At 74.0% G+C, this 54,293-nt stretch carries 51 protein-coding genes and 1 pseudogene (1 of these 52 running past the window's edge); 17 read left to right on the top strand and 35 right to left on the bottom strand.

The features are described from left to right. The 4 genes in view from ACWEJX_RS13715 to ACWEJX_RS13700 are tightly spaced (at most 2 nt apart) and all read right to left on the bottom strand, a layout consistent with a single transcriptional unit that may run on beyond the window. Positions 1-1,075: the 5' portion of a ketosynthase chain-length factor gene (locus ACWEJX_RS13715; RefSeq protein ID WP_451607642.1), read on the bottom strand. It extends 149 nt beyond the left edge of the window; the window shows 1,075 of its 1,224 coding nt (coding positions 1-1,075); the start codon lies at positions 1,073-1,075; its stop codon lies beyond the left edge, outside the window. A gap of 2 nt (positions 1,076-1,077) precedes the next feature. After that, entirely contained in the window at positions 1,078-2,367 is a 1,290-nt protein-coding gene (locus ACWEJX_RS13710; protein ID WP_451607641.1) for a beta-ketoacyl-[acyl-carrier-protein] synthase family protein, read from the bottom strand. Further along, complete coding sequence (locus ACWEJX_RS13705; RefSeq protein ID WP_451607640.1) at positions 2,364-2,810, bottom strand: cupin domain-containing protein; 447 nt, start codon at positions 2,808-2,810, stop codon at positions 2,364-2,366. Before ACWEJX_RS13705 ends, ACWEJX_RS13710 begins: the two co-directional genes overlap by 4 nt. Further along, complete coding sequence (locus tag ACWEJX_RS13700; RefSeq protein WP_359517542.1) at positions 2,807-3,142, bottom strand: TcmI family type II polyketide cyclase; 336 nt, start codon at positions 3,140-3,142, stop codon at positions 2,807-2,809. Before ACWEJX_RS13700 ends, ACWEJX_RS13705 begins: the two co-directional genes overlap by 4 nt. 163 nt (positions 3,143-3,305) lie before the next feature. Between ACWEJX_RS13700 and ACWEJX_RS13695 the strand changes: the two genes are divergently transcribed. Next, positions 3,306-3,686: a SchA/CurD-like domain-containing protein gene (locus ACWEJX_RS13695; RefSeq protein ID WP_451607639.1), complete on the top strand. Its 381-nt coding sequence runs from the start codon at positions 3,306-3,308 to the stop codon at positions 3,684-3,686. 64 nt (positions 3,687-3,750) lie between these two features. Here the strand turns inward: ACWEJX_RS13695 and ACWEJX_RS13690 are convergent, their stop codons facing one another. The 14 genes from ACWEJX_RS13690 to ACWEJX_RS13625 form a co-directional block, all read right to left on the bottom strand. Further along, positions 3,751-4,197: an anthrone oxygenase family protein gene (locus ACWEJX_RS13690; RefSeq protein WP_451607638.1), complete on the bottom strand. Its 447-nt coding sequence runs from the start codon at positions 4,195-4,197 to the stop codon at positions 3,751-3,753. A gap of 10 nt (positions 4,198-4,207) precedes the next feature. Then, entirely contained in the window at positions 4,208-4,588 is a 381-nt protein-coding gene (locus ACWEJX_RS13685) for a SchA/CurD-like domain-containing protein (RefSeq protein ID WP_451607637.1), read from the bottom strand. Beyond that, the gene (locus ACWEJX_RS13680; protein ID WP_451607636.1) at positions 4,588-4,851 is read right to left on the bottom strand and encodes an acyl carrier protein; all 264 of its coding nucleotides are present in this window, start codon (positions 4,849-4,851) and stop codon (positions 4,588-4,590) included. The genes ACWEJX_RS13685 and ACWEJX_RS13680 overlap by 1 nt, the downstream gene beginning before the upstream one ends. 39 nt (positions 4,852-4,890) lie before the next feature. Continuing rightward, positions 4,891-5,721: an AfsR/SARP family transcriptional regulator gene (locus tag ACWEJX_RS13675; protein ID WP_451607635.1), complete on the bottom strand. Its 831-nt coding sequence runs from the start codon at positions 5,719-5,721 to the stop codon at positions 4,891-4,893. A gap of 38 nt (positions 5,722-5,759) precedes the next feature. Then, a complete protein-coding gene (locus ACWEJX_RS13670; protein ID WP_451607634.1) occupies positions 5,760-6,512 on the bottom strand; it encodes a thioesterase II family protein in 753 nt (250 codons plus the stop codon). A 150-nt stretch (positions 6,513-6,662) separates the two neighbouring features. Beyond that, positions 6,663-7,493 (bottom strand): AfsR/SARP family transcriptional regulator, encoded by an 831-nt coding sequence (locus ACWEJX_RS13665; RefSeq protein ID WP_451607633.1) that lies wholly within the window; start codon positions 7,491-7,493, stop codon positions 6,663-6,665. 144 nt (positions 7,494-7,637) lie between these two features. Next, positions 7,638-8,540: a 4'-phosphopantetheinyl transferase family protein gene (locus tag ACWEJX_RS13660; RefSeq protein WP_451607632.1), complete on the bottom strand. Its 903-nt coding sequence runs from the start codon at positions 8,538-8,540 to the stop codon at positions 7,638-7,640. After that, entirely contained in the window at positions 8,541-8,900 is a 360-nt protein-coding gene (locus ACWEJX_RS13655) for an acyl carrier protein (RefSeq protein ID WP_451607631.1), read from the bottom strand. Further along, a complete protein-coding gene (locus ACWEJX_RS13650; protein WP_451607630.1) occupies positions 8,897-9,220 on the bottom strand; it encodes an acyl carrier protein in 324 nt (107 codons plus the stop codon). The genes ACWEJX_RS13655 and ACWEJX_RS13650 overlap by 4 nt, the downstream gene beginning before the upstream one ends. After that, positions 9,217-11,013 (bottom strand): acyl-CoA dehydrogenase family protein, encoded by a 1,797-nt coding sequence (locus ACWEJX_RS13645; RefSeq protein WP_451607629.1) that lies wholly within the window; start codon positions 11,011-11,013, stop codon positions 9,217-9,219. The genes ACWEJX_RS13650 and ACWEJX_RS13645 overlap by 4 nt, the downstream gene beginning before the upstream one ends. A gap of 18 nt (positions 11,014-11,031) precedes the next feature. Then, the gene (locus tag ACWEJX_RS13640) at positions 11,032-12,780 is read right to left on the bottom strand and encodes a fatty acyl-AMP ligase (RefSeq protein ID WP_451607628.1); all 1,749 of its coding nucleotides are present in this window, start codon (positions 12,778-12,780) and stop codon (positions 11,032-11,034) included. Between the two features lie 96 nt (positions 12,781-12,876). Beyond that, positions 12,877-13,134, bottom strand: a complete 258-nt coding sequence (locus ACWEJX_RS13635) for a DUF6059 family protein (RefSeq protein WP_451607627.1) — start codon at positions 13,132-13,134, stop codon at positions 12,877-12,879. Between the two features lie 77 nt (positions 13,135-13,211). Next, positions 13,212-13,385: an acyl-CoA carboxylase epsilon subunit gene (locus ACWEJX_RS13630; RefSeq protein WP_451607626.1), complete on the bottom strand. Its 174-nt coding sequence runs from the start codon at positions 13,383-13,385 to the stop codon at positions 13,212-13,214. A gap of 14 nt (positions 13,386-13,399) precedes the next feature. After that, positions 13,400-14,950, bottom strand: a complete 1,551-nt coding sequence (locus ACWEJX_RS13625; protein WP_451607625.1) for an acyl-CoA carboxylase subunit beta — start codon at positions 14,948-14,950, stop codon at positions 13,400-13,402. Positions 14,951-15,290: 340 nt separating this feature from the next. Between ACWEJX_RS13625 and ACWEJX_RS13620 the strand changes: the two genes are divergently transcribed. The 4 genes from ACWEJX_RS13620 to ACWEJX_RS13605 all read left to right on the top strand — a co-directional run bounded on the left by ACWEJX_RS13620 (position 15,291) and on the right by ACWEJX_RS13605 (position 20,769). Further along, positions 15,291-15,581 carry a hypothetical protein gene (locus ACWEJX_RS13620; RefSeq protein WP_451607624.1) on the top strand — a complete coding sequence of 97 codons (291 nt, stop codon included), beginning with the start codon at positions 15,291-15,293 and terminating at the stop codon, positions 15,579-15,581. Next, entirely contained in the window at positions 15,578-17,899 is a 2,322-nt protein-coding gene (locus tag ACWEJX_RS13615) for a TOMM precursor leader peptide-binding protein (RefSeq protein WP_451607623.1), read from the top strand. The genes ACWEJX_RS13620 and ACWEJX_RS13615 overlap by 4 nt, the downstream gene beginning before the upstream one ends. Positions 17,900-17,943: 44 nt before the next feature. Next, complete coding sequence (locus ACWEJX_RS13610) at positions 17,944-19,428, top strand: SagB/ThcOx family dehydrogenase (protein WP_451607622.1); 1,485 nt, start codon at positions 17,944-17,946, stop codon at positions 19,426-19,428. Between the two features lie 96 nt (positions 19,429-19,524). After that, complete coding sequence (locus tag ACWEJX_RS13605) at positions 19,525-20,769, top strand: sensor histidine kinase (RefSeq protein WP_451607621.1); 1,245 nt, start codon at positions 19,525-19,527, stop codon at positions 20,767-20,769. A gap of 128 nt (positions 20,770-20,897) precedes the next feature. Here the strand turns inward: ACWEJX_RS13605 and ACWEJX_RS13600 are convergent, their stop codons facing one another. Beyond that, entirely contained in the window at positions 20,898-21,506 is a 609-nt protein-coding gene (locus ACWEJX_RS13600; RefSeq protein ID WP_451607620.1) for a response regulator, read from the bottom strand. Between the two features lie 261 nt (positions 21,507-21,767). Here ACWEJX_RS13600 and ACWEJX_RS13595 point away from each other — a divergent pair, with 261 nt between their 5' ends. The 4 genes from ACWEJX_RS13595 to ACWEJX_RS13580 all read left to right on the top strand — a co-directional run bounded on the left by ACWEJX_RS13595 (position 21,768) and on the right by ACWEJX_RS13580 (position 25,150). Then, complete coding sequence (locus ACWEJX_RS13595) at positions 21,768-22,622, top strand: S-methyl-5'-thioadenosine phosphorylase (protein WP_451607619.1); 855 nt, start codon at positions 21,768-21,770, stop codon at positions 22,620-22,622. Positions 22,623-22,712: 90 nt separating this feature from the next. Next, positions 22,713-23,426, top strand: coding sequence for a molybdopterin-dependent oxidoreductase (locus tag ACWEJX_RS13590; protein ID WP_451607618.1), 714 nt, complete (start codon positions 22,713-22,715; stop codon positions 23,424-23,426). Continuing rightward, positions 23,410-24,048 (top strand): cytochrome b/b6 domain-containing protein, encoded by a 639-nt coding sequence (locus ACWEJX_RS13585; protein ID WP_451607617.1) that lies wholly within the window; start codon positions 23,410-23,412, stop codon positions 24,046-24,048. Before ACWEJX_RS13590 ends, ACWEJX_RS13585 begins: the two co-directional genes overlap by 17 nt. Positions 24,049-24,100: 52 nt before the next feature. Further along, on the top strand, positions 24,101-25,150 hold the full coding sequence (locus tag ACWEJX_RS13580; protein WP_451607616.1) for an NAD-dependent epimerase/dehydratase family protein: 1,050 nt from the start codon (positions 24,101-24,103) through the stop codon (positions 25,148-25,150). A gap of 123 nt (positions 25,151-25,273) precedes the next feature. Here the strand turns inward: ACWEJX_RS13580 and ACWEJX_RS13575 are convergent, their stop codons facing one another. Next, the gene (locus ACWEJX_RS13575) at positions 25,274-26,386 is read right to left on the bottom strand and encodes a sensor histidine kinase (RefSeq protein ID WP_451607615.1); all 1,113 of its coding nucleotides are present in this window, start codon (positions 26,384-26,386) and stop codon (positions 25,274-25,276) included. Next, positions 26,383-27,147, bottom strand: coding sequence for a response regulator transcription factor (locus tag ACWEJX_RS13570; protein ID WP_451607614.1), 765 nt, complete (start codon positions 27,145-27,147; stop codon positions 26,383-26,385). The genes ACWEJX_RS13575 and ACWEJX_RS13570 overlap by 4 nt, the downstream gene beginning before the upstream one ends. Positions 27,148-27,280: 133 nt before the next feature. Between ACWEJX_RS13570 and ACWEJX_RS13565 the strand changes: the two genes are divergently transcribed. Genes ACWEJX_RS13565 through ACWEJX_RS13555 form a run of 3 tightly spaced genes read left to right on the top strand, consistent with a single transcriptional unit; the run spans position 27,281 to position 29,336 of the window. Further along, a complete protein-coding gene (locus ACWEJX_RS13565) occupies positions 27,281-27,958 on the top strand; it encodes a glycosyltransferase family 2 protein (protein ID WP_451607676.1) in 678 nt (225 codons plus the stop codon). Then, positions 27,955-28,587 carry a TIGR04282 family arsenosugar biosynthesis glycosyltransferase gene (locus tag ACWEJX_RS13560; RefSeq protein WP_451607613.1) on the top strand — a complete coding sequence of 211 codons (633 nt, stop codon included), beginning with the start codon at positions 27,955-27,957 and terminating at the stop codon, positions 28,585-28,587. The genes ACWEJX_RS13565 and ACWEJX_RS13560 overlap by 4 nt, the downstream gene beginning before the upstream one ends. Then, a complete protein-coding gene (locus ACWEJX_RS13555) occupies positions 28,584-29,336 on the top strand; it encodes a class I SAM-dependent methyltransferase (protein ID WP_451607612.1) in 753 nt (250 codons plus the stop codon). Before ACWEJX_RS13560 ends, ACWEJX_RS13555 begins: the two co-directional genes overlap by 4 nt. Here the strand turns inward: ACWEJX_RS13555 and ACWEJX_RS13550 are convergent. Both ACWEJX_RS13550 and ACWEJX_RS13545 read right to left on the bottom strand, forming a co-directional pair. Then, positions 29,309-29,731, bottom strand: coding sequence for a hypothetical protein (locus ACWEJX_RS13550; protein ID WP_451607611.1), 423 nt, complete (start codon positions 29,729-29,731; stop codon positions 29,309-29,311). The genes ACWEJX_RS13555 and ACWEJX_RS13550 overlap by 28 nt on opposite strands. Next, positions 29,728-30,948: a molybdopterin-dependent oxidoreductase gene (locus ACWEJX_RS13545; protein ID WP_451607610.1), complete on the bottom strand. Its 1,221-nt coding sequence runs from the start codon at positions 30,946-30,948 to the stop codon at positions 29,728-29,730. Before ACWEJX_RS13545 ends, ACWEJX_RS13550 begins: the two co-directional genes overlap by 4 nt. A 113-nt stretch (positions 30,949-31,061) precedes the next feature. Here ACWEJX_RS13545 and ACWEJX_RS13540 point away from each other — a divergent pair, with 113 nt between their 5' ends. Then, positions 31,062-32,579, top strand: coding sequence for a glycosyltransferase 87 family protein (locus ACWEJX_RS13540; protein WP_451607609.1), 1,518 nt, complete (start codon positions 31,062-31,064; stop codon positions 32,577-32,579). Here ACWEJX_RS13540 and ACWEJX_RS13535 read toward each other — a convergent pair. The 3 genes from ACWEJX_RS13535 to ACWEJX_RS13525 all read right to left on the bottom strand — a co-directional run bounded on the left by ACWEJX_RS13535 (position 32,542) and on the right by ACWEJX_RS13525 (position 35,473). Next, a complete protein-coding gene (locus tag ACWEJX_RS13535) occupies positions 32,542-33,627 on the bottom strand; it encodes an ABC transporter substrate-binding protein (RefSeq protein WP_451607608.1) in 1,086 nt (361 codons plus the stop codon). The two genes, ACWEJX_RS13540 and ACWEJX_RS13535, sit on opposite strands and share 38 nt — an antisense overlap. A gap of 113 nt (positions 33,628-33,740) precedes the next feature. After that, a complete protein-coding gene (locus tag ACWEJX_RS13530) occupies positions 33,741-34,616 on the bottom strand; it encodes an ABC transporter permease (protein WP_451607607.1) in 876 nt (291 codons plus the stop codon). Further along, on the bottom strand, positions 34,613-35,473 hold the full coding sequence (locus ACWEJX_RS13525) for an ABC transporter ATP-binding protein (RefSeq protein ID WP_451607606.1): 861 nt from the start codon (positions 35,471-35,473) through the stop codon (positions 34,613-34,615). The genes ACWEJX_RS13530 and ACWEJX_RS13525 overlap by 4 nt, the downstream gene beginning before the upstream one ends. A gap of 359 nt (positions 35,474-35,832) precedes the next feature. Between ACWEJX_RS13525 and ACWEJX_RS13520 the strand changes: the two genes are divergently transcribed. Further along, a complete protein-coding gene (locus ACWEJX_RS13520; RefSeq protein ID WP_451607605.1) occupies positions 35,833-36,522 on the top strand; it encodes a response regulator in 690 nt (229 codons plus the stop codon). 86 nt (positions 36,523-36,608) lie between these two features. Next, positions 36,609-37,628 (top strand): aldo/keto reductase family protein, encoded by a 1,020-nt coding sequence (locus ACWEJX_RS13515; protein WP_451607604.1) that lies wholly within the window; start codon positions 36,609-36,611, stop codon positions 37,626-37,628. Between the two features lie 49 nt (positions 37,629-37,677). Here ACWEJX_RS13515 and ACWEJX_RS13510 read toward each other — a convergent pair whose 3' ends face one another. The 6 genes from ACWEJX_RS13510 to ACWEJX_RS13485 form a co-directional block, all read right to left on the bottom strand. Then, positions 37,678-42,393 (bottom strand): NaeI family type II restriction endonuclease, encoded by a 4,716-nt coding sequence (locus ACWEJX_RS13510; RefSeq protein WP_451607603.1) that lies wholly within the window; start codon positions 42,391-42,393, stop codon positions 37,678-37,680. Further along, the gene (locus ACWEJX_RS13505; protein ID WP_451607602.1) at positions 42,386-43,342 is read right to left on the bottom strand and encodes an AAA family ATPase; all 957 of its coding nucleotides are present in this window, start codon (positions 43,340-43,342) and stop codon (positions 42,386-42,388) included. Before ACWEJX_RS13505 ends, ACWEJX_RS13510 begins: the two co-directional genes overlap by 8 nt. Further along, entirely contained in the window at positions 43,339-45,531 is a 2,193-nt protein-coding gene (locus ACWEJX_RS13500; RefSeq protein ID WP_451607601.1) for a vWA-MoxR associated conflict system protein, read from the bottom strand. Before ACWEJX_RS13500 ends, ACWEJX_RS13505 begins: the two co-directional genes overlap by 4 nt. Next, complete coding sequence (locus ACWEJX_RS13495) at positions 45,528-46,493, bottom strand: alpha/beta hydrolase (protein WP_451607600.1); 966 nt, start codon at positions 46,491-46,493, stop codon at positions 45,528-45,530. Before ACWEJX_RS13495 ends, ACWEJX_RS13500 begins: the two co-directional genes overlap by 4 nt. 146 nt (positions 46,494-46,639) lie before the next feature. Further along, on the bottom strand, positions 46,640-47,956 hold the full coding sequence (locus tag ACWEJX_RS13490) for a nucleotide disphospho-sugar-binding domain-containing protein (protein WP_451607599.1): 1,317 nt from the start codon (positions 47,954-47,956) through the stop codon (positions 46,640-46,642). A gap of 320 nt (positions 47,957-48,276) precedes the next feature. Then, positions 48,277-49,479: a cytochrome P450 gene (locus tag ACWEJX_RS13485; RefSeq protein ID WP_451607598.1), complete on the bottom strand. Its 1,203-nt coding sequence runs from the start codon at positions 49,477-49,479 to the stop codon at positions 48,277-48,279. Between the two features lie 204 nt (positions 49,480-49,683). Between ACWEJX_RS13485 and ACWEJX_RS13480 the strand changes: the two genes are divergently transcribed. Both ACWEJX_RS13480 and ACWEJX_RS13475 read left to right on the top strand, forming a co-directional pair. After that, positions 49,684-50,925, top strand: coding sequence for a cytochrome P450 family protein (locus tag ACWEJX_RS13480; protein WP_451607597.1), 1,242 nt, complete (start codon positions 49,684-49,686; stop codon positions 50,923-50,925). Positions 50,926-51,014: 89 nt separating this feature from the next. Further along, entirely contained in the window at positions 51,015-51,803 is a 789-nt protein-coding gene (locus ACWEJX_RS13475; protein WP_451607596.1) for a class I SAM-dependent methyltransferase, read from the top strand. An 80-nt stretch (positions 51,804-51,883) separates the two neighbouring features. Here ACWEJX_RS13475 and opcA read toward each other — a convergent pair whose 3' ends face one another. The 3 genes and pseudogenes from opcA to ACWEJX_RS13460 form a co-directional block, all read right to left on the bottom strand. Further along, entirely contained in the window at positions 51,884-52,795 is a 912-nt protein-coding gene (opcA, locus tag ACWEJX_RS13470; protein ID WP_451607595.1) for a glucose-6-phosphate dehydrogenase assembly protein OpcA, read from the bottom strand. A gap of 199 nt (positions 52,796-52,994) precedes the next feature. Then, entirely contained in the window at positions 52,995-53,933 is a 939-nt protein-coding gene (locus tag ACWEJX_RS13465; RefSeq protein WP_451607594.1) for an NADP-dependent oxidoreductase, read from the bottom strand. A gap of 4 nt (positions 53,934-53,937) precedes the next feature. Beyond that, positions 53,938-54,293, bottom strand: a pseudogene (locus ACWEJX_RS13460) (hypothetical protein); the annotation flags it as partial.

Here is a 54,293-nt window from a genome sequence, read left to right as displayed (position 1 = left end):
CGACGCCGTCGCGCAGCGCGAGCAGCGCGGTGACCACGTCCAGCGGCGCGCCGCCGCCGTACAGCCGGCCGGTGAGCACCTTGGGCGCCGTGACGGGTACGGCCCCCGGCCCGAACACCGCGCTGATCGCCCGGGCCTCGGCGAGGTCTTCGGCGGGCGTGCCGGCGCCGTCGGCGAAGACGACGTCGATGTCCCCGGGGCTGATTCCGGCGTCCGCGAGCGCCGCCTCGATGGTGCGCCGCAGGGCGGGGGGCCGGTCGGAGCCGGGGGCCGGGTCGAAGCCGGCGGCGTAGCCGAGCACGGTGCCGTACCGCTGTCCGGCGCCCCGTTCGGTGGCTCCGGCGTCGCTCTCCAGGACCAGGATCGCGCCGCCTTCGCCGGGCAGGTAGCCCGCGGCCGAGCGGTCGAACGGCAGGTAGGCGCGGGCCGGGTCGGTGACGGTGGAGAGCCTGCCGGTGGACAGCTGGGCGCTCAGTCCGTACGGGCACAGGGAGGCGTCGGTGCCGCCGGTGAGCACCAGCCGGGCGCCGCGCCGGGTGAGCCGGCGGGCCTGGCCGATGGCGTCGAGTCCGCCGGCCTGTTCGCCGCAGAGCACGCCGCACGGGCCGCGCATCTTGTGCCGGATGGACAGCTGCCCGGTGGTCGCGGCGTAGAACCAGGCGATGGACTGGTAGGCGCCGACCCAGGACGGCTCGTGCTGGTAGAGCGCCTCCATCTCGTGCTGGCCGAACTCGGTGCCGCCGGACGAGCTGGCGGTGACCACGGCCATCTCGTACTCGGGCAGCGTGGCGGGGTCGGCCCCGGCGTCGGTCAGGGCGGCCTCGGCGGCGGCGAGGGCGAGGTGGGTCCAGTGGTCGGTCTCGCGGGCGACCCGGCTGGGCACCGAGTCGGCGGCGCTGAAACCGCTCACCTGGCCGGCGAGCCGTACCGGGTAGGGCGTGGGGTCGAACCGGGTGATCCGGTCGATGCCGGACTTGCCGGCCAGCACGGCGGCCCAGTGGGCCTCCACGCCGAGCCCGGTCGGTGCGGTGACGCCGATGCCGGTGATCACCGGCGGGCGGTGCCCGTTGGACATGGTCAGCTCCTCCCGTGGGCGACCGCCCCGGGCCGCGCCAGGACCATCGCACTCTGGAACCCGCCGAAGCCGCTGCCGACCGTCAGCACCACGTCGGTGCGGTGCTCGCGGGCGGTGCGCGGGACGTAGTCCAGGTCGCACGTCGGGTCGGGGTTCTCCAGGTTGGCGGTCGGCGGTACCACCTGCCGGTCGAGGACGAGCGCGCAGGCGGCCACCTCGATCGAGCCGATGGCGCCCAGCGAGTGCCCGATCATCGATTTGATCGAGCTGACCGGGACGCGGTACGCGTGGTCCCCAAGCGCCCGCTTGAAGGCGGCGGTCTCGTGCCGGTCGTTCTGCTTGGTGCCGGAGCCGTGGGCGTTGACGTAGCCGATCGCCGTCGGATCCAGGCGGGCCTGGTCGAGGGCGATGCCGATGGCCTCCGCCATCTCGCGGCCGTCCGGCTTCAGGCCGGTCATGTGGTGCGCGTTGCTGCGCCCGGCGCTGCCGACGATCTCACCGTAGACATGGGCGCCGCGCGCCTCGGCGGCCGTCTTCTCCTCAAGCACCAGGACGGCGGAGCCCTCGCCGAGCACGAAGCCGGCGCGGTCGCGGTCGAACGGCCGGGAGGCGTGCTCGGGATCCTCGTTGCGGGCGGTGGTGGCCCGGATCGCGTCGAAGCAGGCCGCGCTGATCGGGGAGATCGGTGCGTCGGTGGCACCGGCGAGCGCCACGTCGGCGCTGCCCTCCTCGATCAGCTGGACGGCGTGCGCCACGGCGTCGATGCCGGAGGTGCAGCCGGTGGAGACGAGGGAGACCGGGCCTTCCGCGCCGGCGGCCCAGGCCACCTCGACCGCGAGCGTGGAGGGCACCATGTAGCCGTACAGGTGGGGGACACCGTACTCGTGGTCGACCAGCCAGTTGCGGCCCTGGTCGCTGAGGACGGTGTACTCCTCCTCCAGGCCCATGGTGCAGCCGACGGCGCTGCCGAGGCCGACCGCGATCCGCTCGGGGCGTACGGCGGTCAGGTCGAGTCCGCTGTCGGCGATGGCCTCGCGGGCGGACACCACGGCGAACTGGGCGGCGCGGTCCATGCGCCGGATCTCCCGGGCGGTCAGACCGGCGCCGGCCGGGTCGAAGTCCACCTCGGCGGCGACCTGGGAGCGGAACTTGGCGGGGTCGAAGAGGCTGAGCCGACGGGTCGCGGTGCGGCCCTCGGTGAGCAGCTGCCAGAACGCCTCCCTGCCGACGCCGCCGGGCGCCACCACGCCGATGCCGGTGATCACCGCCCGGCGCTCACCGCCGCCGCTCACGTGCCGCCACCCACCCGCGGGTTGGCCGCCTCCGGGTGCTGGACGCCTTCGGTGTCGACGTGCCCGAGCTCGGGGCGCGGCGCCAGCGGGGAGAGGTGGAAGACGCAGCTGGCCGTCGCGGTGCCGGCGTTCACCAGGCGGTGGCGCACGCCGATCGGGACCAGCAGGGAGTCCCCGGCCGTCAGCCGCACCGGCCGGCCGTCCAGGGTCATCTCCAGTTCACCGGTGGTGACGTGGAGGAACTCCTCGGAGTACGGGTGGTAGTGCTCGGTGATGTGGTCGCCGGGTACCAGGGTGAGCGTGCCGCCGAAGCCGGAGGTGCAGCCGACGGTCTTCGGGCTGAGGGTCACCCGGATGTCGCCGCCGCGCCTGGTGTTGGGCTCGACCTGTCCGGTGGAGACCTTCACCGTACGGGTGCCGGTGGTGCGGTCGGTGTCGGTCACTGGATCCGCCCCTCATCCTTGGTCCACACGTAGAACGGGGTCGCCATGGCGTCCTTGGGCTCCTTCCAGTCCGGGTCGTACGGGCTCACGCAGGCCGCGAGACGGGTGTTGATGTCCTGGTAGAGCGGGTGGCTGCGGGCCTTGTAGAGGTCCGGCGAGATGTCCTGGTCCGCCTCGACCAGGTGGAAGTACAGGTCGTGGAAGCGGAAGAGGGTGCGTCGGGAGACACCGACCAGGTGGGGCAGCTCGGTCGCGTCGGAGTCACCGAAGATGCTCGCGATGTCATCGGCCATGCCCGGCTTCAGCCGGGCGACGATCAGGGTGCGGTGCACTGCTGTCCTCCTGCGGATAGGGTGCCGACACCGACACGCCAGACTGTCCCCGGGCAACCTGGAGACCGGCTCAAGTACGCGTCCAGACAACGGACTTGAGGCGAACGCGAGTCGCGGGTGCTGGCATCGTGGCGTCCCGTGTGCCGACCTGTGGAGCGAGCCCATGCCCTTCGCCGCCATCACCTACGACATCAAGCCCGGCTGCGAGGCCGAACTCGCCGAGATCTTCGGCAGCTTCCGCCGCGTGAAGTCCGACCGGGTGCGCGACGCGGGCGGGCAGGACGCCGGCCGCATCCTCGCCACGGCCGTCTTCCTCCGGGACGACACCCTGGTGCGGGTCATCGAGTACGAGGGCGACCTGGACGCGGTGGCGCGTCACATGGCGTCCCAGCCGGGGGTGCGCGAGGTGGAACGGAAGCTGAAGCCGTACCTGACCCGGCCCCGGGACACCGACACCGTCGAGGGGTTCGTCGCGACCTTCCGGCGCAGCCTGCTGCGCACGGTGGCGCAGATCTCGGTACGGGACGTGCCCGCGGCGTCCTGACCGTACGTCCTGACCGAACGCGCGGATCGGGCCCGCCCCCTCCCCAGGGGGCCGGCCCGATCCGTCAACCGTGCAGTGCCGCCACGCTGTTGAGGGCGAGCGCCACCACGGCGAGAGCGCAGCGCAGCAGGTGCCATCGCCGCCACAGCGGGCGCGGGTCCGTCCAGTCGGCGGGCAGCCGTTCCGGGTCGGTGACGGCCTTGACCCGGCGGTTGATGGGGACGTTGCACAGGTGGGACACGGCGGAGACGCCGAGCAGCAGCACGGCCGCCGCCGCGGCCGGCGCTCCCCCGTCGCCGGACACCGCCCACAGGATGTCCGCCAGCGTCGAGCCGAGGACGATGACCGGCATGGTCGGGTCCCAGTTCCGGCCGAGGAGCTGGTGCGCGTAGACGTAGGTGCTGGCCGGCATCGCGAAGAGCGCCGGGAGGACGCTCAGCGCGACGGCGAACAGCACTCCGGCGGTGACGCCGCTGCCGAGCAGCGCCAGCACGCCCAGTACCGTGGTCATGGGCCGTCCCTCAGAGCCGGGCCGGATGGGTGTCCACGGTGAGCTGGGCGATGGGCCGCATGACGGCGTCACGGAAGTACGCCGCGAAGCCCTCGGCGCTGCTGGTGTCCCGCTCCTCGGCGAGGTACGGGGCCAGCCGCTCCTCCAGCAGGTGCACTCCGCGCTGGGCCGCCATGTGCCGGCCGATCGCGGCGAAATCGCCCTCGTAGTGGATGACCCGGACGAGGACGTCGTCCTTGACGAACACCCCCGTGCCGAGCAGCCGCCCGGCGGCACCGCCGTCCTCGGCGGTGTAGTCGGGGGTGTCGACCCGCTGGAAGTCGGCGAAGACCGCCGCTATCTCGTCCTCGTGGCCGGGCTTGACCCGGTAGGTGATCGCTGCGTACGGCATCAGGCGGCTCGCAGACTGAGAGCGTCGTTGACGAGGCCGAGGAACAGCCTGGGGGTCTCGACCGCGGCCACCTCGTCGTCGGACAGCTCGATCCCGAGCTCCCGGTCGAGGACACCGGTGACCTGGAGCAGGGCGAGGGAGTCGTAGCCGAGCTCCAGGAACGGGACGTCGTGGACGTCGTCCGTGTCGAGGTCGTAGGTGTCGCTGTCGCCGGCGCACTCGCGCAGCTTCTCGATCAGCTCGGGCAGGGTGAACGCGTTCATCGGGCACCTTCCTGAGGGTGGGACGGGATCGGGCGGTGGTCAGATGGCCCGCAGCAGCCGGGTGGAGGCGGGGCTCTGCGGAGGCGCGGCGAGGGCCGGGTCGGCCGCCAGCAGGGCGCTCTGCAACGCGCGCAGTTCGGGGGAGGGATCGAGTCCGAGCTCGCGGCTGAGCTGGGTGCGCAGGCGCTGGTAGGTCTCCAGGGCGCTGCTGCGGCGACCGGCCCGGTACAGCGCGATCATCAGCTGCGCCTGGAGGCCCTCGTGCAGGGGGTACTGGGCGCAGAGTCCCGCCAGTTCGCCGAGCAGTTCGTGATGGCGCCCGAGCCGCAGGTCGGCCTCGATGCGCCGGCCGAGGATGCTCAGCCGGGACTCCTCCAGGGCGCGCGCCTCGGCCTCGAGGAGCGGGCCGCACTGCACGTCGACCAGGGCGGGACCGCGTGACAGCGCCAGCGCCTGCCGGAAGACGGCGGAGGCGGTCGCGCAGTCGCCGGCCTCCATGGCGCCGTGTCCGCGCCGGGCGAGCCGGTCGAACTCGGCGCTGTCCAGCGTGCCGCCCTGGGTGTCGAGCAGATAGCCGCCGGGTTCGGTGACCAGCACGCTCTTGGAGCCGAGCGGCAGGTCGGGGGCCGGCTGCCCGTCCAGCGCGGCGGAGATGCAGCCGCGCAGCTGAAGCACGTACGTCTGCAGGGTGGTCTGGACGCTGCGCGGCGGGTCCTCGCCCCAGACCTCCTCGATCAGTGACTCCACGGACACCAGCCGGTCCGCCCGGCAGGCCAGCAGGGCCAGCACCTTGCGCGGCTTGGCGGCCGTCGGCACGACGGACACCCCCGACTGGTCGACCCGGAGCGGGCCGAGCAGGCCGATATCCATATCGCCTTCTCCCTTCGAGGTTCGCGGTGGTGCCGGGGTCAGTCGACGGCGGCGAACAGGTGCTCTTCGGCGAGCAGTTCGCCCAGCACGCGGGGAAGTTCGTCGTCGCGGACGAAGAAGTGGCCGCCGGCCAGGGTGCGGAAGTGGAAGGACGAGGTGGTCCAGCGCTCCCACTGGGCGACGGCGCCCGGGGTGGCGACCCGGTCGCTCTCCCCGGCGAACGCCCAGATCGGGCACGGCAACGGGGTACGGGCCCCCTCGCGCAGCGCCCGGCCGAGGCGGAGGTCGGCTCGGGTGGTGGCGAGCATCTCGCGCAGCCACTTGGGGCGGGCGAGGAGTTCCTCGGGCACCCCGCCGAAGGACGACAGCAGGGCCAGCAGCGCCTCGTCGTCCAGGTGGCCGGCCCCGATCAGCGGGTTGGGCAGGTCGGGCGGCATGCAGGCGCCGACCACCACGCCGACGGGCGCCCGTCGTCCGGAGCCGATCCGGTGCTCGGCGAAACGGTAGGCGACCAGGGCGCCCAGGCTGTGGCCGTAGAAGGCGTACGGGCCCTGTTCGAGGAGTGGGCCGAGGTGCTCGTCGAACTCGTCGAAGAGCGAGACGACATCGGTGATCCGGGCTTCGCCGAGCCGGCTCTCCCGGCCCGGCAGCCGGACCGGTACCACCGAGACCTGGGGGCCGATCCGGCCGGCCCAGCCGGCGAAGGCCATCGCCCCGGCCCCGGCGTGGTGGAAGCAGAACAGCCGGAGTGGCGCCCCGTCCCGCGGTCTGGCTGCGAAATACCGGTTCACGCGGCCTCCTTCGCCCCGTCGGCACCACCGGGAGGCAGTGCCCGACGATGGTGGCCAAGGACTCTGGAAGGTCACTGGACATGAACTGGAGAAGCGATCGAAGGGTCTGCGGCGTGGCGATCGACGGGGTTCTTCGGCGTACGGGGCGGCTCAGCCGGCGAGGCTGCCCCGGGCCGGCACGGCGGGTGCCGTGCCCTCCAGGCCGTAGTCGTCTACCGGCTCGCCGCGCAGGATGGCCCGCTGGAGGTGCTGGAGCACGGCGGACGGCTCCAGGCCGATCTCCTCGATCAGCGTCTCGCGCAGCTGGCGGTACACCCCGAGCGCCCGGGGTGCGCGGCCGGCCCGGTAGAGCGCGACGATCAGGTGCGCGTGGAGCGCCTCGTCCAGCGGGTGGTGCCCGGTCAGCGCGGACAGTTCGCCGATCACCTCGTGGTGCCGGCCGAGCCGCAGGTCGGCGCGGATCCGCCGTTCGAGGACACCGATCCGGGACTCCTCCAGGCGGGTGGCCTCGATGCGCAGCTGGGATCCGTGCCGTACGTCGACCAGGACCGAGCCGCGCCACAGCGCGCAGGCCGCGCCGAGCAGGGCGGAGGCGCGTTCCATGTCGCCCGCGCCGAACGCGGCGTGGCCGGCGGCGGTCAGCCGGTCGAACTCGTTCGCGTCGACCGCGGAGGGTGCCACCTCGAGCACGTATCCGCCGTGCCGGGTGGCCAGCACGTGCTCGGCGCTGCCGGGCAGTCCGCTGCGGGCGGCGGCGGCACGCAGCATGCGGCGCAGCTGGAGGATGTAGGTCTGCAGCGTGGTGGCGGCGCTGCGGGGCAGGTCCGCGCCCCACAGCTCCTCCATCAACTGGGGCACCGACACGACCCGGTTGGCGTTCAGCGCGAGCAGCGCGAGGATCTGACGCGGCTTGGCGGCCGTCGGGACGATGGACCCTCCGGAGACGGCAGCGGTCAGTGGGCCAAGGACCTGAATTTCCATTCGTGGCTCCCCCGTCTCTTTCCGCGAATGCCGGGCTGCGGGTGCGTCCGGTCATTTCGGATCTTGGCACGGGGAGCGTGCCGCGAACAGTGAGATCTTCAGGAGTCGGACAGGAGTGTGCGCCTGCGGACGGAGGTGAGATCTTCACGTGGCGGGCGTGAACTCCGCACTGGTGGATTCCGGCCGATCGCCGGATGATGGACCCGTCAACAACTCCGCCAGCAGCCCGCCGGACACGCGCAGGGCGGCGAGACCGTCACCGCCCTCGCCGAATCCGGAGTCGTACAGGGCGACGCTGATCGTGTAGCGCCCCCGCACCTCGCAGGTGTGGAAGCTCCACTCGTCGCCGGTGCCGGGCGAACCGTCAGGGAGCAGCACCTCCCGTGCCTGACGGTCCTGCGGCCCGAAGCCGAACTCGGTGAAGCGGAACCGCATGCCCTGGCCGATCGCCTTGCTGTACGCCTCCTTCAGGGTCCACAGCCGGACGAGGGCGCGGTTGCGCGCGTCCTCGGGGAGCTTGGCCAGCTCGGTCAGCTCGTGCCGGGTGCACATCTGGGCCTCGGTGCCGAGGCCGGTCATCCGGCGGTCGTTCAGCTCGGCGTCGACCCCGATCCAGCCCCGCCGGGTGAGTCCGACCACGATCAGGTCGGCGGTGTGCGTCAGGCTGATGTCGAGCTGTTCGTGACCGCGCAGGTACGGGCGTCCGCCCAGCTTGTAGGCAAGTTCCAGCGCCCCCGGCGGCTCGCCGAGGACCGCTCCGGCGGTGTGTTTGAGCATCAGCCGGGAGGCCACGAACCGGGCCTTCACCATGGGGTGCCGCATGCGCCGGAAACGGGCGTGGTCCGGCCCGAGCCGCTCGGGCAGGCCGGGGTCGCCGAGGTCGGCGGGCAGCCAGTCGTCCAGCCGGGCGTGCACCAGCGCGCTGCCGTGCCGGGAGACCGCCTCGCGCACCTGCGCCCAGGGACCGTCCGGTCCGCGTACCTGGATCGGACGGGCGAACACGCGCCGGATCCGCGGGTCGGTCACCGGGTCGAGTGAGGAGACCATTCAGACCGCCCCGACCGCGGCGAGCCGCCGGGTGAGGAGTCCGAGGATCGAGCCGACGGTGCGCAGCTCGGGCAGGATCTCCGGCATCGACAGTTCGCCCAGTTCGGGGAACCGCCGCTCCAGCTGGCACTTGAGTTCCAGCAGCATCACGGAGTCGAAGTCGAGGTCGTCCACCAGCTGGAGCTCCTCGTCCAGAGCGCCGTCGTACTCCCCTGCGCCGTCGTGCTCCGCGGGCCCCCCGGGCGCCTCGCCGTCGAGCAGTTCCGGTGTCATTCCGCTGACGCCGAGCAGGGCGAGGCGCAGCCTCGGTGCGACCGCGGCGCCGGTGACCGTGCCGGCGGTGGTGGTGCCGACCGTCATGACGCGGCCCGCCCGCCGCGGCCCGCGGCGGTCGCCCGGTCCGCGAGGTATGCGGCCAGACCCCCCACCGTCTCCGCCGCGTAGATCTCGTCGGGCTCCAGTTCCAGCCCGAAGACCTCGTCGAGCGCGCCGATCAGGCCGAGCAGCCGTACGGAGTCCATGCCGAAGTCGAGCAGCGGCCGGCCAGCGTCGTCGTCCTCGTGGATTCCGGGCGGCGCGCCCGCCTGGAGCCGCACCCCCAGCCATGCGTGCAGTTCGTGCTCGGTACCGTCCAGCGCGGTGAGCACCAGATGCCGCCGCTGCCACGTCCGGTGAGTCATCGGTCTTCCCTTTCCTCTCGTGCCGCTCGCTCTGCTCCGGGCGCGCCGGGGGCGCCGGCCAGGGGTGTGTCGTAGAGGTCGTAGCTGCGGTGCTCGCGGTACCTCGCCAACAACTCGGCGAGCAGCGGTTCCTCGTGGTCCGAGGTGGCCTTCGGCAGGCCGGTGCCGAGGCGCCGCAGCACCCGGGCGAGCGCCGCCTCCAGCCACTCCGGGCGGGCCAGGAAACCGGTGCCCGCCGACTGCTGGTGGCGCCAGACACCGAGGCAGGCGGCGCCGACCAGGATCAGCGCGTAGCGTTCGGCCAGGGCGTGGCCGCGCGGGTCGGCGAGCGCGGAGCGGCCGTCCCGGTCGAGCCCCGCGCAGCCGTCCCGGAGCAGGGCGAGTTCCCCGGCGAGCAGCCGGACGAGTTCGGCGGGCCGGTCGCCTTCGGGGCCCGGGGCGTCGGCGGCGAGCGCCAGTGAGGCGGCCAGCGGGTCGCCACCGGCCGCCGGGCTGAGCCGGCCGAGATCCAGCGGGGGCAGCCCGTCGGCCTCCAGCCGGAACAGACCGTCCACGCCCGTGGCGGCGGACGCGCACCACTCGGTGCGGGCGAGGCGGGGCAGTTGGGGGATCACCGTGGCCCGGCAGGCCGCCGAGCCGGCCGCGCCGAGCCCGATCATCGGCAGGTCGCGCACGTTCTTGCGGAAGGCGGCGTACGCCCCGTTCCGGGCGTGGAAGTCGGCGCCCAGCAGGGTCGACAGCTCGTAGGAGGTGTCGGTGAGCAGTTGCGGCAGCAGGTACTTGACGGCCGCCGCGTACAGTCCGGCGTCCTGCGGAACCAGGTGGACCGCGCGGGTCGCCACGAGTGCCAGGCAGTCGCACAGCAGCAGGTCGACGAAGGCACCGGTCAGGGTGCTCCTGGCGTGCGAGACGCGTTGCGGGCCGGTGCCGTCGTCGGCGGCGTCGCCCACCACGCCGCGGTCCACGGCGCAGGCGACCGCCGTGCGCAGTGCGGTGTCCGCGCAGCCGAGGGCCGCGGAGGGGCCGACGCCGCGCGTCACGGAGAAGATCCGCAGGACGAGTTCCAGTCCGTGTCCGGGCTCGCCGACCAGCGCGTCGGCCGGCACCGGACAGTCGCCGAACTCGATGCCCGCCACCTGGCAGCCGCGGATGCCCGAGGTCCGGTGCCGGGGAAGCGCGGTGACGCCGCCCGCGGGCAGCGCGTCCCGTTCCACGAGGAGCGCGGAGTGACTGTGCCGGCCGGTGCCGGTGCGGGCGAACAGGACCAGGGCGGCGGCGCGTTCGACGTTGTTGAGCGCCTCCTTGCGTCCGCTGAGCCGGAAGCCGCCGGGTCCGTCGCCCGCGCCGTCGGCGGTGGCGGTCAGCTCGTTGGACAGGAAGCTGCTGCCGGCCGCCAGCTCCGGGTAGGCGGAGACGAGAGGGCGCCCGGTGAGCAACAGACGGGCCACGGTTCGCCGCTGCTCCGGGCTGCCGGCCGCCCAGACCACCACCGCGGCGAGGAAGCTGGTGATGCCGTGGCCGAGCCCGAGGGCGGCGTCGCGCCGGAAGACGACCCGCATCACCCGGGCGAGGGTGTCGAGTCCGGTCAGCCGGCCGCCGAGGTCACGGGGGACGAACTCGGCGTTGAGCCCGTACCGTTCGAGCAGCCGTCCGGCCGCCGTCAGGGGCTTCCCGCGGCTGTCGGCGGCGACGAACGCGGCGACGCCGACCGGGTTGTCCGGGTCTGCGGGATCCCCGAATCCGCGCTCCAGCTCGGCGATCCGTCGCCGTACCTCGTGCTCCTGCTCGCCCACGGCTGCCCTCTCCCGCCTTCAGGGACGGCCCGGTCGGCCGGCCCCCGCCACAGGGCCGGAGGCCACGGCGTGCAGCGGCTTGATCCGGCCGCTGAGGAACAGCTGACGCATCGCGGTGCGCCGCAGCTTGCCGCTGGTGGTGCGCCGTACGGTGCCGGGCCGCACCAGCAGCACGTGCTGCACGGCGATGCCGAACTCCTCGGCCACGCAGCTCCGTACGGTGTCGGCGAGCGCGGGCAGTTCCTCGGCCCCGCCGCGCGTGCTGGTCCGCACCTCCTGGACCACGACGACCTGGTCCTGCTCCTCCCCCACCGCGAAGGCGGCCGCCGATCCGAACAGCACGCTGAGCCTCTGCACCTGCTGCTCGATGTCCTGGGGGTAGAGGTTGCGCCCGGCGACGACCAGCACCTCCTTGAGCCGGCCGGCGACGAACAGCTCGCCGTCGTCGAGGAAGCCCATGTCGCCGGTGCGCAGATAGCCGCCCTCTTCCGGGCCGGCCCCGGCCGGTGCGGCCCGGAAGAGCTCGGCGCTCTCCAGGGGGCGGTTCCAGTACCCGCCGGCCACGCTGCTCCCGCGCAGCCAGATCTCGCCGACCTCGCCCTCCGGCAGGGGGCACAGCGTCTCCGGGTGGACGATCAGCGCCTCCACCTCGTCGATGACCGGGCCGACGGGCACGAAGGTGCGGGACGGCCGGCCGGGCACGGTCGGCTCGATCCGGTTGTCGGCCAGGGCGGCGGCGTCCACGGTGCGCCGGGCCGGCCGTGGGCCGGTGCCGCCGACCGCCACAAGCAGGGTGGCCTCGGCCAGGCCGTATCCGGGGCGCAGGGCCTCCGGGCGCAGTCCGGCCGGGGCGAACCGCGTGGCGAAGGCGTCCAGGGTGTCGGCCCGGACGGACTCCGCGCCGCTGACGGCCGTCTCCCAGCGGGTGAGGTCGAGTTCGGCCGCCTGCTGATCGGTGACCCGCTCGACGCACAGCCGGTAGGCGAAGTCGGGCGCGCCGGAGACCGTGACGCCGTACCGGTCGATCATCTGCAGCCAGCGGAGCGGTCGCAGGGCGAAGGCCCGCGGCGGCATCAGCACGGTCGAGGCGCCGAGGAACAGCGGGTGCAGCAACTGGCCGATCAGGCCCATGTCGTGGTGGAACGGCAGCCAGCCGCCGAACCGGGAGTCCTCGCCGGTGCCGAGGGCGCGCTGGATGGCCCCCTGGTTGGCGAGCAGCTGGGCGTGGCTGACCACGACGCCCTTGGGCCGGCTGACCGAGCCGGACGTGTACTGCAGCAACGCCGGCTGGTCGGCCGGGACGGCGGGGCGCTCCCAGCTGTCCGGGTCGCCCAGATGCGGGCGGTCGGTCGCCAGGCACGGGATGTGCGACTGGCCGGCCGCCGCGAGCAGCTGGGAGACCGCCGGCGCGTGCTGGGTGTCGGTGAGCACGAGCGCGGCGGCGGCGTCCTTGAGGATGCCGACGAGCCGTTCGACCGACTGCCGGGTGCCGCTCGGGGCGGGTGCGGGGACGGGGACCGCCCCGGCGTACAGGCAGCCCAGGAAGGCGGGCAGGAAGCCGGCGTTGTCGCCGTGGCAGAGCACCACCGGCGACCCGGCCGGCCGGTGCTGCCGGAGCCGGGAGGCGATCCCCTTCGCCGTGCGGTCCAGCCGGCCGTAGGTGACCATGACGTCGTCGCCGTCCCCGGTGAGGCGGTACGCCTCGCGGTCCGCCAGCTCCGCGCCCCGGCGAAGCAGCAGGTCGGTGAAATCAGCAGCTCTGGCCACCACAACTCCTCTACGTCCGGTCTCCCTGCACCAGTCGAGCGTGTGTGCCATCGCTCAAGCCCGGCTCGAAGTCCGGGAGACCGCGTCCGCCTCCGTTCACCAGCCCTTCAGCCGGGACAGCATGCGCACCCGGCGCAGTTGCCGCGACAAGCCCAGTTCGGCCTCGCTGAGCGGGCGGTCGCCGACGACCTTCTCGGGGTGGGCCGCCCCGGGCGGACGGCGTACCGTTGCCCCGTCCTGGGGGCTCAGCAGCTGGGCCAGGACCGGAGCGGGCGGCATGAAGCCGTACATCACCCCGAGGATCGCGAGCTGCCGCAGGAAGCCGGCCAGGGAGCGCTCGGTGGCGGGCGACATGGTTCCTCCTCCTTGGTGCGTGGCTGGTGGGGTCCGGTGGATCCGCGCCAGCCTCGCACCAGGCGCTCAAGTCGAACTCAGGCCGCGCGCTGCCAGCTCAGGGGAGACCGGTACTCCGCCGGGCGGGGGCCCGGCAGGCGCGTGGGTTCGCACGGCGGGCCGGCGGCGGCGAGGCGGGCGGCCAGTACGGCGGTGAGCGCGGCGAGTTCCTCGGCGGTGGGTGTGCCGCGTTCGATGCGGAGGTCGAACATCGTCGGGAGTCTCCTCACATGGGCTGGTTGCCGTGCTTGCGGCTGGGCAGCTCCGCGTGCTTGGCACGGAGCATGGCGAGTCCGGCGGCCAGTACGGCACGGGTCTCGGCTGGGTCGATGACGTCGTCGACGAGACCGCGCTCGGCCCCGTAGTACGGGTGCATCAGCTCGCTGCGGTACTCCTTGATGCGCTGGGCCCGCATCGACTCGGGGTCCTCCGCCGCGGCGATCTCCCGCCGGAAGATCACGTTCGCCGCGCCCTCGGCTCCCATGACGGCGATCTCGTTGGTCGGCCAGGCGTACGCCAGGTCCGCGCCGATCGAGCGCGAGTCCATCACGATGTAGGCGCCGCCGTAGGCCTTCCGCAGGATCAGCGAGATGCGCGGGACGGTCGCGGCGCAGTAGGCGTACAGCAGTTTGGCGCCGTGCCGGATGATGCCGCCGTGCTCCTGGTCGACGCCCGGCAGGAAGCCCGGCACGTCGAGCAGCGTCACCAGCGGGATGTTGAACGCGTCGCAGGTCTGGACGAAGCGCGCGGCCTTGTCCGAGGCGTCGATGTCGAGCACGCCCGCCAGCGACTTCGGCTGGTTGGCGATCAGGCCGGTGACATGCCCGTCGATCCGGGCGAGGGCGCAGATGACGTTGGTCGCCCAGTGCTCGCCGACCTCCAGGTACTCTCCGTCGTCGACGATCTCCTCGATCACCTCCCGCATGTCGTACGGGCGGTTGCCGTCGGCGGGCACCAGGTCGAGCAGCGCGTCGTTGCGGCGCTCGACGGGGTCGCCGGCCGGTCCGGCCGGGGGCGCCTCCCGGTTGTTCTGCGGCAGCAGCGACAGCAGGTAGCGCACCTCGTCGATGCAGGACCGCTCGTCGTCGTGGACGAAGTGGGACACTCCCGAGACCGAGGAGTGGACGTCGGCGCCGCCGAGGCCGTTCTGGGTGATCTCCTCGCCGGTCACCGCCTTGACGACGTCCGGGCCGGTGATGAACATCTGCGAGGTCTCGCGGACCATGAAGACGAAGTCGGTCAGCGCCGGCGAGTACGCCGCGCCGCCCGCGCACGGGCCGAGCATGACGGAGATCTGCGGGATGACGCCGGACGCCTTGGTGTTGCGCTGGAAGATGCCGCCGTAGCCGGCGAGGGCGGTGACCCCCTCCTGGATGCGGGCGCCGGCGCCGTCGTTCAGCGAGACCAGCGGCGCACCGGCCGCGATGGCCATGTCCATGATCTTGTGGATCTTCTGCGCGTGCGCCTCGCCGAGCGCGCCGCCGAAGATCCGGAAGTCGTGCGCGTACACGAACACCGTCCGCCCGTGCACGGTGCCCCAGCCGACGATCACCCCGTCGGTGTAGGGCCGCTTCGTCTCCAGGCCGAAGCCCTGCGCGCGGTGCCGGCGCAGCGGCTCGACCTCGTGGAAGGAACCCTCGTCCAGGAGCAGTGCGATGCGCTCGCGCGCGGTCAGCTTGCCCTTGGCGTGTTGCGCCTCGGTGGCCTTGTCATCGGGGCCCCGCAGGATCCGCTCCCGGATCTCGTGCAGCTCGGCGACCCGTTCCCGTGCGGTCATGGCATCCTCCTCCGCGCGACGGCTGCGGTCACGCTGGGAGAGGCACCTCGGAACGGGCTGGAGATCCGGTCGACACGCGCGCGGCGGGCCCGGGGGCCTTGTCCGACCCTGATCCGCCGGACAGGTCCCAGGACGGCACACGTGTGGCGCGCAGCCTGGCATCCGCCCGGGCCCGGCCGGTAGTGCGGGGCTCCCGGCTCTCGCTATGACTTTTTCACGGTGCGCCCGTGAGAGCGGCACTGGTCAAGGATCGCTCGGATTTCGTTTACTCCTTGCCTGAACACGGCTCCAGCGTCCATCGACTCGCGGCCGGATCCGGCCGGATCAACGGAGGAAGAGCATGTCCATCGACAAGGACTGGCGTTTCGCAGAGCTGATCGTCCGCGCCTGGACCGACCCGGCCCTGCGCCGCCGCTACGAACAGAACCCGTACCAGGTCCTGGCCGAGGCGGGCATCCGGCCGCTGCCCGGGGAGAGCGCGCCCGCGCTGCCGCTGGCCGAGGAACTCGACGTGGTCGTGGACCGCTTCGAGCTGCTGCCCGCCGACGCCCCGGCGGCCGGTTCCTGCCTGAGCATCTGCGACGTCGAGAACGGCATCGCCGGCCGCGGCGCGGAGGCCCTGACGATATGACCGGCCGCAGGAGGAACGAGCGGGCGCCGTTGATCGGTTTCAAGCGCCACCTGCGGTTGGAGGTGATCTCGGGGGACGCCGTCTATCTGATGTCGGAGCACGGGGTCACCGCGGTCCGCGGCCCCCATCTCGCGGCCGTCGCGCCGCTGCTGGACGGCACGCGTGACCTCGCCACCCTGCTGGAGGCCGCGGCGCCCGTCGTTCCCCCTGCGCGGGTCGCGCAGATCGTGGGGCAACTGACCCGCTGCGGTCTGCTCGGCCACCGTCCGCCCCGGGACAGCGGCCCCGAGGATCCCGCGGCCCGCGCGTACTGGGACCTCGCCGGCACCGAGGCCCCGGACGGGACCGGGACGGTGCGGATCGTCGCCGTCGGCGACCTGGACGACTCCGGGCCGGCCGCCGCGTGCCGTCGCGCCGGGCTCACCGTCACCGGGTCCGGCGACGCTCCCGCCACCCGCGACACCGGGTCCGGCGACGCTCCCGCCACCCTCGACCTGGTCGTCTGTGCCGACTACCTCGACCCGCGGCTGGCCTCCGTGGACGCGGCCCGCCGCGCCGACGGGCGCCCGTGGCTGCTCGCCAAGCTGTGCGGCACCACGCTGTGGGTGGGCCCGGTGTTCCGGCCCGGCACGGCGTCCGGCGCCTGCTGGAACTGCCTGGCGCACCGGCTTCGCGCCCACCGCTGCGCCGAGGCGCCGGTCCGGGTGGCGCACGGCGGGGCCGCGGTGGACGTGCCGCACGCCGGGCTTCCGGCCACCCTCGCGCTCGGCGCCCAGCTCGCCGCCCTGGAGTGCGTCAAGTGGCTGGCGGGACACCGCGGCGAGGAGCAGGACCGCGTGGTCACCCTCGACACGCTGGACCTGACCAGCCGGTCGCACCCGCTCACCCGGCGCCCGCAGTGCCCCGAGTGCGGGGACCCCTCCCTGATGGCCCGCCAGGCGGCCCGGCCGGTCGTCCTGACCGGCGGCCACCGCACCGTACGCACCTCCGGAGGCCACCGCGCGCTGTCGCCGCAGGCGGTCCTCGACCGGTACGGCCACCTGGTCGACCCGGTGACCGGCGTCGTGAAGGAGATCCGCCGCGACCGGCGCGGTCCCGAGCTCCTCAACGTCTTCCGGGCGGGACACAACCTGGCCCTGGCGCCCCGCCACATGAACGAGCTGAACGCCTCGCTGCGCCAGGAGAGTTCGGGCAAGGGCAGGACGCCGCTGGACGCCCGGGTCGGCGCGCTGTGCGAGGCGCTGGAGCGGATCAGCGGCCGGTGGCAGGGCGACGAGTCCGTCGTACGGGGCTCGCTGCGCACGCTCGGACCGGACGCCGTGCACCCCGGCGACTGCCAGCTCTGGCACGAGCGCCAGATCGCCGAGCGCGCCCGGTGGAACGCCGGCGGCCATCCGTTCCACCAGGTGGCCGAGGTGTTCGACCCGGACGCCGAGCTGGACTGGTCGCCGGTCTGGTCGCTCACCCGGGAGCGGCACGTGCTCTTTCCGGCCGCGCTGCTCTACTACCACGTCCCCGACGCGGCCGGCCGGCGCATGGTCCGCGCGGACTCCAACGGCTGCGCGGCCGGCAGCTCGCTGGAGGACGCGGCCCTGCAGGGTCTCCTCGAACTCGTCGAACGCGACGCCGTCGCCCTGTGGTGGTACAACCGCACCCGCCAGCCGGGCGTCGACCTGACCGCCTTCGCCGACCACTGGACCACCGAGGTGCTCCGGACGCACCGGGAACTCCACCGCGAGGTCTGGGCCTTGGACCTCACCTCGGACCTCGGCGTGCCGGTGTTCGCCGCGCTGTCCCGGCGCACCGACCGGGGCGTCGGCGCCCCCGAGGACATCGTCTTCGGTTTCGGAGCCCACCCCGACCCGGCGATCGCCCTCTCCCGCGCGGTCACCGAACTGAACCAGATGCTCCCGCCGGTCCTCGGCTCCCACCCGGACGGCACCGGGTACGCCTGTGCCGACCCGGTCGCCCTGCGCTGGTGGCGCACCGCGGCCCGGGACGCGATGCCCTACCTCGCCCCCGATCCCGCCGTCCCCGCTCGCACCCCGCTCGACTACGCCTTGAGCGGCGCCGGAGGCGTGCTGGAGGAGTTCCAGAACCTGCGCCGAACCATCGAGGGCAAGGGCCTTGAGGTGTGCATACTGGATCAGACCCGCCCCGACCTGGGCCTGCCCGTGGTGCGGATCCTGGTTCCCGGTCTGCGGCACTTCTGGCCCCGGTTCGCCCCAGGGAGGCTCTTCGACGTCCCGGTGTCCCTCGGCAGACTGCCCGAGCCGACGCCGTACGAGGAACTGAACCCGATACCGCTGTTTGTCTGAGCGATGCCGAGCCGCGCAACGCCGAGCCCCGAGCAGGAGCGATCGTGCCACCCGTGCAACCCCCGGGCAGTTCAGCGCCCGCCCCCTCGATCGAACTGTGGTCACTGCGGGAGGAGACCCTGCTGGAGGAACTCCCGGAGGGTTCCGCCCTGGTACTGCACTCCCGGTGGGGCGACCTGCGCATCCCGCGCCCGGGAACGGTGCTCACCGAGACGCTGCGCCGCATGCTGCTCGGCCCCGTCCAGCTGGACAACGTGCCCGGCGTCGACGAACTCGCCGCCCGGCTGCGTCTGTTGCAGGCGCTGCGGCAGCTGACCGGGCTCGTCGTACGCTCCGTCGGCGCGCCGGACGGCGAGCGGCCCCTGCTGTCCGTGGTGCCGACGGTGACCGGCGCCCGGCTCGATCCGGTGCCGGTGCCGGCCGGGCGCATGATGCGGCTGTCGCGGTTCGCCGCGCTGCGTTCCAACGGCCACGACATGGTCCTCGAGTCGCCGCTGTCGCAGTTCCGCGCCGTCTTCGCACGGCCCGAGGCGGGCTGGCTGATCAGCATGCTCAGCCGGCCCGTCACCCTCGAACGCGCCGCCGCGCGGACGCCGTTGGCCGCCCCGGTGGTCGGAGCGCTCGTCTCCCACCTCGTCGCCACCGGCATGGTGGAGGTCGCGGAACAGCCCACGGAGCCCCGCGACGCCGTCTTCCCCGAGGACCACGACCCCGCGCTGCTCCCGTGGTCCGCCGACGACCTGCGCTTCCACTGGAGCAGCCGCCCCGGCGGCCGCGACGGCGACTTCGGCGCCACCTACCCGCTGCGGGGCCGCCGGGAAGAGCCGCCCCGGATCAAGCGGCCACCGGCCGGGCCCCGTACCAAGCTGCCCGGCCCGGGCCCCGGCGCCCCCGACTGGGACACCTCCCTGACCGAGGTCCTGGAGCGGCGACGTTCGGTTCGCGACCACGGCTCCGCCGACCTGACGCTCCACCAGCTCGGCGAGATCCTCCACCGCTCCCTGCGCGTCCGGGAGCCCGCCGGGCCCGGCGCGGCCGCCGCCCCGCACGAGCCGCAGCGCCGGCCGTACCCGAGCGGCGGCGCCCGCTACGAGCTGGAGTGCTATCTGACCGTGGGCCGGTGCGCCGGCCTCGAACCCGGCGTCTACTACTACGACCCCGTCGACCATGCGCTGATCCGGCTGCCCGACCGCGCGCGGCTGGCCGCCGCGCTCCTCGACGAGGCACAGGCCGGCGCGGGCATGAGCGCCCGGCCCGCGCTGCTGCTCACCCTGACGGCCCGGTTCGCCCGGGTCTCCTGGAAGTACAGCGGACTCGCGTACGCGCTGACGCTGAAGCACGTCGGCGTGGTGCAGCAGACGCTGTACCTGCTGGCGACCGGCATGGGTCTGGCACCGTGCGCGCTGGGCACCGGCACCACCCAGCTGTCGGCGGAGGCGTTCGGTCTCGACTGGCGGGAGGAGTCCGCGGTCGGCGAGTTCATCCTCGGCACTCTCCCGGAGGAACGCGAAGTGTCCTCCAGGGACTGACCAACCACCGTCGCACCACGCATAGTTGTCTGCAACGTCAAGGTACGGCATTACCATCGACCGTTGCCGGCAACCGGTGTGACCAGAGGGAGAGCCATGACAGACCGTTACATGGAGAGCCCAGTCAGGCAGGAACCCGGAGTCCGGGTCCTCGGCATCGAGGCTCCGGCGCCCCGCTTCGCACTGGTCGTGGTCTGGACGGTCATCGCGGCGTTCCTGACGATGCAGATCGTCGACATCCTCAACGAGACGCTCACCGCGGTCACCGTCGCCTGCAGCGTCACCGTGCTGCCCGCGATCCTCGGACTCCAACTGGTCCACACCCTCCCGCGGTTCCGCCGGCTGCGCACCAGATACGGACGGTGGACGCTGCTCGGGCAGGCGCTGCTCACGGTCGTGCCCGTGCTGTTACTCGGCGGGCCGTGGGGCGGGATGGGCGGTTTCACCGGCGCGTCCATGCTGATCCTGCTGCCCCGCCGGGTGGCGGTCCCGGCGTTCGGCACGCTGATCGTGGCCATCGGCGTGGGCACCGCCCACACCCATGGGGGCAGCGTCGTCGACGTCCTGTACATGATGATGTCGACGCTGGTCACCGGCATCATCGTGTACAGCCTCACGCTGCTGTCCGACCTCACGCTGGCCGTGCACGAGGCGCAGGACGACATCACCCGCGTCGCCGTCATCAAGGAGCGGCTGCGGTTCGCCCGGGACCTGCACGACCTGCTGGGCTTCACCCTGTCGGCGATCACGCTGAAGAGCGAGCTGGCCCACACCATGGTCAACCGCTCGCCCGAGCGGGCCAGGGCGGAGCTGGAGAGCATCGTCGAGCTGTCACGCCAGGCCCTGCGGGACGTCCGCGAGGTGGCCCGGAGCTACCGTTCGATGTCGCTCCTGACGGAGGTGTCCTCGGCCCGCTCGGTGCTGGCGGCGGCCGGCATAGACGCCCATCTGCGGGTGGACTGCGGCCGGTTGTCGGGGAGCGCCGACACCGTCCTCGCGACGGTGCTGCGCGAGGGCGTCACCAACGTGATACGGCACAGCAAGGCCTCCCGCTGCACCATCGAGGCGGTCGCCCAGGAAGGCGTGATCAGCCTGCGCCTGGCCAACGACGGCGTGCCGCCGCGGCTGCGCGAGCTCGGCCGCGGCTGCCCGGAGCAGCTCACCCGGGACAACGGCGGCCTGTCCAACCTCGCCCTGCGGCTCTCCGAGGTCGGCGGCACCTTCTCCGCCGGGGTGCGCGAGGACGGCTGGTTCCACCTGGAGGCCACGGCCGCGGCGGACGCCCACGAGGCACCGGCGCCGGACGCGGACGCCTCCGACGACGAGCGCCTGGTGGGGTGAGCACGCGGTTCCTGCCCCTGGGCCGTTCCTTTCGGATCGGGCCGGATCAGCGGCCGGGCGTCGGGAGCCCGGCGAGATCCGGAAGGAACGACCTATAGCCTGTCCGGCCATGGTGCGCCGGACAGGCCCTACAGCCAGCCGGCCTCGCGCGCTATCCGTACCGCGTCCAGCCGGTTGCGGGCGTTCAGCTTGACCGAGGTCGAGGTGAGGTAGTTCCGCACGGTGCCCACCGACAGGTAGAGCCGGCCCGCGATCTCCGCGACCTCGGCGCCGTCCGCCGCCAGCCGCAGCACCTCCGTCTCCCGCTCGGTCAGCGGACTGTCCCCGCTGTCCCACGCGGCCACCATGAGATCCGGGTCGACGACCCGTTCTCCCTGCGCGACTCTGCGTATCGCCTGGGCGAGTTGACGCGGCGGCGCGTCCTTGAGGATGAACCCGCGCGCCCCTGCGGCCAGCGCCCGCCGGAACGTTCCCGGCCGGCCGAGGCTGGTGAGGATCAGCGTCCTGCACTCCGGCAGCACGTCGCGCAGCTGGGCCGCCGCGGTGAGTCCGTCCATGCCCGCCAGGTCGATGTCGAGGACAGCGACGTCCGGCCGCTGCTCCAGCGCCGTGGGGACGATCTCGTCGCCGTTCGCCAGCTCCGCGATGACGTCGATGTCCTCTTCCAACTCGAGGAGCGCCACCAGGGCGCCTCGCACCATGTGCATGTCCTCGGCAAGCAACACCCGGATGACCAACGTAAGTTCCCCCAAGCCACGCTCGATCGCGAGGCCAGATGTTACCCCGGCCCCCGGTCCCGCCCACGCTCCGGACGGCTCCCTCGACAAGAGTCCGCCCCTGGGGCCGCGGTTCCCGACCTCCCCCCTGAAGGAAGGACTCTGATCGCTCCCCTGTCTCCGTGCGCGTGGTGTTCGTGAATCGTAAGACCCGTTTCGCCGTTTCCCGGCCGCCTGGTTCCTACAGTGGCCGGACGTGCCGATGCGGAAGAGGTGGGCAGGGTGACGGTGAGTCGGGGTGGGCCGCGCGCCGAGGTGGGTGTCATCGGCGGTTCGGGGCTCTACGCGCTGTGGGACGACGCGGTCGAGGTACGGGTGGAGACGCCGTACGGGGAGCCGAGCGACCGGCTGTTCGTGGGTGAGGTGGCCGGCCGCCCGGTGGCGTTCCTGCCGCGCCACGGTCGCGGGCACCGACTGCCGCCGCACCGGATCGACTACCGGGCGAATCTGTGGGCACTGCACTCGCTGGGGGTGCGCCAGGTGCTCGCCCCCTGTGCGGTGGGCGGGCTGCTTCCCGAGTTCGGTCCGGGCACCCTGCTCGTCCCCGACCAGTTCGTCGACCGGACCTCCGGGCGGGTGCAGACCTTCTTCGACGGCCTGCCGCTGCCGGACGGCACGGTGCCCGAGGTGGTGCACGTGTCGATGGCGGATCCGTACTGCCCGCTGGGGCGGACGGCCGCCCTGGCCGCCGCCCGGGCGGCGGCGTGGGAGCCGGTGGACGGCGGGACCCTGGTGGTGGTCGAGGGTCCGCGTTTCTCCACCCGAGCCGAGTCGCGCTGGTTCGCCGCGAGCGGCTGGTCGGTGGTCGGTATGACGGGTCACCCGGAGGCCGTCCTCGCCCGCGAACTCGGGCTCTGCTACACCCCGTTGGCCCTGGTGACCGACCTCGACGCGGGAGCGGACACCGGCGAGGGCGTCACCCACGCCGAGGTGCTGAAGGTCTTCGCCCGCAACGTCGAGCGGCTGCGCACCGTGGTGCTGAAGGCGATCGGACTGCTGCCCGTCGTCCGTGACTGCCCGTGCCGGCACGCGCTGGACGGTCTTGTGACCGGTCTGCCCGGAGTGCCGGGCGACTGACCCGGCGGGCCTGCGAGCGGAGATGACGAAAGTCTGACGGAACGGCGTCGGCCCTGGTCGTGAGCGGGGAATGCTGGTCGTATCGGAGTCATGGACAGCACAGTGGAACACCCCCGCGGCACCCCCGTGGGCCGTCGGGTCGTGCTCGGTCTGCTCGGGCTCGGCGCCGCCGGCGTCGCGGCCGGGCCGTACCTCCAGCAGGCCCAGAGCACCATCGCCGCCAAGGATCCGACCGGGCTGACCGGGCTGCTGCCCGGTGGCGACGGCTTCAGGTACTACTCCGTGGTCTCCTCGGTGCCGGCCCGCACCGAGCAGAGCTACGCCTTGACGGTGGACGGCCTGGTCGAGCGCCCGGCCGGCCACCGCCTGGCCGACCTGAGGGCGATGCCCCAGCGCCGGATCGTGCGGGACCTGCAGTGCGTGACCGGCTGGCGGGTACCGGACACGCCGTTCGAGGGCGTTCCGCTCAGGCACCTGCTGGACGTTGCGGGTGTGCGGCCCGAGGCCCGGGCGGTGCGGTTCACCTGCTTCGACGGCACGTACACCGAGAGCCTGACGCTCGAACAGGCGCGTCGTGACGACGTGCTGGTGGCGCTGCGGATGCGGGACGCCCCCATCTCCCACACCCACGGCGGGCCGGTGCGGCTGTACGTGGCGCCGATGTACTTCTACAAGTCCGCCAAGTGGCTGTCGGGGATCACGGTCACCTCGGCGGTGCGGCCGGGTTACTGGGAGCGGTACGGCTACGAGGTCGACGCCTGGGTCGGCCGGTCGAACGGGCGGGACGATGCGCCGACCGCCTGAACCCGACCGCCTGCTCCGCTTCGCCCGGCCGGTGCGCTGGGCGCACCGCACCACCGCGGCCCTGATGCTCACCTGCCTGGCGACCGCCGCCTGCCTGTACGTGACGCCGCTGGCCGAACTGGTCGGGCGCCGGCGGCTGGTCGTGACCGTGCACGTGTGGTGCGGCCTGGCGCTTCCGGTGCCCCTGCTGATCGGACTGGCCTTCCGTGCGCTGCGCGCGGACGCGGCCCGGCTCAGCCGGTTCACTCCTGTCGACCGGGCGTGGCTGCGGGCGGTGCGGTCCCGCGCCCCGTACCGCCCGGCGGGGAAGTTCAACGCCGGGCAGAAGCTCTACGCGCAGTGGACGCTCGGATCGATGCTGGTGATCCTCGGCACGGGACTGCTGATGTGGCTCACGCATCTCGCGCCGCCGCCGCTGCGGACCGGTGCGACGTTCGTCCACGACTGGCTCGCGGTGGCCATCGCCGCGGTGACGGCCGGACACGTCCGGATGGCGGCGCGGGACCCGGAGGCCCGGCTCGGGATGCGCACCGGCCTTGTGGACCGCGGTTGGGCCGAACGGGAGCACCCGCAGTGGAGGCACGAGGCTCCGGATCCGGCGTCAGTCCTTACGGAACGGTGACGGGCGGACGTCCCGCGGCGTGACGCGGGCCCGGGTCCTCTAGCGTGGCGGTATGCGGGTATTGGTCACCGGCGGGGCCGGTTTCATCGGTACGCAGATCGTCGACGCGCTGCTCGCGCGCGGCCACGACGTCGTCTCCTGCGACGCCCTGCTGCCGACGGCGCATTCCGGTCCGCCTCGCGCGCCCCGCTCCGGAGAGGAGCTGGTGATCGCGGACGTGCGGGACGGCGCGGCCGTCGCGGAGGCCCTTCGGGGCGTGGACGCGGTGTGCCACCAGGCGGCGATGGTGGGCCTGGGCAAGGACTTCGCGGACGCGCCCGCGTATGTCGGCTGCAACGACCTGGGGACGGCGGTGCTGCTGGCCGCGATGGCCGGGGCCGGGGTACGGGAGCTGGTCCTGGCCGGATCGATGGTGGTCTACGGCGAGGGCCGCTACGAGTGCGGCCGGCACGGTGTGGTGCGGCCGGCCCCGCGGCGGGAGGCCGATCTGGCGGCGGGCGTTTTCGAGCCCGGCTGCCCGCTGTGCGGGGCCGCGCTGACACCGGGGCTGGTGACCGAGGACGCGCCGGCCGACCCGCGCAACGTGTACGCGGCGACGAAGCTCGCGCAGGAACACCTCGGCGCGGCGTGGGCCCGGGCGACGGGCGGCCGGGCGGTGTCGCTGCGCTACCACAACGTCTACGGCCCCGGCATGCCGCGGGACACTCCGTACGCCGGGGTGGCTTCGCTGTTCCGGTCCGCGCTGGCCCGCGGCGAGGCCCCGCGGGTCTTCGAGGACGGCGGTCAGCTGCGGGACTTCGTCCATGTCCGGGACGTGGCCCAGGCGGCGGCGACGGCGCTGGAGGCCGCGAACTCCCTGGGCGCGGGCTCGTTCACCGCGTACAACACCGGCAGCGGTGATCCCCGTACGGTCGGCGACATGGCCTGGGCCCTCGCCCGTGCGTACGGCGGGCCGCTGCCGGTCACCACGGGTGAGTACCGGCTGGGGGACGTGCGGCACGTGACGGCGGACTCGGCCCGGCTGCGCCGGGACCTCGGCTGGAAGCCGCAGGTCGGCTTCGACGCCGGGATGCGGGAGTTCGCACACGCCGAGCTGCGTTAAGGCGGGTCGCCATGCGCCGAGCCGCACCGGGGCCTGTCACCACACGCCGAGCCGCGCCAGGGGGCATCGCCACGTGCCGAGCCGCGCTAGGGCGGTGTCACGACGCACCGGCCCTGGGCCGCTTCAGCTCGCCGCAGCCGGCAGGGTGACCTCGAAGCGGCAGCCGCCCGGGACGTTGCGGACCTCGGCGCGGCCCGCGTGGGCCTCGACGATGCCGCGGACGATGGCGAGGCCGAGGCCGGCACCGGCCGGCGGGGTGCGGGCGGCCGTGCCGCGCCAGCCGGTGTCGAAGACGCGGGGCAGGTCCTCGTCGGCGATGCCGCCGCAGCCGTCGGTGACGGACAGGACGACGGCTTCCGCGCGCCGTTCGGCCGCCACCGCGACCGTGCCGTCGGCAGGTGTGTGACGGATGGCGTTGACGAGCAGGTTCGCGAGGACCCGGGTCATCTCCTTGCCGTCCACCTCGACGGGGACCGACGCGACCTCCTCCCCCACCAGCCGCACCCCGTGCTCGCGGGCGAGCGGGTCGGCGCCGCTCAGGGCGTCGCCGACGAGGTCGTACACGGACATCCGGCTCGGGCTGATGGTGAGTGCGCCGGCGTGGATGCGGGAGAGTTCGAAGAGGTCGGTGACCATGGTCGTCAGGCGCTCGACCTCGGTGCGGATCTGCCGGTGGTAGCGGGCCGGGTCGGCGGCCATGCCGTCCTCCAGGGCCTCCGCCATGGCCCGCAGCCCGGCCAGCGGGGTGCGCAGGTCGTGGGAGATCCAGGCGACGAGCTCCCGGCGGGAGGCCTCCAGGGAGCGCTCGCGGCGCCGGGAGGCGTCGAGTTTCGCGCTGGTGGCGGCCAGTTCCCGGGTGAGCGCGGCGAGTTCGGCGGTGGCCGCGCCGTCCGGGGCCGCGAAGCTGCCTTCGTCGCCGAAGTCGCGGGCGGCGCGGGCGAGGGCCCGGCTGCGGGCCACCACCCAGCGGCCCAGGACCAGGGCGGTGCCGAGCGAGACGAGGGCCGCCATGGCCACGACGACGGTCACCACCCACAGGTCGTGTGCGGACAGGAACATCGCCTGCGCGACGGCGAGCGTCCCGGCGAGCATCGCGGTCACCGTGACGGCCGCGACCACCGTGAGGGAGACGGCGACCGAGCGGCGCCGTACGAGGCGGAGCACCAGTGCTCCGGCGAGGCCCGCGCAGACGGCTCCCGCCAGTGCGAAACCGGCGATCAGCAGGACGTCCTTCATGCCGCTCCCCCGTCCGTTTCCGTTCCGTCCTGCTCGGGCTCGGGCTCGGGCTCGGGCTCGAACCGGTAGCCGACGCCCCAGACCGTCCGGATGAGCCGGGGGTGCGCCGGATCGTCCTCGATCTTGGCGCGCAGCCGCCGTACGTGGACCGTGACCGTGGACAGGTCGCCGAAGTCCCAGCCCCACACGCGCCGCATCAGCTCCTCTCTGGTGTGGGCGGCGCCGGGGTGTTCCAGGAAGTAGGCGAGCAGGTCGAACTCCCTCAGGGTGAGGGAGAGTTCGTCGCCGGCGCGGGTGGCTCTGCGGGTGGCCGGGTCGACGGTGAGACCGGCGGCGCTCAGGACCGGCCGCGGGGCCGCCTGCCCGGCGGACGCGCGACTGCGGCGCAGGACGGACTCGACGCGCAGCACCAGCTCGCGCGGGCTGAACGGCTTGGTGACGTAGTCGTCCGCGCCGACCTCCAGGCCGGTGATCCGGTCCTCCTCGTCGCCGCGCGCCGTCAGCATGATCACCGGAACGGGCCCGGTGTCGCGCAGCCTGCGGCACACCTCCAGGCCGTCCAGGCCCGGCAGCATGAGGTCGAGGACGACGAGGTCCGGCCGCCGCTCCCGGGCCCGCAGCAGGGCGTCAAAGCCGTCGGCCGCGTGCTCCACGGCGAACCCGGACCGGTCGAGGTATCCGGTCACCACCTCGGCCACGGTCGGGTCGTCGTCGACCACCAGGATCCGGGCCGCGGGCCGGGGGGCGCTGTACTCGCTCATGCCGCACAGCGTCGCATCCGCCCCGCCGCGGGTCACCGCCACCCGGGGGTACGGGGGCCGACGTCCGCGTTTCGTAAGGACTTCGGCGCCCTCGATCCGCGGCGGGCTTCCTACGGTGGGAGCCGTGACCCTCATGACCGTAGACGTCGTCCTTCCCTGTCTCGACGAGGCCGAGGCCCTGCCCTGGGTGCTCTCCCGCATCCCGGCCGGCTGGCGGGCGATCGTCGTCGACAACGGCTCCACCGACGGCTCCGCCGGCATCGCGGCCCGTCTCGGCGCCACCGTCGTGGCCGAGCCGCGGCGTGGCTTCGGCGCCGCCTGCCACGCCGGGCTGCTCGCCTCCGACGCCGAGTTCGTCTGCTTCTGCGACTGCGACGCCTCCCTCGACCCCGGTCTCCTGCCCGGACTCGTCGGCGCGGTGGCCGACGGCTCCGCCGACCTGCTGCTCGGCCGCCGCCGCCCCGCCGCGCGCGGCGCCTGGCCGGTCCACGCCCGGGCGGGCAACCTGGCGCTGTCCCGGCTGCTGCGCCGCCGTACCGGGCTGCGGCTGCGCGATCTCGGCCCGCTGCGGGCCGCCCGTCGCGAGGCGCTCCTCGGACTCGGGCTGACCGACCGGCGCAGCGGCTACCCGCTCCAGATGGTGGTCCGGGCGGCCGACGCCGGGTGGCGGGTGCGCGAGGTCGACGTGCCGTATCTGCCCCGGGCCGGACGGTCGAAGGTCACCGGCACCTGGCGGGGCACCTGGCAGGCGGTCCACGACATGCGCAGGGTGCTCGACGAGCCCGCGCCGGCGGCCGGGGTCCGCCCGTGACCACCCTCCTCGTCATCGCGAAGCAGCCCCGGCCGGGCCGGGTGAAGACGCGGCTCACTCCGCCGTTCACCCCTGAGGAGGCCGCCGCGCTCGCCGAGGCGGCCCTCGCCGACACGCTCACCGCCGCCGCCGGTGTGCCGGCGGACCGGCACGTCCTCGTGCTCGACGGGGAGCCCGGCCCCTGGCTGCCGCCGGGATTCCACGTCGTTCCGCAGGCGGCGGGCGGGCTCGACGCACGGCTGGCGGCCGCGTTCGCGGCCTGCGACGGGCCGGCGCTGCTCATCGGCATGGACACCCCGCAGGTCACCCCCGCACTGCTGGCCCCGGCCCTGCGCTGGGACGGACACGACGCCTGGTTCGGTCCGGCCGCCGACGGCGGCTTCTGGGCCCTCAGCCTGGCCGCGCCCGATCCCGCGCTCCTGCTCGGTGTGCCCATGTCCCGGCCGGACACCGGCGCCGTCCAGTACGCGCGGCTGCGGGCGGCCGGGCTGCGCGTCGGCCGGCTGCCGGTCCTGCGGGACGTGGACACCGCGCGGGACGCCCGGCAGGTGGCGTACGGCGCACCGGCGACCCGCTTCGCCGCCCGGTACTCCGAGTTGACCACCACGGCGGCGGGAGCACGACGTTGACCACCACGATCCCGGGAGCGGGCCGTCGACCACGACGACAGCGGGAGCGGGCCGTCGACCAGCCCGATCGCGGGAGCGGGCCGTCGACCACGACGACGGCATGGCGGGCGGATCCGTACACCGACGCCCTGCGCACCGGCCGGGGCCCCCTCTTCCTGCGCCGGCACGACGGCTGGCTGCTGCCGCTGGAGGTCGAGCGCTGGTGCGAGGCACCGGACCGCGCCGATCGCACCGTACTCGACCGCTGCCGAGGCACGGTCCTCGACATCGGCTGCGGGCCGGGACGGCTCGTCGCCGCACTCGCGGCCGAAGGCCGTCGGGCGCTCGGCATCGACGTCAGCCCGGCGGCGGTCGCCCGCACCGCGGGGCTCGGGGCCGCGGCCCTGTGCCGGTCGGTCTTCGACCCGCTGCCCGCCGAGGGACGCTGGGACACGGCGCTGCTGGTCGACGGCAACATTGGAATCGGCGGCGACCCGGCCGCCCTGCTGCGCAGACTGCGCCAGGTCGTGTCGCGATCCGGGCGCGTGATCGCGGAATGCGCCCCCGTCGACGTCGACGAGTGCTGCGAGGTACGCGTCGACGACGGCCGGGGCGGACGCGGGACGCCGTTCCCGTGGGCGCGGGTGGGCACCCGCGCCCTGGCCGGGCACGCGCGGAGCGCGGGCTGGGCGGTCCGCGAACAGTGGGGCGTGGAGGGGCGCCCGTTCCTGGCGCTCGCGCCTCAGTCGTCCTCGGCGGGACTCCGCTGAGGACGAGCCCGCCATCGCCGTACGAGGTACAGCAGCCCCGCCGCCACGGCCACGCCCGCGAGCACGATCGCGAGGTTCCGCCCGTACGGCAGGGGCAGCGCGGACGGGTTGGGCGGGGCGCCCGGGCGTACGAGCAGCGGGAGCGTCACGAGAACCACCGTCCCCGCCACGAGCAGCACCCCGCGCGACAGGCCGCGCTGACGTCGTCCCACGAGCAGCAGCCCGATGCCGAACACCAGCGGGGCGAGGATCCCGTCGTGCAGCACGACCGCGCCGGCCAGCCACACCAGCACCCCGAGCGGATCAGGCTCGGCCGCCACCAGCCGGGCCCCGAGGCCCATCAGGACGAGACCGAGCCCGCCGACCGCGTACCGCAGCACCCGCGTCGTCCTCACAGCACCTCCAGCCGGTGCACCCACTTGGTCTGCAGCACCCCGGGCCGGCCGGGGGCGATGATCCGGGCCGGGAAGCCGTGGTCGAGCGTGAGCGGCCGGCCGTTGAGGCTGAGGGCGAGCAGGGTGAGCGGATCGTCCGCGTACTCCGCGCCCATCTCCATCACCCGGTAGGCACCGCTCACCTCCAGCGACGTCACCCGCAGCGCGGCCCGGCCCGGCCGCCCGCCGGCCCGTTCGACCAGGTCCCGGATCCGTACCCCGCCCCAGTCGGCGTCGACGCTCCAGCCTTCGACGCACGCGATCGGCAGGCGTGCGCGGGTGTGGGGCAGCGCGTGCAGGGCGTCGAGCGTGAGCACGTACGGGCGGGGTCCGTCGACCTGGAGACGCCACCCCGCCAGGCCGCGCGCCGTCACGCCGGCGGCGGTGGCGGTCCGGTTGACGGGCAGCCCCTGCGGTCCGTGGTCGGGGTGCCGGGGCGCGAGCAGGTCGAGCGCCTTGAGGGGGGTGAAGGACTGGCCGACCGTCGTCAGCGTGATCACGCCGACGGCTCCGCCCGTGGCGAGGAGCAGCGAGCGGCGGTCGACGGCGTCCTCGGCCGGCAGGGCGCGTGTCCCCGCCGAGTTCCTGCCCCAATGGCCCCTGATGTCCGGCGCCTTGACCGCGATGTGCAGCAGGATCGCGCCGGTGACCAGCCAGGCGACGGCGAAGTGGACGGGGACGAAGGAGAAGGGCCACGGGTACCACTCGACGATGTTGAGGAGCCCGGTGAACACCTCGAAGACGGCAGCCGCCACCAGGACCGCGACGGACAGCCGCTCCAGCGCGTGCCGCACGGACCGGACCGGCGGCCACTCGAACAGCCGGGGATACACCGCCCACAGCTTCACGAGCAGCAGCACGACGGCCGCGAGTCCGCTGGCGACGTGCAGGCCCTGGGTGAGCGCGTAGCCCCACACCGGCCGGGCGGGCAGCCGGTCGGCGAGCCAGTCCGGCGGGTGCTGGAGGTAGTGGCTCACGAGGCCGGTCGCGAAGCAGACCGCGAAGGCCGCACCGAGCCACCGGCCGACGGCCGTCGCCGTCCTGGCGTCGTGCAGGCGGCCGGTGAAGGCGGGCAGGCGGACGGCCGAGGGCCGGAACGCGGAGCGCGGCGGACGGGGCGGCCCTGACCGGCGCGGCGGGCGCGGGAGGCGGGGCGGCCTGGGCGTGCGGGGACTCATACCGTCCATGACACCGCCGCGAGCGGCCGCGTGGAGCGTCCGACACCTTACGAAACCCGAACGCCCCGCCGGGTCTTCTCCCCGTCCGGCGCACGCGCTGCCAGTCTGCGCCCATGACCCGCGTCCGCCGTCTCCCGCTCCCCGTCGCCGTCACCGCTCTTCTGCTGTCGCTCCTGACCGTCTCGCTGCTCCTCCTGCTCCACGGGGGCGGCCGCGGGCCCGGCTTCCTGGCCGGGTACGCGGGCGCGTGGGCGGTGTTCGCGGCGGCGGTGACCGCCCTGCGCCGGGTGGCCCGCCGGCACGTCGTCCCGCTCCTGCTCGCCGGGGCGGTCGCGGTGACGGCGACGGGGCTGGTGGCGGCCCCGCGGACGAGCACGGACTCGTACCGGTACGCGTGGGACGGCCGGGTGCAGGCAGCAGGCATCTCGCCGTACGACCACCCGCCCGCGGACCCGGCGCTCGCCGGGCTCCGTGACGACTGGCTCTTCCCCGGCCCCGCGGCGTGCGGGCGGGGCGACGCGGACCTCGCGCCGCTGGCCGGCGGCCGGTGCACGCGGATCAACCGGCCGTCCGTGCACACGATCTACCCTCCGGTGGCGGAGGGCTGGTTCCTCCTCGTCCACGCGCTGTCGCCGCCGGGCGTCCGTCACCAGGGGCTCCAGACGGGCGCGGCGCTGCTCTCACTGGCCGTCAGCGGCCTCCTGACCGGCGTGCTGCGCCGACGCGGGGATCCGCGCCGGGCGGCCCTGTGGGCGTGGTGCCCGGCGGTCCCGGTCGAGGCCGTGAACAACGCCCACGTCGACGTCCTGGCCGTGCTCCTGTCGGTCGGCGCGCTCGTGCTCCTGGCGCGCCGCCGCCATGTCACGGGCGGAGTGCTGCTCGGTCTGGCGGTCGCCGCCAAGCTGTTGCCCGCCGTGCTGCTGCCGGGCGCGCTGTCCGGCGTCCGGCGGCCCCGTACGGTCGCGGCCGTGGCGCTGACCGCCGCGGTGACGGTCGCCCTGGCGTACCTGCCGTACGTCCTCCTGTCCGACGGCTCCGTCCTCGGGTATCTGGGCGGCTACACGCGGGAGGAGGGCTACGACGACCCGGGCGCGGGCGGGCGGTACGCCCTGTTGCGGCTCGTGCTGCCCGACACGTGGGCGCTGCCGGCGGCGGCGCTGGGGACGGCGGCGATGGCGGTGGCGGTGTGGTGGCGCGGTGACCCCGAACGCCCCTGGAGCGGAGCCCTGTTGACCACCGGTACGGCATTCCTGCTGCTGACGCCCGGCTACTCCTGGTACGCCCTGCTGCTCGTCGCTCTCGTCGCCCTGGACGGGCGCTGGGAGTGGCTCGGCGTCGCCCTCGCCGGCGCGGTGGCGTACCTCGCGGGCCCCGTCGCCGGCACGGTCGGCGGCACCGCCGCGTACGGGGCGGCGGGGATCGTGGTGTGCGCGATGTGGTGGATGCGGCGGCGGAACGTCGGACGGTCTGCGGGTGCGCGGCGGGACCTCACCGCGCGGACCACGGGACCGGACACGGCGTGGCCTCGGTGCGCGCGGGACGGGGCCGCCCGGGCGGCAGGCGCCCGGGCGGCCCCGTACGGGAGCGGGCGGCTCAGCCGTCGGCCCCGGCCGGGGTCGTCGTGGCGGTGAAGCCCAGCTTCTTGTTGGCCGCCAGGGCGAACTCGTTGGTGAACGTCCTGCCGAGGTCGAGCGACGGCTCCGCCTTGCCGACCATCACCTCGGTCGCCAGCACGGTCTTCGGACCGCCGGCCGGCATGATGCCGTCCGGCAGGAACTGGTCCTTGTCCTGTTCCAGGGCCTTGATGTAGTCGTCCTTGGTCACCAGGTCGTTCGCCACGAACGACGACGGCAGCTTGTTCGCGATGTCGGCGGCGCTGTGCGTGTCCATCCAGTGCATCGTCGCGACGAGCGCGTTGACGACCTTCTGCACCGTGTCCTTGTGCGAGTTCACCCAGTCGGTACGGGCGAGGACGCTCGCCGCCGGCCAGGCGCCGCCCAGCGCGGTCTTGGCACCGTCGGTGGTGGCCAGGTCGATCGCGGAGGCGCCGACCCCCTTCTTCTCGATCGCCGAGACGGTCGGCTGCGTCGTGATGACGCAGTCGGCCTTGCCGTTCTGGAGCGCGGCGATGGCGGTGGAGCCCGCACCGACCGCGATGCGGTTGAACTGGTCCTCCTTGACGCCCTTCTGTGCCGCCATGAACTTGGTCAGGGTGTCGGTGCCCGAGCCGATGTCGGTGACGCCGAGCGTCTTGCCCTTGAAGTCGGCGGCCGACTTCACACCGCTCTTCGTCGTGCACATCTCCCGCTCGCCCGGCGCGCCGGAGAGCTGGACGACCGACTCGATCCCCTTGCCCTTGGCCACGAAGTCGATCGCGTGGACGTACCAGGCACCCGCCATGTCGACCTGCCCCGAGGCCATGGCCGTGTCGGCGCCGACACCGCCGTTCGCCTCGTTGCTCAGCTCGACCTTGACGCCGTACTTCTTGTAGAAGCCGAGGCTCTCGGCGAGCTGGTAGGGCAGGTAGATCTGCTTGTCGATGCCGCCGACCATGAGCTTGACGGTCGGCGTGCCGCCGGAGCCGTCCGAGCCGGAGTCCGCGGAGCTGCTGGAACACGCGGTGACCGCGCCGAGGGTGAGGACAGTCGCGACCGCTGCGGTGAGTGCTCTCTTGAGCATGGCGGCTCATTCCTTTCAGATCCTGCTCAGGTCTTCCCGGCACGCGAGGAGCGGGTGACGGAGGAAGCGGGGCAAACGGGGAGGGGTGGGTGGGGGGAGCGGCGGCCCGCCGCTCAGAGGCCCGCGGCCTCGGAGGGGGCCGGCGGACGCCAGGACAGGAGCCGGTGTTCGAGCTTGCCGATCAGCCACTCGGCGCCCAGCACGATCACCGCGATGACGAGCATCGTGGCGAACACGCCGTTCGGGTCGAAGTTGTTCTGCGCGGTCTTGATCACCAGGCCGAGGCCGCTCTGCGCGCCGAGCACCTCGCCGACGAGCGCGCCGACGATGGCGAAGCCGAAGGCGCTGTGCAGACTGGCGATGATCCAGGTGAGCGCGGAGGGCACCACGACGTGCCGGATGATCTGCAACTGGGACGCGCCGAGCACCCGGGCGTTGGCGAGGATGTTGCGGTCCACCTCGCGCACGCCCTGGAAGGCGTTGAAGAAGACGATGAAGAACACCAGCACCGCGGCGAGCAGGATCTTCGGGGTCACGCCGATGCCGAAGGCGACGATGAAGATCGAGCCGAGGACGATGCGCGGGATCGCGTTGACCATCTTGATGTAGGGGCCCAGCACATCGGCGAGATAGCGGCTCTGCCCGAGTGCGACGCCGAAGACCACGCCGGTGAGGGAACCCACGACGAAGCCGAGGAGCGCCTCCTGGATGGTGGTCCAGATGTTCGCGTAGAAGGACCCGAACCCGGTGCCGTCCTGGAAGAGCTCGACCAGCCGCTTCGCGATTCCGGAGGGCTGTCCGAAGAAGAAGGGGTCGACGATGCCCCAGGTGGTGAACGCCTGCCAGCCGCCGATCACGAAGACCGCGAGGCCGACGCGCCCCGCCCAGACCTGGGCGACACGCCGCCGGGCGGCGCTGCGGGCGGCCGCCGCGGGCGAGCCCTTCCGGCCGTCGGCGACGGCGGCGGGAGCGGTGGACGTCGTGCTCATGCCTTGCCTCCTGCGGTGCTCGCGTAGGCGCGCTCCACCTCTTCGCGCAGCGTGTCCCAGATCTGGTGCTGGAGTTCGATGAACCGGGGCTGGAAGCGGATCTCCTGGACGGAGCCGCGGGGGCGCGGCAGGTCGATGTCGAAGACCTGCTTGACCGAGCCGGGGCTGGACGTCATGACGACCACCCGGTCGGCCAGCGCCACGGCCTCGTCGAGGTCGTGGGTGATGAAGATGACGGAGGGACGGATCTGCTCCCACAGATCCAGCAGCTCGGTCGACATGATCGCCTTGGTCTGCACGTCCAGGGCGCCGAACGGCTCGTCCATGATCAGGATCTTGGGTTCGTTGATCAGTGCCGCGGCCATCGCGACGCGCTTGCGCATGCCGCCGGACAGCTGGTGCGGATAGCGGTCCTCGAACCCGGCGAGACCGACCCTGCGCAGCCAGTCGCGCGCCTGGGCGAGCGCCTTCTGCTTGGGCACACCGCGGAAGACGGGGCCCATCAGCACGTTGCCGAGCACGGTCTTCCAGGGCAGCAGCGCGTCGGCCTGGAACATGAAGCTGACGCCGTCGGTGATGCCGTCCACCTCGCGGCCGCCGACCTTGACCGAGCCCTCGCTGGGCCGGTCGAGCCCGGACACCATGCCCAGTGTCGTGGACTTGCCGCAGCCGGTGGGCCCCACCACGGCGCAGAACTGTCCCGGCTCCACGGTGAACGACACACCTTGCAGCGCCGTGAACACCTCACCGGCAGGAGTCAGGAACCGCTTGGTGAGCCCGGAGATCTCGATACGTGCGTCGGCACGCTCTGTCGCACCGGAGACCGGGCTGGTCGCGACATCGTTGCGCGAAGCCATGGGCCGTCTCCTTCCCTTTCTCGAAAGTGCCTCGAAGTTCCTCTGCTCGGAGTTCCCGGGGGTCGCCGGGGAGGCCCTGGGGAGGCCCCGCAGGTCCCTCGCAGGTCGAGGCCAGGCAGACGCTAGAGGCCGCCGTTCGTTACGTCGCCGTTTCCGAGGTAACCCGCGAAAGCCGCGTAATCCCGACTTCTGCTCGTTCTGCTCACGGGACGGGGGGTAGGCAGCGTTCCGGCCATCGGGCACAATCGCGCCACCACGGGTTACGGCGCAGGGGCCGGCCCGGCACGACGCACGCCGGAGCGAAGAGGCAGTTGTGGCGCCCATTTCTCGGGAGCATTGCCCCTAGGAGGTGAGGGCCGGTGATCCGGACCCTGGTGGTGGACGACGACTTCCGGGTCGGCCGGATCCACAGCAGCTACGTACGCCGGGTCGAGGGCTTCGAGGTGGTCGGCGAGGCGGCGACGGTGGCGGAGGCCCTGGCGGCGGTACGCACGCTCCACCCCGACCTGCTCCTGCTGGACGTCTTCCTGCCCGACGGCAGCGGACTCGACATCCTGCGGCAGCTCAGCCAGAACCATGCCGCGTCCCGCCCCGACGCCCTCATGATCACCGCCGACCACGACATATCCTCCGTCCGTGCCGCGATGAAGCTCGGCGCCGTCGGCTACCTGGTGAAGCCGTTCGGCTCCGCCGACCTCACCGAACGGCTCGGCGCCTATCGCCGGCTCCACGACCGCGTGGCCGCGCTCGGCCAGGCGGCCGCCGCCGACCAGTCCGACGTGGACGCGCTGTTCAGCGCCGCCCACCCACCCGCGGTCCCCCGGTCCCCGGCCAAGGGCCACTCCGCGCCCACGCTCACCGCGATCCACCGGGTCCTGCGCACCGCCGGCACCGCCCTGTCCTCCGCCGAGACCGCCGAGCAGATCGGCGTCTCCCGCGCCACGGCGCAGCGGTACCTGTCGTACCTGGTCAAGGAGGGCACGGTCCTCCTGGAACTCCGCTACGGCACCGCCGGCCGCCCCGAGCACCGCTATCGCACGGCCCGCTGACCGGCGGCCCTGCCCGGCCCGTTCGCCGGCGCCACGGCGGGATATTCCGTCCGGTCCGGGCGGCCGCGGGCGTAGGGTGCGCGATCATGGAGCATCGTCAACTCGGCCGTAGTGGCCTGAAGATCAGCGAAGTCACCTACGGAAACTGGCTCACCCACGGCGAGACCGTCGCCGAGGACAACGCACTGGCCTGCGTGCGGGCCGCCCTCGGCGCGGGAGTCACCACCTTCGACACCGCCGACGTCTACGCCCTCGGCGCCGCCGAGGAGCTGCTCGGCAAGGCGGTGGCCGGCATGCGCCGCTCCTCGCTGGAGATAGCCACCAAGGTCTGTCTGCCCACCGGGGACGGCCCGAACGACCGCGGCCTGTCGCGCAAGCACATCATGGAGTCCTGTCACGCCTCGCTGCGGCGCCTCGGCACGGACTACGTCGACCTCTACCAGGCGCACCGCTTCGACGACGAGGTGCCGCTGGAGGAGACCCTGGTCGCGTTCGACGACCTGGTCCGCCAGGGCAAGGTCCTGTATCTCGGCGTCTCCGAGTGGACCGCGCCGCAGATCGCCTCCGCGCTGGAGCTGGCCGACCAGCTGGGGCTGCGCAGCCGGATCGTCTCCAACCAGCCCCAGTACAACATGCTGTGGCGGGTCATCGAGCCCGAGGTCCTCCCCCTGTGCCGGCGCGAGGGCATCGGCCAGTTCGTCTTCCAGCCGCTCGCCCAGGGCGTCCTCACCGGCAAGTACCACCCCGGCGAGCAGCCGCCGTCCGGCTCCCGGGCCACGGTCGGCGGGCGGGCGCCGCGCTTCATCAACCGCGTCCTCGGCCCGGAGCTGCTCACCCGCGTCCAGGGCCTGCGCCCGCTCGCCGAGCAGGCGGGGCTGACGATGGCGCAGCTGGCGGTCGCCTGGACCCTCAATCAGGAGGGCGTCTCCTCCGCGATCATCGGCGCCACTCGTCCCGAGCAGGTCACGGAGAACGCCGCGGCGGCGGGCGTCAGGCTCGACGCGGAGCTGCTGGCGGCGGTGGACGAGGTCCTCGGCGCCCTGGTGGACCGCGACCCGTCGAAGACGGCCCGGCTGATGGACGTCGACCCGGCCTGGCAGGGTTAGCCCGCCGGCCGCGGGTCCCCTCCCCTTCACTCGGCCCGAGCCGTGGCGGCTACCGTCCGGTGCGCACGCCGGGGAACCCCGTGGGCAGCGCGTCGAGTTCGTCTCCGGGGGCCGCGGCGACCCACGCGGTGCCGGCGACCGTGACCGACGGGCCGGAGCCGGGTCCGGCCGTGCGGCGGGTGAGGGGGACGCAGAGGTAGGCGTCGCCCGCCGGGACGGGGAGGCGGAGGGCCTCGGCCATGGCGCGGCCGCGCGGGTTGCCCGCGAGGAGGAGCAGGCCCTCGGCGCGCAGGGCGGCGCCGGCGAGGCGGACGACGCGCTCGCGGGCCCGCTCCCACTCGCGCTGGTCGATCAGCGGGCGCAGAGCGGTGGCGGGCACGGTGCGCAGGCGGACGCGGCGGAAGAATTCGGCGACGCGGGTCACGTCGTCGGGTTCGGCGAGGACGGCCGCCCGCACGTCGGGGGCGAGGCCGAGGAGGATGTTCTCGGGGAGGGGCGCGTCGCGGTGGAGCCAGAGGACGCGTTCGAACGCGACGCGCGACGGCCCGCCCCGTACCAGCCCCGCCGACCAGCGGGCGGAGACCTCGTCCACGTAGAGGAGCAGACGCATCAGGGGGCTCGGGAGGAGCCCGCCGAACTCCCGGTCGGGGCCGCTCAGCACCACCTCGACGCGCAGGGGAACGGCGCTGCCGGGACGGTCCCAGGTCAGCGGGCCGCTCGCGTGGCGCCCGAGGGGGAAGCCGCACTCGGCGAGCCGCCGCACCAGATCCGTCGAGATGCGGGCCACTTGCAGGATGCTCAGGTCAGCCGGATCGAATCGGCCCGTGCCGAGCTTGGCCAGCGCCGTGTCGACGGCGTCGCGAAGCGTCCGGGCGAGGATCTCCCCCCGCGGATCCAGCTCGTTGAACACCCGGGCGAGGTCCATGAGTTCGCTGTCCCAGGCACTGAGGTCCACCTGTGGCGTGAGGATCACGCACACCATCGTGCCCGCCTCGGTGCGCACTTCCCGCGGCGTGAGACGGAGGGCGAGCGCGGCGTCCGTCGTCTCGTGGGACAGCGTGTCGTACGCCTCCGGGGAGACGCAGAGGGTGGTGTCGTCGGGGTAGTTGCGCGACAGCCGGACGAAGTCCTCGAACCGCAGCATGGTCCGCGTGTACTCGGCGGCGGCGTCGGCGACCGGCGGACCCACGACGGGCCCGCGGTGGACCGCCATCCGCACGGCGGGGAGCCGGTCGACCAGTTCCCGGAGGAGCGGGGCGGGTGGGACGTCGCCGTCGACGAGGAGGAGCGCGCAGTCCTCCAGCACGTGCGCCACGAAGCGGTGCCGCCCCACGGAGTCCGGTTCCGCGAGCACGGCCACCGCCTCCGAGGCGAGCCGGGTTGGGGTACTCGTGCCCCGCAGCGCGATGACGGTCCTGGTGGGATCGGTGGGGGTCCGCAGCAGCCGCTCGGCCTCCTGCCGGTATTCCGCGTCCGTCACGGGGTCGAGCAGCTCGAGCGCTCGGCGCAGGAAGGGCTCGGCCTCGTCGCCGCGGCCGGACCGGAACAGGGTGGCGGCGGCCCGGACGGACACCCTGCCCTCCTCCGCGCGCAGCCCACGGCGTCGGTAGTGGTCACTCAACTGCGTTTGCGCGGAGCAGAGTTCCTGGTCGCTGCCGAGTCCGGCCAGGGTGCGTTCGAGGATCAGCAGGGCCTGACCGGTCTCGTCGGAGTCGTCGGCGCCGAGATACCGCAGCGCTTCCCAGGCCCGGTCGGCCGCCTCCCGTCTGCCCTCCTCCGCCTGGAGGGTGAGCGTGATCCCGGCGAGCAGCAGGGCGGTGAAGCCGTAGGTCGCCCGGTCCGCCTCCAGGCGGTCATGGCCGACGCGGTGCAGGGTCTCCATGGCCTCGTAGGACCGCCCCAGGGCATGGTCGACCCGCGCCTGGGCGAGTGCGGCCCGCCCCCGGGCATGACCGACGTACGCCGCGCTGATCCCGGTCCAGCGCCGTGTGGCCTCCTCGAAGGCCGGCCGGTACAGGGGTTCCACGGCCACGTCCGTGAGCAGCAGCAGCGTGTCCGCGGTCACGCGCGGGAACTCCAGCGCGTTGCGCACCCACACCTCGGGGCAGGGCGCCGGCTCGGGGACGATGTGGAGGGACGCGGGCAGGGTGCTGCGGGGGTGCCGGTCCTCGTGGAGGGCCGCGGCGGCGGCGCTGTGGAAGCGGCTGATCCGCGCTCGGGCGACCTCCCGCCGTGCGTCGAAGCCCGAGGTGGTTCGCACCTCGTCGTGGACTGCGACCGGGAACGTGTACCGGCCGGCTCCGGACCGGTCCAGGAGCCCGTCGCGTACGAGGGTGTCGAGGCGTGCGGCGGCGGCGGGCAGCGACCGGTCGAGGACGGCCGCGGCCTCCTCCAGGGTGAACTCCGAGGCGGACGCCTCCGCGAGCCGGACGAGGGTGGTGGCGCGGCCCTCGGACAGCTCGTCGAGCCAGTGCCGCACCGTCCAGTACGGGTGCTGGGCATCGGCCGACGCCGCCCCGGCGACGATCCGGGCCGCCTTGGCGGAGATCACGGGGTCGGGCGAGGCGAGGGCGCCGCCCAGGATCCGCAGGGTGAGCGGGTACCAGCGGCCGCGCTCCACCGCCTCCGCCCGGGGCCCGCCGGAGGCGGCGAGGAGCCGGGCCGCGTCCCGGCCGGAGAGGGGCGGCAGGTCCATCACCAGGTGCTTCAGGAACTCATCCTCGTCCCGCAGCGTGGCGATGACGGCGCTGCCCTCCGGAGGCTCGGCCGCGAGGGCCAGGGCACCCGCGTCCGTCCCCACGTCGTCCATGACGAGGAGTACGCGGCGCCCGCGCAGGGCCCGGCGCAGGATCTCCGTCAGTGCTTCCGGCCGCACGGTCCCGCCGGCGAAGTCCTCCCTCGGGGCGCCCATGTCGTGCAGGAGCCGGTCGAGGGCCGCCTCGGGCGGCACCGGACGGAGGGTGGAGCCGCGGAGCGGCACGAAGAACACGCCGTCGGGGAAGTGCTCGCGCACCCGGTGGGCGACGTGCAGCGCGAAGGCGGTCCGCCCGGCGCCCGGGATGTTCCCCGCGGTGACCTGGACGGCCCGTACGCGACCGGAGCGGAGTCCCTCGACCAGCGGGTCCGCGAGCCGCGCACGGCCCACGAAGGGCTCCGGCGCCGGCGGCAGCCCCGGCTCCTCCGCTGCCTCCCCGGGGGAGTCCGCAGGCTCCGGCTCCGCCAGCCCCAGCAGTTCGAGCGTGCGCCGTGACGCCCGCGCGAACGCCTCCCGCTCCGCCGCCAGGTCGTGCGGACCGTTCGTGTCGTACGCGACCGAGGGCAGCCGGGTCCGGCTCGTGCCGCGGTCGGCGATGTGCTGGTCGAGGGCCTGGTGCAGGGCCCACACCTCGTGGGCGGGGAGGTGCTCGCGCAGCACCTCCCGGGCGCCGGCGGGCAGCGCCAGTTCGACCGTTCCGCCGCGGTCCTGCGTGACCTCGAAGACTCCGCTGGTGACGACCTCGGCGACGTCCGCGATCTGTGCCTCCGGCACCAGTTTCTCCCGCACCAGGTGCAGCAGCCGCAGGCTGAACCGGTCGAAGGGTGCGCAGAGCACGGCGAGCCGGGCCGCGCGCGGGGAGGCGGTACGGAGAAAACGGCGGGCGAGTTCGGCGGCCGGGAGCGGGACCGTCGGCGGCCGGGCGGGGCCGGCGGTGGTGCGGCCGGTGGGCGGGACGAGGACGGCGGTGCAGCCCTCCGGGTCGCCGCGCATGAGGGTGCGGGACCAGCGGCCGAGGGAGTGCGGGGTGAGGGAGAGGACCGGGACGGGCAGCCAGTTCCCTTCCTCGGGCCGCTCGGTCTGGCCGAGGAGGCCGGGCGGCTCCACGGGCACGCGGCTGCGCGGGCTGCCCGGGGCGGCCGGAGTGAAGCGGGTGGTGGGGAGGTTCAGGCCGCCGCGCCGCCAGAGCTTGGTGGGCAGCGGGTTGAGTACGGCGGTGGGGTGGGCGCCGGCCCAGGCGCGCAGCAGGTGCCAGACGTCGGGGCGGCGCCAGGCGTCGGCCATGCAGTCGGAGACCACGACGACCAGGCGCCGCCCGTCGGCGGAGCGCAGCGCGCCGGGGGCGCGGGGCGCGCCGTGTGCGTCGAAGGTGAGGTCGGCGACCTGGAGGGTGCGGAAGGCGCCGAGCCGGTCCAGGACGGTGGTGAACTCGGCGACGGTCTCGCCCCAGACGCGCATGCCGGGCGAGCGGTCGACGACGAGGACGAGGTCGAACCAGCGCTCGGGCGCGGCCTTGAACACCGGGATCAGTTCGCCGCTGCGGGCGTAGCCGTCGACGGTGGCGTCGATGTCGAGTTCGCCGTGCCGGCCCTGTGGCCAGCGCCGTTTCCACGGGCGCAGGGCGCGGGTGAGTTCCAGGGCGCGGGGCAGTCCGGCGGCGTGGGGCGCTGCGACAGCGCGGCCGCGGACGGGAGTGGCGCTGCCGGGGAGGCGTTCGTGGAGGGGGCGGGCGGCGGGGCCGGGACGCCGGGTTTCGTCGGGGCCGGGTGCGCGGTCCGGGGTGCTGTGGGAGTCGGTGGCGGGCGGCGTCTCCGGCTCGCGGGACCGGTCCCGGTCGGCCGGCCGGGGCGGCTGCGCCGCGGACCGGGTCCGGGCTCCGTCCCGTACCGCCTCGTCCGGTGCGTCCGCCCGGTGGGCGGCCAGCCACAGCGCCTCCGCCAGTGCGGTGCCGTCCAGTTCGGGGACGGCGGCGCGCAGGGCGGAGAGCAGCCGGGGCAGTGGGTCAGGCATGCGAGAGCTCGCGCAGGATGAGGTCCTCGACGGCCTGCCGTCGGGCCTCGTCGGGGGCGTCGGTGCCGGCCAGGAGGTGGACGGCGTTGAGGAGCTGGTCGACGGCGAGGCTCTCGCCCGCGCCGAGGCGCTCCAGGAAGGCGGTGACGAGCCGGTCGGCCGCCGGGGTGGCGGCGGTGCCCGCGCCCATGTGGGCCTCGACGATCCTGAGGAGGGTCTCGGGGGTGGGCAGCGGCATGGTGAAGCGGACGCAGCGGCGCAGGAAGGCGGCGGGGAAGTCTCGTTCGCCGTTGCTGGTCATGACGATGAACGGGAACTCGGTGCACTGCACCCGGCCGCGCCGGATCTCGTGGTGCCGGTCGCCCTGCCATTCGCGTACGGCGACGACGTCCGTGCCGTAGCGGGCGAGTTCGGGGATCTCGAACTCGCCGCGTTCGAGGACGTCGAGGAGGTCGCTGGGCAGGTCGAGGTCGCTCTTGTCGATCTCGTCGACGAGCAGGGCGCGGGGCCGGTCGGTGGGCAGCAGGGCGGTGCCGAGCGGGCCCATCCGCAGGAAGGGCGCGATGTCGTCGGGGGCGGAGGGACCGCCGTCGGTGCCCTGGAGGCGCTGGGCGTGGATGCGGCCGAGGGCGTCGTAGCGGTAGAGGGCGTCGGCGAGGCTGCTGCGGGAGGTGATGTGCCAGCGCAGCACGGTGCCGAGGTCGAGTTCGGCCGCGACCTGCTCGATGACGGTGGACTTGCCGGAGCCGGCCGGCCCGGTGACGAGCAGCGGACGGCGCAGCGCGAGCGCGGCGTTGACGGCCTCGACCAGGCCGCGCGGCGGCACGAACTGCTCGTGCAGGGAGCGGCGCGGGAACTCGCGCCAGGGCGGCGCCGGGGGCAGTGCGACGCGCTCCTCCGGCCGGGCGGGCGGGGTGCCGTGGCCGGCGTAGTAGGGCTGCCAGGTCATGCGGGTGACTCCCCCTCGTCGTGGGCCGGGTACCGCCCGGCCGGGTGTTCGCTGTCGAACCAGGCGCAGAAGTCCAGCCACTCCGCTCCGTCCCAGACGGTACGGAGCCGGGCGAGATGACGCAGCCCGTTTGCGGAGCGTCCCTTGTGCCGGTAGGCGCGGCAGAACTCGGCGGGCAGCAGGTGCCAGTGGGTGTCGACGGACCGCCGTACGGGTTCGGGCACGGACCCCTCGGCCGCGTCCCCGGCCGTTTCGCCGGCCGGCCCGCGCGTCGTCCCGTCCGGCGTCCCGTGCGTCATCGCGTGCGTCGTCCCGTCCGGCGCCCGGTCCGGCGCCCCGTCGCTCGGCGCGTCGTCCGGCCACAGCACGATCGGCGAGGAGGCGAGCAGCGTCTCCATCAGGTCGCCGAGCCGGGCGGGCCGGTGGGCGAGGGCGACGGCGCGGGTGCGTGGTTCGCTCATGAGCCGCTCGCGCAGTTCGGGTACCCGGCGGGTGTCGGCCTCGCCGAGCCAGTCGACGCGGTCGCCGTCGGCGCTGTCCTCGATGGCCTTGAGGGTGTCTCGGGCCTGGTCGTTGATCCACCACAGGTGCTCGGGTGGCTGGATCCGGTCGCTCCAGCGCAGCACCACGTCGTAGCGGGTGCCGATGCGCATGCCGAAGTCGGTCTCCTCGGGCTTCCAGTCGGCGAGCAGCGGGGCGGGCGCGGCGATCTCCACCCGGCGCAGCGGCGTGCCGAGGGCGCGGGCGAGCGGCGTGGCCCAGCGGAGCACGCCGACGAGCGCCCGTTCGGTGCCGGCGCGGTCCTGCGTGGCGCAGGGGAACTCCTCGTGGTGGCGGACCGTGCCGCCGTCGAGGAGCCAGACGGCGAGCGATTCGGGCCATTCGTCGCCGACGGCCGCGTGCAGGCTGACGACGAGCCGCAGGCGCATCTCCTCGGTGCGCTCGGCGAGCCGCGCGAAGGCGTCGTTGAGGTCGATGACGGCGCCGGTGTCCTTGGCCCAGGCACGCAGGGCGGGGTGCTGCGGGTCGACGCCGGTGGTGCGGGCGAGCCCGGCGAGGAAGCCGGCGGCGGGGGCGGTGCGGCTGCCGCCGGCGAGCGGGGCGCGCAGCAGGAGGTGCTCGACGGTGTCGCGGAGGAGTTCCGTGCCGGTGGAGCCGGGCAGCGGGGTGAGCGGGTCGGCGCCGGTGGCGGCGAGGGTGCGGCGCAGCAGGGTGCTGGTGAGGTCGGCGCCGGGCCAGGCGGTGAGCAGGGCGAGGGTGCGGGCGGCGTCTTGCAGGGCGTCGAGGACCCCTTGGGCCCATCGGCGTTCGGGGGCGGGCAGGGTCGTGAGCCGGGCGCGCAGGGCGGTCAGGTCGCGGGGGTGGGCGGGGCCGTCGGCGGCCGCCGGGTCCCCGCCCAGCGGGGTGAGCGCCTGGCGGAGGGCGGCGCGGCCGACGGGGCCGAGCGGGGAGCCGGCGCAGGCGACGGTGTGCCGGGCGTTGCGGGCGAGCCAGAGCGGGCCGGCGGCGAACTGGGCGCCGTCGTAGTCGACGTGCTGGATCGCCTGGCCGACGGCGCCGCCGTCCTCGCGTACGGCCCGGGCCACGGACGCGCCGGTGAGGGTCTCGCCGGCCTCGGCGACGCCCGCGTGCAGCACCTTGACCAGGGTGGTGCTGAAGCGGAGGTCGTACGCCTCCTCGTCGGCGGCGGCGCCCATGAGCAGGGTGAGCCGGGTGTCGCCGCGGCGGATGCCGCCGGCGAGCGAGGACAGGTCGGGGGTGGCGTGGCCGGCGTGGCAGGTGTCGACGAGGGCGACGAGGCCGTCGAGGCCGGTGGTGTCGAGCAGTCCGCCGAGCAGGGCGCCGACGTTGACCGCGCTCAGCGGGTCCTCGGCGCGCGAGTCGCCGGCCATGAAGTACAGCTGGGTGCCGGCGGCCATGCCGTGGCCGAGGAAGGCGAGCACGAGCACGGCACCGGCCCCGGCGGCCGCCCGGCCCGCCTCCCGTACCGCGTGTTCGATCTCCGTACGGGTGAGGCCGGCGCCGGACAGGAGGGTGCGGCCGCCGTGCGCCGGGTCCTTCTCGCAGGCGCCGGCCCAAGGGGTGGTGAGGGTGTCGTGCAGGGCGTGCGCGGCCGGTTCGAGCGCGTCGAGCAGGCCGAGTTCGGGGCACTGGGCCCCGATCACGAGCACATGGCGCCGTTCGCTCATCGCTCCGCGAGGGTGGTGAGCGCCTCGACGAGGGGTCCGGCGACGGCCGGCTGGGCCAGGTACGTGGCGGCCGGGTGCACCCAGGCGCCGTCGGAGTCGACGCGGCGACTGTGCGGCGCGACGGCGTCGGCGTTGGGCCGGGTGAACTCCTCCAGGACGGGGCGGGCGGCGACGAGGTCGTCGCGGTCCCAGAAGTTGAGCCAGCGGCGGACGGTGGCGGGGGTGGCGAGGGGGTGCGGGCGGACCCGGGGGTGGACGGCGCCGCGGATGCCGAGCGGCGAGCCGAGGGTGACGAACAGGGCGACGTCGGCGGGGTGTTCGTGCAGGGTCTCCAGGGCGACGACGGTGCCGAGGGAGTGGGCGACGACGATGTTGGGGCCCTCGGGGTCGAGGCAGTCGGCGACCCGGGCGCGGATCCGCCGGTCGAGGGTGGTGGCGCCGTCGGACTCGGCGCGGTTGAGGTAGCGGGCGACCTGCCCGAGCATGCCGGCGGTCAGCCGGGCGCTCAGCCAGCCGCCCGTGGCGCGCAGGCCGGGGACGGCGAGCAGGCTGGTGACGGCGTTGACGACGCGCCGGGCGGGCGCGCCCGCGCCCTGCGCCCCGGAGGGCGGCGCGAGCCGGGTGCGGGCGTTGCGCAGGGCGGCCGCCTCGGCCGCCGGGAGTTCGAGGCCGGGGTCGGCGAGGCGTTCGTCGACGGCCTCCATGAGGAGGGCGGCGAGGAGTTCGTCGTCCTCGTGGTCCTGGGTTCCGGTGGCTCCGCCCTGGGCTCCCGCCGTACGGAACAGGTCGCCGTAGTAGGCGAAGCGGGCGTCCGCCGCCCAGCCGCCGGTGAGCGCCGAGACGTGCGCGGAGTGTCCGGCGGCCCCGGCGCCGGTGGCGACGGCGCGCAGCCATTCGTCCAGCTCGGCGGCGGGGTCGCGGGGACCTCCGATGCCATGGACGAAGACCAGGCGAGGCTTCACTGCTCCCCCTCCGACGCGGTGGTCCCGGTGGTCCCGGTGTTGGTCCCGGTGATCCTTACGGGTGGGGTGGCGCGGGAGCAAGCCGCGGGCGGAGGACCGTCGGGTCTCGGCCAACTCCGCCCGGCGGCTTGGCGGGATGTGACGGGTCAGCGGTCGCTCTCGCGCACCAGGGCGTCGATCGTGGCGAGGGCGTCGTGGGCCGCGTACTCCTTGGCGAGCGCGGTGGCGCGTTCGCGGTACGAGGGCGAGTCGAGGACGGTGTCCACGGCCGCGCGCAGGGCCTCGTCGGAGGGGGCGGCGGTGCGCAGGTTGACGCCGGTGCCGGTCCACTCGACGCGGGCGGCGACCTCCGGCTTGTCCTCCGTGTCGCCGCCGAGGACGAGCGGCACGCCGTGGCCGAGGGCGGCCTGGGTGCCGCCGTAGCCGCCGTTGGTGACCAGCACGTCGGCGAGCGGGAGCAGCGCGGAGAAGGGGACGAATCCGGCCACGATCGCGTTGCCGGGGACGGCGGGCAGCGCGGCGGCGAACTGGTCGGCGGCGTCCGGGCGGCCGGTGGCGGCCACGACGAGGACGTCGGGGCGGTCGGCGAGGACCCGGACGGTGGGGATGACCAGGCGGGCCAGGTCGGTGTTGGCGAGGGTGCCCTGGGTGGTGACGACGATCCGCCGGCCCTCCTCGCGGGCCCGCAGCAGCTCCGGCCACCAGGCGGGCTGTTCCTGCCCGGCGGCGGCCGGGATCGGGATCGCGCCCACGAAGCGCACGTTGGCGGGCATGTCGGAGCGCGCGTACTCGAACCCCTCCACCGTCAGCTGCACGAACACGTCCGCGGCCCCGATCAGGTTCCGGCCGAGCGGCCCCTGCGGCAGCGTGGCCCCGGCGGCGGCGAAGCAGGCCCGCAGATGGTCCACGAGCGGCTCGCGCATCTCGGCCATGCGGGCGGCGATCTCCGCGTGCTGCTCCCGCTGGGCGTCGTCGGCGGGCGGGAGCAGCCCGAGACCGTGCGGCGCGGTGTCCCGGCTCTCCACGCTCAGCGGCGTGATCCCGACGCTGAAGCCGGTGGGCCGGTGGCCCTTCTCCTCGGCGAGCGCGAGGGCGAGGCCGCCGAGGAAGAGGTTGTCGTGGATCACGGCGGTGGCCGGGAAGTCGGCGAGGACGTCCTTCAGCGCCCGGCACTGCGCGGCCGTCGGGTCGCCGAAGACATGCATGACGTCCCACATGATCTGCGCGGGCCCGGCCGGAATCGTCTCCCGCTCCGGAAACCTGGCCGAGAAGTCCCGGTCGTCGTAGTCCGCTTCCGCGGGCAGCGCCCGGAACTCCGGTCCCGCCGCCCGCACTTCCTCCGCGAACCGCGCGCCGCCGAGGAACACGACCTCGTGCCCGGCCCGCGACAGATGGCTCGCTATCCGCAGCAGCGGCGCGTGATGACCCGACACGGGCGTGGCGGCGACAAGGATCCTGGACATGCTGAAGTTCCCCCCTGTGAACGACTGTCGCGCGGCTGCGCGGGCGCCGTCGTGACGCGCCTGGTAAGCGTACGACCTGCGGAAACGGATCCCGACGGCTTTCGGGCGCGACGGCGCGTCGGCCATGTGGCAGGGGGCTGCGGGCAAGCGCGGGGGCGGAACCGGCGCGGTGCCCGCCCGGCGGCCGGAGCCGTGGGCGGGCACCGCGGAGCTCAGGTTCAGTGCCAGTACTTCATGTCCGTACCTCCTCTCCCGGTGAGCGTGGGCTGCACAGGGCTAGGCCGTGTCTTGTGGACTCGTTCGGACTCAGTGCCAGTACTTCATGTCCTGACCTCCTCCCCCGTGGCGGGGCGCAGCGTCACCTCGAAGCGGTCGAGTCCGCGGAGGGTGAGGTTGCGCCGATGATCGGGTTCCGCGACCGCCCGTGCGCCGGGGTGGTCCGTGGCCAGGGTCCCGAGGACCGATCCGGCGAGCCGGATCGCCATGGACGCGCCCAGGCAGGCGTGGGCTCCGCGGCCGAACCCGAGGTGCGGGTTCGGGGCGCGGTCGAGTCGCAGCTCGGTGGGGTGGGCGAAGCGGCGCGGGTCGTGGTTGGCCGCGCCGAGGAGGAGGGTCACGGGGTCGCCCGCCTTGATGGTGACGCCTCCGAGTTCGGTGTCGGTGACGCAGACCCGGGCGTCGGCCTGCACGGGCGCGTCGTAGCGGACGAGTTCGTCGACGGCGGTGGCCGGGCCGGCGGCCCGGAAGGCGGCCGGGGCGCCCGGGGTGGTGAGCAGGGCCGCCGCGGCGTTGCCGAGGAGACGGGAGGCCGATTCGTAGCCGGCGTGCAGGACCGCGCGCAGACTGTTGCGCAGGACGGCCGGGTCGACGCCGCTGTCGTCGGCGTGCGCGGCGACGTACGCGATGAGGCCGTGCTCCGGCGGGTCGGCGAGCCAGCCGCCGGCGTACGCGGCGAGTTCGGCGCGTGCGGCGACGGCCGGTTCGTGCTTCTCCGGCCAGAGGCCGGCGTCCATGCCGTCGACGACGGTGCGGGACATGGGCACGAACCAGTCGAGGTCGGGGGCCGGCACGCCGAGGAAGTCGGTGACGAAGCGCAGCGCGAGCGGTTCGGCGAGCTCGCCGACGAGGTCGAAGGAGGGCCGTTCGGCCAGCTCGGCGAGGGTTTCCTTGATGTGCCGGTCGAGCCGCTCGTGCAGGGCGTGCCGGTCCTGGGCGCGGAAGCCGTCGAGCAGCAGGTGCCGGATGGCGGTGTGCTCGGGCGGGTCGAGGGTCTGGACGCTCAGCAGCGGGGCGGGGATGTCCTCACCGGCCCGGCGCCAGTCGGAGGCGAAGCGGGCGGAGTCGGTGAGGACGGCGAGGCAGTCGGCGTGCCGGGTGAGGACCCAGGAGCCGAGCGGTTCGTGCCAGAGGACAGGGGCGGTTTCGCGCAACTCGGCATATGCCGGATACGGGTTCGGGAGGTGTTCGGGGAGGGCGAGCCGCAGGATCGGATCGGCGGTAGCCGCCTGTTCGAGCTGTGCCACGAAACCTCTCCCCCTGCGCAGAAAGACCCTGGTGAAGGCCGTAAATGCTTGCGGTCGAGCAGTGCAGAGCAAACGTTTCGCCGGTAGGCGGTGCCGCTCCACGGGCAATTCTCCGTGCTGATGGCCGGTGACGCTACCACGCAACTTCCGTGGCTGGTATGACTACCTGCCTCAGATCTTTCCGATCCTCACGGGGAGTAGCGGATGTCGGAGCAAGGCCAGACCATCGTCCATGACGTGCCGCTGAACGTCGCTCAACAGCCCGATCCGTACCCGTTGTTCGAGCGGATCCGGGAACACGGGGTGGTGCAGCGGGTTCGGCTGAATCCCACCCTTGAAGTCTGGATGGTCACCGGCTACGACGAGGCGGTGGCCGCGCTCACCGATCCGCGGCTGAGCAGCAGCCCGGCGGGGGTCAACGGGCTCGCCGAGGAGATGGCCCACCAGGAACGCACCAACGTCCTGATGGCGAGCATGCTGGTGGCCGACGGCTCGGACCACACGCGCCTGCGCAACCTCGTCTCGAAGGCGTTCACGGCGCGCCGGATCGAGGCGCTCGCGCCGCGGATCCAGGCGCACACGGACGCCTTCCTCGACGCTATCGCCGAGCGCGGAACGGCCGACCTGGTCGCCGAGTTCGCCCTGCCGCTGCCGATGGCCGTGCTCAGCGAGCTCATCGGCATCCCGGCCGAGGGGCAGCCCGATTTCGCCAAGCTCGCGGTCGGCCTCATCATGCCGCCCAACACTCCGGAGCGGCTGGCCAAGGGCGCCCGGGCCCGCGCGGAACTCACCGAGTTCTACGAGCCGTTGATCGCGCTGCGGAAGAAGGAGCCGCGTGACGACCTGCTGAGCGCGCTGTGCGCGGCGCAGGCCGAGGAGCGGATCAGCGACCGCGAACTGACCGCAATGGCCATCCTGCTGACCCTCGCCGGGCACGAGACCACGGCGAGCCTGATAGCCAACGGCGTGCACGCCCTGCTGCGCCACCCCGACCAGTTCGCGGCCCTGCGCGACGACCCGTCGCTGCTGCCGAACGCGATCGAGGAGCTGCTGCGGTACGAGGGGCCGGTCAGCCGTGGCGTCGCCCGCTTCACCGTGGACCCGTACGAGATCGGCGGCGTCACCATCCCGGCCGGCGAGATGATCATCATCGGGCTCGCGGCCGCCAACCGCGATCCGCACCGCTTCGACCGCCCCGACCTGCTCGACGTGGCCCGCCGCGAGATGCCGCAGCAGCTCGCCTTCGGCCACGGCATGCACTTCTGCCTCGGCGCGCCGCTGGCCCGCGCGGAGGCCCGGATCGCGTTCGGCACGCTGCTGCGCCGCTTCCCCGACCTGCGGCTCACCGACCCGGACGAGGACCTGACGCGCCGCGAGGGCATCCTGCGCGGGATGGCGACGCTGCCGGTCAGCTTCACTCCGGTGCCCGTGAGCGGGCGCGCGTGAGCCGGGCGCGCGTGAGCGGGGCGCGGGGCGCGAGCGCGGAGCCCGCGGCAGGCGGGTACGGGCCCGGCGGGGACGCGACGGACGCCGGCGTGGCGCGAGGCCCGAGTGGCACCCATACCGCGGCGTTCGACGCCATCGCCCCCACGTACGACGCCTCGCGCGGCGGCACCGCGCGGGCGGCGGTCTTCGCGGAACAGCTGGCGCCGCTGCTCGACCCGGCCGAGCCGGTGCTCGACATCGGCGTCGGCACCGGCATCGTGGCGGCCGAACTGACCGCCCGCGGCCACCGGGTGTGCGGCGTCGACCTGTCCCCCGGGATGCTGGCCCACGCCCGCGAACGGCTCGGCGCGCGGGTGGCGGTCGGTGACGCGACCCGGCTCCCCGTCCGTACCGCCTCGGTCGGCCAGGCCGTGTCCACCTGGCTGCTGCACGCCGGACCCGACCCGCGCGCCGTCTTCACGGAGGTGGCACGGGTGCTGCGGCCCGGCGGCCGCTATCTGGTCGTCCCGGCCCGTGGCATGCGGCCCGGAGACGACATCGGCCGGATCGTGAGCGACCTGGAGGACCGGCTCGATCCCGACGGCACCCGCCGCGACGACCCCGAGCACCTCGCACTCGTCGCCGGCGCGCGCGGCCTGCGCTACGAGGGCACCGCGAGCGAGCGGCCCACCGTCTTCCGCGTCTCCCCGGAGGCGATGGCCCGCTCCATCGAGGGCGGAAGGCTCTTCACCGGCGCGTGGCAGGTGCGCGAGGAGGACCTGCCCCTCGTCGCGGAGGCGTGCGCCCGGCTGCGCGCCCTGCCGGACCCGGAGCTCCCCCGGGTGCGCGAGATGGCGGACTTCGTGATGCTCTTCCGCCGGGCGGGCCGCACGGCCTGAGGGCCCGCCGTGACCGCCGCGCCGGCTGTTCGTACGGGACGGCCCCGGGCGCGCAGGCTCCCGGGGCCGTCACGTCCGCTCTACTGGCCGAACTTCAGCGCCGCCGCGTACGCCTCGTCCGGGTCGAGGCGGCGGAGTTCCTCGGCGATCAGCTCGGCCGTCGTGCGCACCTTGAGGGCCATCACGCGGCTCGGCTGGCCCGGGATGGCGAGGTGGGCGACCGGACCCTCCGGGCGGTCGATGACGATCTCGCCGTCCGGCGTGCCCATGCGGACGGCGGTGACCACGGGGCCGTCCGTCGTGACCCGCTCCACGGGCACGTTCAGCCGCTCGCCGAACCAGCGGGCGAGCAGCTCGGCGCTGGGGTTCTCCGCCTCGCTCTCGACGGCGGCCGACGTCACCGTCGCACGGGCCTGGTCGAGGGCGGCGGCGAGCAGCGAGCGCCACGGGGTGAGCCGCGTCCAGGCGAGGTCGGTGTCACCGGGCGCGTAGGAGGCGGCCCGCTCGGCGAGGGCGCCGATCGGGTCGGCGACGGCGTACGCGTCGGTGATACGGCGCTGGGCGAGCGAGCCGAGCGGGTCCTGGGCCGGCACCTCGGGGGCGTCGACCGGCCACCAGACGACCACGGGCGCGTCCGGCAGCAGCAGCGGCAGCACGACGGAGTCGGCGCGGTCGTTCACGTCGCCGTGCAGGCGGAGCAGCACGGTCTCGCCGGCACCCGCGTCCGTGCCGACGCGGACCTCGGCGTCGAGCCGGGTGATGTTGCGCTCGCGCGGGGCGCGGGCGTGCCGCTTGATGACGACGAGGGTGCGGGAGGGGTGCTCGCGGGACGCCTCGTTGGCCGCCTTCACGGAGTCGTAGGCGTTCTCCTCGTCGGTGACGATGACGAGGGTGAGGACCATGCCGACGGCGGGGGTGCCGACGGCTCGGCGGGCCTCCAGGATCGCCTTGTTGATCTTGCTGGAGCTGGTGTCCGTCAGATCGATCTTCATGACCGGTACCGGTCCCTTTCCTCGTGGCGTGCCCGCACTGGTCCTAGCGCCGGATCGGCTCCGGATCTTCCCGCGCCAGTATTCAGGATCCAATGCGTTGGATCCGATGTCCGGGATCCCGGATCCAGGACATCGGATCCGGGAGGTGTGATCCGGAATATCGGATCCTGCATTCTGGATCCAACTGCCGCTGCGCCGCTCAGGACTCCCCGCCCGGGCCCACCGCGAGCACCAGCTTCCCTCGCGTGTGCCCGCCCGCGTTCAGGCGCCATGCCTCGGCCGCCTCGCGCAGCGGCAGCACCTTGTCCACGAAGACGGTGAGCTTGCCCTCGTCGGCGAGGGCGGCGAGCGTCACCAGGCCGGGGGCGTCGGGCCGTACCCATACGTAGTGCCCGCCGACGGCCGCGGCCCGGTGGTCGGCGACGGAGGCGAGGCGGGCCGGGGAGCGCAGCAGCTCCACGGAGACGTCGACCGACTCGCCGCCGACGAAGTCGAGGGCGGCGTCGACGCCGTCGGGGGCGAGGGCGCGGACGCGGTCGGCGAGGCCCGGTCCGTAGGCGACGGGCTCGGCTCCCAGGCCGCGCAGGAAGTCGTGGTTGGCCGGGCCGGCGGTGCCGATGACCCGGGCGCCACGGGCGACGAGGATCTGGGTGGCGAGGGAGCCGACTCCGCCTGCGGCGGCGTGCACGAGCACAGTGTCACCGGTGGTGGCCCCGACCCGGTCGGCCGCCTGCAGGGCGGTGAGTCCGGCGAGCGGCAGGCCCGCGGTCTGCGCCCAGCTCAGGGCGCGGGGCTTGCGGGCGAGCATCCGGACGGGGACGGCGACCTGCTCCGCGTACCCGCCGAACTCGGCGCTGTCCTTGCGGATGTAGCCGAACACCTCGTCGCCGGGCGCGAATTCGGACGAGTCGAGGCCGTTGCCGGCGACGACGCCGGCGATGTCCCAGCCGGGGACCAGCGGGAAGTGCACGACCATGATGGGGTCGAGCCCGCCGGCCGCCATCTTCCAGTCGACGGGGTTGATGCCGGCGGCTTCGACCCGGACCAGGACCTCGCCGGGGGCGACCTTGGGGTCGGGCAGCTCCATGAGGGTGAGGGCCTCGGGGCCGCCGTACTGAGGCATGGCCATCGCCCGCATGGCGTCAGTCCTCCGTCTCGCGGCCGCTGGTGTGCTCGGGCTCCGGCTCCTCGGGGGCGGACCGGGCGGCGTCGGCGGACGGCGCGGGCTCGGGCGTGGCGATGGCCTCCGCCCGGCGCCCGACGACCGCCGCGACGGCGAGCGCCGTGCCGATGAAGGCGGTGGCGACCACCCAGGGCCGGTCGAGGACGTGGCCGGTGGCGTGGTCGAGGGAGAGGCGGCCGGCGCCGGCGATGCCGATGGCGGCGGCGGTGAAGCCGAGGAAGGCGGGGTACTCGAAGCCGCCCTCCATGGCGAAGAAGCCGGACGGGGCGTGCACGGCGACCGCGCCCGCCATGGCGCCCGCGGCGGCGGCGCCGG

This window comes from Streptomyces sp. NPDC004788 (genome assembly GCF_053601115.1).
This window is presented reverse-complemented; position numbering and strand designations above follow the sequence as displayed.

What these genes read in the sequence shown, in the direction of transcription:
- ACWEJX_RS13535 (WP_451607608.1), bottom strand. Translation starts at nt 33,627, where the DNA reads ATGCTCAAGAGAGCACTCACCGCAGCGGTCGCGACTGTCCTCACCCTC.
- ACWEJX_RS13690 (WP_451607638.1), bottom strand. Translation starts at nt 4,197, where the DNA reads ATGACCACGGTACTGGGCGTGCTGGCGCTGCTCGGCAGCGGCGTCACC.
- ACWEJX_RS13655 (WP_451607631.1), bottom strand. Translation starts at nt 8,900, where the DNA reads ATGACGGTCGGCACCACCACCGCCGGCACGGTCACCGGCGCCGCGGTC.
- ACWEJX_RS13570 (WP_451607614.1), bottom strand. Translation starts at nt 27,147, where the DNA reads ATGAGCGAGTACAGCGCCCCCCGGCCCGCGGCCCGGATCCTGGTGGTC.
- ACWEJX_RS13650 (WP_451607630.1), bottom strand. Translation starts at nt 9,220, where the DNA reads ATGACTCACCGGACGTGGCAGCGGCGGCATCTGGTGCTCACCGCGCTG.
- ACWEJX_RS13635 (WP_451607627.1), bottom strand. Translation starts at nt 13,134, where the DNA reads ATGTCGCCCGCCACCGAGCGCTCCCTGGCCGGCTTCCTGCGGCAGCTC.
- ACWEJX_RS13680 (WP_451607636.1), bottom strand. Translation starts at nt 4,851, where the DNA reads ATGAACGCGTTCACCCTGCCCGAGCTGATCGAGAAGCTGCGCGAGTGC.
- ACWEJX_RS13665 (WP_451607633.1), bottom strand. Translation starts at nt 7,493, where the DNA reads ATGGAAATTCAGGTCCTTGGCCCACTGACCGCTGCCGTCTCCGGAGGG.
- ACWEJX_RS13580 (WP_451607616.1), top strand. Translation starts at nt 24,101, where the DNA reads ATGCGGGTATTGGTCACCGGCGGGGCCGGTTTCATCGGTACGCAGATC.
- ACWEJX_RS13615 (WP_451607623.1), top strand. Translation starts at nt 15,578, where the DNA reads ATGACCGGCCGCAGGAGGAACGAGCGGGCGCCGTTGATCGGTTTCAAG.
- ACWEJX_RS13660 (WP_451607632.1), bottom strand. Translation starts at nt 8,540, where the DNA reads ATGGTCTCCTCACTCGACCCGGTGACCGACCCGCGGATCCGGCGCGTG.
- ACWEJX_RS13510 (WP_451607603.1), bottom strand. Translation starts at nt 42,393, where the DNA reads ATGCCTGACCCACTGCCCCGGCTGCTCTCCGCCCTGCGCGCCGCCGTC.
- ACWEJX_RS13480 (WP_451607597.1), top strand. Translation starts at nt 49,684, where the DNA reads ATGTCGGAGCAAGGCCAGACCATCGTCCATGACGTGCCGCTGAACGTC.
- ACWEJX_RS13585 (WP_451607617.1), top strand. Translation starts at nt 23,410, where the DNA reads ATGCGCCGACCGCCTGAACCCGACCGCCTGCTCCGCTTCGCCCGGCCG.
- ACWEJX_RS13465 (WP_451607594.1), bottom strand. Translation starts at nt 53,933, where the DNA reads ATGCGGGCGATGGCCATGCCTCAGTACGGCGGCCCCGAGGCCCTCACC.
- ACWEJX_RS13500 (WP_451607601.1), bottom strand. Translation starts at nt 45,531, where the DNA reads ATGAGCGAACGGCGCCATGTGCTCGTGATCGGGGCCCAGTGCCCCGAA.
- ACWEJX_RS13545 (WP_451607610.1), bottom strand. Translation starts at nt 30,948, where the DNA reads ATGAGTCCCCGCACGCCCAGGCCGCCCCGCCTCCCGCGCCCGCCGCGC.
- ACWEJX_RS13605 (WP_451607621.1), top strand. Translation starts at nt 19,525, where the DNA reads ATGACAGACCGTTACATGGAGAGCCCAGTCAGGCAGGAACCCGGAGTC.
- ACWEJX_RS13590 (WP_451607618.1), top strand. Translation starts at nt 22,713, where the DNA reads ATGGACAGCACAGTGGAACACCCCCGCGGCACCCCCGTGGGCCGTCGG.
- ACWEJX_RS13530 (WP_451607607.1), bottom strand. Translation starts at nt 34,616, where the DNA reads ATGAGCACGACGTCCACCGCTCCCGCCGCCGTCGCCGACGGCCGGAAG.
- ACWEJX_RS13540 (WP_451607609.1), top strand. Translation starts at nt 31,062, where the DNA reads ATGACCCGCGTCCGCCGTCTCCCGCTCCCCGTCGCCGTCACCGCTCTT.
- ACWEJX_RS13515 (WP_451607604.1), top strand. Translation starts at nt 36,609, where the DNA reads ATGGAGCATCGTCAACTCGGCCGTAGTGGCCTGAAGATCAGCGAAGTC.
- ACWEJX_RS13675 (WP_451607635.1), bottom strand. Translation starts at nt 5,721, where the DNA reads ATGGATATCGGCCTGCTCGGCCCGCTCCGGGTCGACCAGTCGGGGGTG.
- opcA (WP_451607595.1), bottom strand. Translation starts at nt 52,795, where the DNA reads ATGAAGATCGATCTGACGGACACCAGCTCCAGCAAGATCAACAAGGCG.
- ACWEJX_RS13505 (WP_451607602.1), bottom strand. Translation starts at nt 43,342, where the DNA reads ATGACCTGGCAGCCCTACTACGCCGGCCACGGCACCCCGCCCGCCCGG.
- ACWEJX_RS13565 (WP_451607676.1), top strand. Translation starts at nt 27,281, where the DNA reads ATGACCGTAGACGTCGTCCTTCCCTGTCTCGACGAGGCCGAGGCCCTG.
- ACWEJX_RS13685 (WP_451607637.1), bottom strand. Translation starts at nt 4,588, where the DNA reads ATGCCGTACGCAGCGATCACCTACCGGGTCAAGCCCGGCCACGAGGAC.
- ACWEJX_RS13575 (WP_451607615.1), bottom strand. Translation starts at nt 26,386, where the DNA reads ATGAAGGACGTCCTGCTGATCGCCGGTTTCGCACTGGCGGGAGCCGTC.
- ACWEJX_RS13490 (WP_451607599.1), bottom strand. Translation starts at nt 47,956, where the DNA reads ATGTCCAGGATCCTTGTCGCCGCCACGCCCGTGTCGGGTCATCACGCG.
- ACWEJX_RS13625 (WP_451607625.1), bottom strand. Translation starts at nt 14,950, where the DNA reads ATGACCGCACGGGAACGGGTCGCCGAGCTGCACGAGATCCGGGAGCGG.
- ACWEJX_RS13630 (WP_451607626.1), bottom strand. Translation starts at nt 13,385, where the DNA reads ATGTTCGACCTCCGCATCGAACGCGGCACACCCACCGCCGAGGAACTC.
- ACWEJX_RS13620 (WP_451607624.1), top strand. Translation starts at nt 15,291, where the DNA reads ATGTCCATCGACAAGGACTGGCGTTTCGCAGAGCTGATCGTCCGCGCC.
- ACWEJX_RS13695 (WP_451607639.1), top strand. Translation starts at nt 3,306, where the DNA reads ATGCCCTTCGCCGCCATCACCTACGACATCAAGCCCGGCTGCGAGGCC.
- ACWEJX_RS13525 (WP_451607606.1), bottom strand. Translation starts at nt 35,473, where the DNA reads ATGGCTTCGCGCAACGATGTCGCGACCAGCCCGGTCTCCGGTGCGACA.